Origin of the sequence: Nonomuraea sp. NPDC050022, assembly GCF_044460705.1 — a bacterium.
In the GTDB taxonomy this organism is placed as follows: Bacteria; Actinomycetota; Actinomycetes; order Streptosporangiales; family Streptosporangiaceae; genus Nonomuraea.
On record NZ_JBITKE010000003.1, the window covers coordinates 582,334 to 637,916 of the forward strand.

At 70.2% G+C, this 55,583-nt stretch carries 54 protein-coding genes and 1 tRNA gene (1 of these 55 running past the window's edge); 22 read left to right on the forward strand and 33 right to left on the reverse strand.

Translation table 11 applies throughout. The features are described from left to right. Positions 1-125 precede the first annotated feature (125 nt). Together ACIBO2_RS14125 and ACIBO2_RS14130 are read right to left on the reverse strand one after the other, a co-directional pair. The gene (locus ACIBO2_RS14125; RefSeq protein ID WP_397297248.1) at positions 126-1,334 is read right to left on the reverse strand and encodes a beta-ketoacyl synthase N-terminal-like domain-containing protein; all 1,209 of its coding nucleotides are present in this window, start codon (positions 1,332-1,334) and stop codon (positions 126-128) included. Beyond that, positions 1,331-2,593, reverse strand: a complete 1,263-nt coding sequence (locus tag ACIBO2_RS14130) for a beta-ketoacyl-[acyl-carrier-protein] synthase family protein (protein ID WP_358539839.1) — start codon at positions 2,591-2,593, stop codon at positions 1,331-1,333. Before ACIBO2_RS14130 ends, ACIBO2_RS14125 begins: the two co-directional genes overlap by 4 nt. Before the next feature lie 180 nt (positions 2,594-2,773). On the opposite strand from ACIBO2_RS14130, the gene ACIBO2_RS14135 reads away from it, so the two are divergent. From ACIBO2_RS14135 to ACIBO2_RS14145, 3 genes are all read left to right on the forward strand, one after another. Next, a complete protein-coding gene (locus tag ACIBO2_RS14135; protein WP_358539837.1) occupies positions 2,774-3,454 on the forward strand; it encodes a cyclase family protein in 681 nt (226 codons plus the stop codon). 71 nt (positions 3,455-3,525) lie between these two features. Then, positions 3,526-4,389: an ABC transporter ATP-binding protein gene (locus ACIBO2_RS14140; protein ID WP_397297656.1), complete on the forward strand. Its 864-nt coding sequence runs from the start codon at positions 3,526-3,528 to the stop codon at positions 4,387-4,389. Then, positions 4,386-5,240 (forward strand): ABC transporter permease, encoded by an 855-nt coding sequence (locus ACIBO2_RS14145; protein WP_397297251.1) that lies wholly within the window; start codon positions 4,386-4,388, stop codon positions 5,238-5,240. The genes ACIBO2_RS14140 and ACIBO2_RS14145 overlap by 4 nt, the downstream gene beginning before the upstream one ends. Positions 5,241-5,319: 79 nt before the next feature. On the opposite strand, the gene ACIBO2_RS14150 is transcribed toward ACIBO2_RS14145, so the two are convergent. From ACIBO2_RS14150 to ACIBO2_RS14220, 15 genes are all read right to left on the reverse strand, one after another. Beyond that, positions 5,320-6,897 carry an FAD-dependent monooxygenase gene (locus ACIBO2_RS14150; RefSeq protein ID WP_358539829.1) on the reverse strand — a complete coding sequence of 526 codons (1,578 nt, stop codon included), beginning with the start codon at positions 6,895-6,897 and terminating at the stop codon, positions 5,320-5,322. Between the two features lie 134 nt (positions 6,898-7,031). Then, positions 7,032-8,291 carry an acyltransferase domain-containing protein gene (locus ACIBO2_RS14155; protein ID WP_358539827.1) on the reverse strand — a complete coding sequence of 420 codons (1,260 nt, stop codon included), beginning with the start codon at positions 8,289-8,291 and terminating at the stop codon, positions 7,032-7,034. Then, a complete protein-coding gene (locus ACIBO2_RS14160) occupies positions 8,281-9,336 on the reverse strand; it encodes a ketoacyl-ACP synthase III family protein (RefSeq protein ID WP_358539824.1) in 1,056 nt (351 codons plus the stop codon). The genes ACIBO2_RS14155 and ACIBO2_RS14160 overlap by 11 nt, the downstream gene beginning before the upstream one ends. Before the next feature lie 3 nt (positions 9,337-9,339). Beyond that, positions 9,340-10,185: an SDR family oxidoreductase gene (locus tag ACIBO2_RS14165; protein ID WP_358539822.1), complete on the reverse strand. Its 846-nt coding sequence runs from the start codon at positions 10,183-10,185 to the stop codon at positions 9,340-9,342. A gap of 61 nt (positions 10,186-10,246) precedes the next feature. After that, complete coding sequence (locus ACIBO2_RS14170) at positions 10,247-11,323, reverse strand: methyltransferase (protein ID WP_358539820.1); 1,077 nt, start codon at positions 11,321-11,323, stop codon at positions 10,247-10,249. A 22-nt stretch (positions 11,324-11,345) separates the two neighbouring features. Continuing rightward, on the reverse strand, positions 11,346-12,368 hold the full coding sequence (locus ACIBO2_RS14175) for a methyltransferase (protein WP_358539817.1): 1,023 nt from the start codon (positions 12,366-12,368) through the stop codon (positions 11,346-11,348). Between the two features lie 35 nt (positions 12,369-12,403). Beyond that, a complete protein-coding gene (locus ACIBO2_RS14180; protein WP_358539814.1) occupies positions 12,404-14,296 on the reverse strand; it encodes a KedN5 family methylcobalamin-dependent radical SAM C-methyltransferase in 1,893 nt (630 codons plus the stop codon). 123 nt (positions 14,297-14,419) lie between these two features. Continuing rightward, positions 14,420-15,190 (reverse strand): cyclase family protein, encoded by a 771-nt coding sequence (locus tag ACIBO2_RS14185; RefSeq protein WP_358539811.1) that lies wholly within the window; start codon positions 15,188-15,190, stop codon positions 14,420-14,422. Positions 15,191-15,212: 22 nt separating this feature from the next. Continuing rightward, positions 15,213-16,445 carry an FAD-dependent monooxygenase gene (locus ACIBO2_RS14190; RefSeq protein WP_358539809.1) on the reverse strand — a complete coding sequence of 411 codons (1,233 nt, stop codon included), beginning with the start codon at positions 16,443-16,445 and terminating at the stop codon, positions 15,213-15,215. Between the two features lie 2 nt (positions 16,446-16,447). Further along, on the reverse strand, positions 16,448-17,596 hold the full coding sequence (locus ACIBO2_RS14195; RefSeq protein ID WP_358539806.1) for a cytochrome P450: 1,149 nt from the start codon (positions 17,594-17,596) through the stop codon (positions 16,448-16,450). Positions 17,597-17,642: 46 nt separating this feature from the next. After that, entirely contained in the window at positions 17,643-18,389 is a 747-nt protein-coding gene (locus ACIBO2_RS14200) for an SDR family oxidoreductase (protein ID WP_358539804.1), read from the reverse strand. Between the two features lie 37 nt (positions 18,390-18,426). Beyond that, entirely contained in the window at positions 18,427-19,260 is an 834-nt protein-coding gene (locus ACIBO2_RS14205; protein WP_358539801.1) for an SDR family oxidoreductase, read from the reverse strand. Continuing rightward, entirely contained in the window at positions 19,257-19,559 is a 303-nt protein-coding gene (locus ACIBO2_RS14210; protein WP_358539798.1) for an antibiotic biosynthesis monooxygenase family protein, read from the reverse strand. Before ACIBO2_RS14210 ends, ACIBO2_RS14205 begins: the two co-directional genes overlap by 4 nt. Positions 19,560-19,590: 31 nt before the next feature. Further along, entirely contained in the window at positions 19,591-21,111 is a 1,521-nt protein-coding gene (locus ACIBO2_RS14215) for a class I adenylate-forming enzyme family protein (RefSeq protein ID WP_397297258.1), read from the reverse strand. Then, the gene (locus ACIBO2_RS14220) at positions 21,104-22,054 is read right to left on the reverse strand and encodes an aromatase/cyclase (protein ID WP_397297260.1); all 951 of its coding nucleotides are present in this window, start codon (positions 22,052-22,054) and stop codon (positions 21,104-21,106) included. The genes ACIBO2_RS14215 and ACIBO2_RS14220 overlap by 8 nt, the downstream gene beginning before the upstream one ends. A 169-nt stretch (positions 22,055-22,223) precedes the next feature. Here ACIBO2_RS14220 and ACIBO2_RS14225 point away from each other — a divergent pair, with 169 nt between their 5' ends. Both ACIBO2_RS14225 and ACIBO2_RS14230 read left to right on the forward strand, forming a co-directional pair. Beyond that, entirely contained in the window at positions 22,224-22,667 is a 444-nt protein-coding gene (locus tag ACIBO2_RS14225) for a nuclear transport factor 2 family protein (RefSeq protein ID WP_358539790.1), read from the forward strand. Positions 22,668-22,678: 11 nt separating this feature from the next. Further along, positions 22,679-23,911, forward strand: a complete 1,233-nt coding sequence (locus tag ACIBO2_RS14230; RefSeq protein WP_397297263.1) for a nucleotide disphospho-sugar-binding domain-containing protein — start codon at positions 22,679-22,681, stop codon at positions 23,909-23,911. Positions 23,912-23,941: 30 nt separating this feature from the next. Here the strand turns inward: ACIBO2_RS14230 and ACIBO2_RS14235 are convergent, their stop codons facing one another. The 3 genes from ACIBO2_RS14235 to ACIBO2_RS14245 form a co-directional block, all read right to left on the reverse strand. Beyond that, complete coding sequence (locus ACIBO2_RS14235) at positions 23,942-25,105, reverse strand: hypothetical protein (RefSeq protein ID WP_397297658.1); 1,164 nt, start codon at positions 25,103-25,105, stop codon at positions 23,942-23,944. Beyond that, positions 25,105-25,989, reverse strand: coding sequence for an SDR family NAD(P)-dependent oxidoreductase (locus ACIBO2_RS14240; RefSeq protein WP_358539784.1), 885 nt, complete (start codon positions 25,987-25,989; stop codon positions 25,105-25,107). Before ACIBO2_RS14240 ends, ACIBO2_RS14235 begins: the two co-directional genes overlap by 1 nt. Positions 25,990-26,234: 245 nt before the next feature. Further along, positions 26,235-27,062, reverse strand: coding sequence for a BTAD domain-containing putative transcriptional regulator (locus ACIBO2_RS14245; RefSeq protein ID WP_397297265.1), 828 nt, complete (start codon positions 27,060-27,062; stop codon positions 26,235-26,237). Between the two features lie 519 nt (positions 27,063-27,581). On the opposite strand from ACIBO2_RS14245, the gene ACIBO2_RS14250 reads away from it, so the two are divergent. Then, positions 27,582-27,854 carry a helix-turn-helix transcriptional regulator gene (locus tag ACIBO2_RS14250; RefSeq protein WP_358539778.1) on the forward strand — a complete coding sequence of 91 codons (273 nt, stop codon included), beginning with the start codon at positions 27,582-27,584 and terminating at the stop codon, positions 27,852-27,854. An 88-nt stretch (positions 27,855-27,942) separates the two neighbouring features. On the opposite strand, the gene ACIBO2_RS14255 is transcribed toward ACIBO2_RS14250, so the two are convergent. The 5 genes from ACIBO2_RS14255 to ACIBO2_RS14275 all read right to left on the reverse strand — a co-directional run bounded on the left by ACIBO2_RS14255 (position 27,943) and on the right by ACIBO2_RS14275 (position 32,666). Then, on the reverse strand, positions 27,943-28,869 hold the full coding sequence (locus tag ACIBO2_RS14255; RefSeq protein ID WP_397297268.1) for an NAD(P)H-binding protein: 927 nt from the start codon (positions 28,867-28,869) through the stop codon (positions 27,943-27,945). Next, positions 28,820-29,878, reverse strand: coding sequence for a hypothetical protein (locus tag ACIBO2_RS14260; RefSeq protein ID WP_397297270.1), 1,059 nt, complete (start codon positions 29,876-29,878; stop codon positions 28,820-28,822). Before ACIBO2_RS14260 ends, ACIBO2_RS14255 begins: the two co-directional genes overlap by 50 nt. A 10-nt stretch (positions 29,879-29,888) precedes the next feature. Next, a complete protein-coding gene (locus ACIBO2_RS14265; protein ID WP_358539769.1) occupies positions 29,889-30,839 on the reverse strand; it encodes an acyltransferase domain-containing protein in 951 nt (316 codons plus the stop codon). 89 nt (positions 30,840-30,928) lie between these two features. Further along, complete coding sequence (locus ACIBO2_RS14270) at positions 30,929-31,585, reverse strand: cysteine hydrolase family protein (protein ID WP_397297272.1); 657 nt, start codon at positions 31,583-31,585, stop codon at positions 30,929-30,931. 10 nt (positions 31,586-31,595) lie between these two features. Then, entirely contained in the window at positions 31,596-32,666 is a 1,071-nt protein-coding gene (locus ACIBO2_RS14275; protein ID WP_358539763.1) for an isocitrate/isopropylmalate family dehydrogenase, read from the reverse strand. A gap of 151 nt (positions 32,667-32,817) precedes the next feature. Between ACIBO2_RS14275 and ACIBO2_RS14280 the strand changes: the two genes are divergently transcribed. The 3 genes from ACIBO2_RS14280 to ACIBO2_RS14290 all read left to right on the forward strand — a co-directional run bounded on the left by ACIBO2_RS14280 (position 32,818) and on the right by ACIBO2_RS14290 (position 35,536). After that, the gene (locus ACIBO2_RS14280; RefSeq protein WP_358539760.1) at positions 32,818-33,573 is read left to right on the forward strand and encodes a helix-turn-helix domain-containing protein; all 756 of its coding nucleotides are present in this window, start codon (positions 32,818-32,820) and stop codon (positions 33,571-33,573) included. Positions 33,574-33,740: 167 nt separating this feature from the next. Further along, positions 33,741-34,706, forward strand: coding sequence for an ATP-binding cassette domain-containing protein (locus ACIBO2_RS14285; protein WP_358539757.1), 966 nt, complete (start codon positions 33,741-33,743; stop codon positions 34,704-34,706). Further along, on the forward strand, positions 34,703-35,536 hold the full coding sequence (locus ACIBO2_RS14290) for an ABC transporter permease (RefSeq protein WP_358539754.1): 834 nt from the start codon (positions 34,703-34,705) through the stop codon (positions 35,534-35,536). The genes ACIBO2_RS14285 and ACIBO2_RS14290 overlap by 4 nt, the downstream gene beginning before the upstream one ends. A 124-nt stretch (positions 35,537-35,660) precedes the next feature. Here the strand turns inward: ACIBO2_RS14290 and ACIBO2_RS14295 are convergent. From ACIBO2_RS14295 to ACIBO2_RS14305, 3 genes are all read right to left on the reverse strand, one after another. After that, positions 35,661-35,737, reverse strand: a tRNA-Lys gene (locus ACIBO2_RS14295). A gap of 46 nt (positions 35,738-35,783) precedes the next feature. Beyond that, positions 35,784-36,707 carry a nucleoside hydrolase gene (locus ACIBO2_RS14300; protein ID WP_358539750.1) on the reverse strand — a complete coding sequence of 308 codons (924 nt, stop codon included), beginning with the start codon at positions 36,705-36,707 and terminating at the stop codon, positions 35,784-35,786. A gap of 250 nt (positions 36,708-36,957) precedes the next feature. Next, a complete protein-coding gene (locus ACIBO2_RS14305; protein WP_358539747.1) occupies positions 36,958-37,350 on the reverse strand; it encodes an OsmC family protein in 393 nt (130 codons plus the stop codon). 52 nt (positions 37,351-37,402) lie between these two features. On the opposite strand from ACIBO2_RS14305, the gene ACIBO2_RS14310 reads away from it, so the two are divergent. After that, complete coding sequence (locus ACIBO2_RS14310; protein WP_358539744.1) at positions 37,403-38,116, forward strand: hypothetical protein; 714 nt, start codon at positions 37,403-37,405, stop codon at positions 38,114-38,116. Between the two features lie 49 nt (positions 38,117-38,165). Further along, the gene (locus tag ACIBO2_RS14315) at positions 38,166-38,945 is read left to right on the forward strand and encodes an FAD:protein FMN transferase (protein ID WP_358539741.1); all 780 of its coding nucleotides are present in this window, start codon (positions 38,166-38,168) and stop codon (positions 38,943-38,945) included. Between the two features lie 183 nt (positions 38,946-39,128). On the opposite strand, the gene ACIBO2_RS14320 is transcribed toward ACIBO2_RS14315, so the two are convergent. Continuing rightward, entirely contained in the window at positions 39,129-39,404 is a 276-nt protein-coding gene (locus ACIBO2_RS14320; protein WP_225291914.1) for a hypothetical protein, read from the reverse strand. Between the two features lie 154 nt (positions 39,405-39,558). Here ACIBO2_RS14320 and ACIBO2_RS14325 point away from each other — a divergent pair, with 154 nt between their 5' ends. Continuing rightward, a complete protein-coding gene (locus ACIBO2_RS14325; protein WP_357950586.1) occupies positions 39,559-39,936 on the forward strand; it encodes a phage holin family protein in 378 nt (125 codons plus the stop codon). A 447-nt stretch (positions 39,937-40,383) separates the two neighbouring features. Here the strand turns inward: ACIBO2_RS14325 and ACIBO2_RS14330 are convergent, their stop codons facing one another. Then, positions 40,384-41,388, reverse strand: coding sequence for a LacI family DNA-binding transcriptional regulator (locus ACIBO2_RS14330; protein ID WP_358539738.1), 1,005 nt, complete (start codon positions 41,386-41,388; stop codon positions 40,384-40,386). Between the two features lie 212 nt (positions 41,389-41,600). Between ACIBO2_RS14330 and ACIBO2_RS14335 the strand changes: the two genes are divergently transcribed. Together ACIBO2_RS14335 and ACIBO2_RS14340 are read left to right on the forward strand one after the other, a co-directional pair. After that, positions 41,601-42,461 carry an amidohydrolase gene (locus ACIBO2_RS14335; protein WP_358539735.1) on the forward strand — a complete coding sequence of 287 codons (861 nt, stop codon included), beginning with the start codon at positions 41,601-41,603 and terminating at the stop codon, positions 42,459-42,461. After that, positions 42,458-43,015, forward strand: a complete 558-nt coding sequence (locus tag ACIBO2_RS14340) for a cysteine dioxygenase family protein (RefSeq protein WP_358539732.1) — start codon at positions 42,458-42,460, stop codon at positions 43,013-43,015. Before ACIBO2_RS14335 ends, ACIBO2_RS14340 begins: the two co-directional genes overlap by 4 nt. Here the strand turns inward: ACIBO2_RS14340 and ACIBO2_RS14345 are convergent. Both ACIBO2_RS14345 and ACIBO2_RS14350 read right to left on the reverse strand, forming a co-directional pair. Next, positions 42,966-43,652 (reverse strand): hypothetical protein, encoded by a 687-nt coding sequence (locus ACIBO2_RS14345; protein WP_358539729.1) that lies wholly within the window; start codon positions 43,650-43,652, stop codon positions 42,966-42,968. The two genes, ACIBO2_RS14340 and ACIBO2_RS14345, sit on opposite strands and share 50 nt — an antisense overlap. A 14-nt stretch (positions 43,653-43,666) precedes the next feature. Next, positions 43,667-44,848 (reverse strand): CynX/NimT family MFS transporter, encoded by a 1,182-nt coding sequence (locus ACIBO2_RS14350; RefSeq protein ID WP_397297279.1) that lies wholly within the window; start codon positions 44,846-44,848, stop codon positions 43,667-43,669. A 69-nt stretch (positions 44,849-44,917) separates the two neighbouring features. Between ACIBO2_RS14350 and ACIBO2_RS14355 the strand changes: the two genes are divergently transcribed. After that, the gene (locus ACIBO2_RS14355) at positions 44,918-45,898 is read left to right on the forward strand and encodes a LacI family DNA-binding transcriptional regulator (protein WP_397297281.1); all 981 of its coding nucleotides are present in this window, start codon (positions 44,918-44,920) and stop codon (positions 45,896-45,898) included. Here the strand turns inward: ACIBO2_RS14355 and ACIBO2_RS14360 are convergent. Further along, positions 45,864-47,192: an MFS transporter gene (locus ACIBO2_RS14360; RefSeq protein WP_397297283.1), complete on the reverse strand. Its 1,329-nt coding sequence runs from the start codon at positions 47,190-47,192 to the stop codon at positions 45,864-45,866. The two genes, ACIBO2_RS14355 and ACIBO2_RS14360, sit on opposite strands and share 35 nt — an antisense overlap. 115 nt (positions 47,193-47,307) lie before the next feature. On the opposite strand from ACIBO2_RS14360, the gene ACIBO2_RS14365 reads away from it, so the two are divergent. The 7 genes from ACIBO2_RS14365 to ACIBO2_RS14395 form a co-directional block, all read left to right on the forward strand. After that, positions 47,308-48,294 carry an ArsR/SmtB family transcription factor gene (locus ACIBO2_RS14365; protein ID WP_397297285.1) on the forward strand — a complete coding sequence of 329 codons (987 nt, stop codon included), beginning with the start codon at positions 47,308-47,310 and terminating at the stop codon, positions 48,292-48,294. A 122-nt stretch (positions 48,295-48,416) separates the two neighbouring features. Next, positions 48,417-49,382, forward strand: a complete 966-nt coding sequence (locus ACIBO2_RS14370) for a sugar-binding transcriptional regulator (protein ID WP_225291924.1) — start codon at positions 48,417-48,419, stop codon at positions 49,380-49,382. 256 nt (positions 49,383-49,638) lie between these two features. Beyond that, complete coding sequence (locus tag ACIBO2_RS14375) at positions 49,639-50,736, forward strand: sugar ABC transporter substrate-binding protein (RefSeq protein ID WP_358539715.1); 1,098 nt, start codon at positions 49,639-49,641, stop codon at positions 50,734-50,736. Between the two features lie 18 nt (positions 50,737-50,754). Continuing rightward, positions 50,755-51,546: an ATP-binding cassette domain-containing protein gene (locus ACIBO2_RS14380; protein ID WP_358539711.1), complete on the forward strand. Its 792-nt coding sequence runs from the start codon at positions 50,755-50,757 to the stop codon at positions 51,544-51,546. Further along, positions 51,543-52,778: a sugar ABC transporter permease gene (locus ACIBO2_RS14385; protein ID WP_358539708.1), complete on the forward strand. Its 1,236-nt coding sequence runs from the start codon at positions 51,543-51,545 to the stop codon at positions 52,776-52,778. The genes ACIBO2_RS14380 and ACIBO2_RS14385 overlap by 4 nt, the downstream gene beginning before the upstream one ends. Further along, a complete protein-coding gene (locus ACIBO2_RS14390) occupies positions 52,778-54,253 on the forward strand; it encodes an FGGY-family carbohydrate kinase (RefSeq protein WP_358539704.1) in 1,476 nt (491 codons plus the stop codon). The genes ACIBO2_RS14385 and ACIBO2_RS14390 overlap by 1 nt, the downstream gene beginning before the upstream one ends. After that, a protein-coding gene (locus ACIBO2_RS14395; RefSeq protein WP_358539701.1) for an FGGY family carbohydrate kinase crosses the window boundary here: on the forward strand, positions 54,250-55,583 show its 5' portion. Its footprint extends 148 nt past the window's final position; the window shows 1,334 of its 1,482 coding nt (coding positions 1-1,334); it begins with the start codon at positions 54,250-54,252; its stop codon lies beyond the right edge, outside the window. Before ACIBO2_RS14390 ends, ACIBO2_RS14395 begins: the two co-directional genes overlap by 4 nt.

A 55,583-nucleotide genomic window follows, 5' to 3' on the forward strand; every position in this document is an offset into this window, starting at 1 on the left:
GTCTGGTCAGTCGTCGTCTGAGTGGGGTCTGGTCTGGTCAGTCGTCGTCTGAGTGGGGTCTGGTCTGGTCAGTCGTCGTCTGAGTGGGGTCTGGTCTGGTCAGTCGTCGTCTGAGTGGGGTCTGGTCACTCGTCCGATGCGGTCAGCACCAGGGCGGAGTGGAAACCCCCCGTGCCGCGGGCGAGGACCAGCGCGCTGCGCCCTGACCATTGCCGGGGCTCCGTGGTCACCAGGTCGATCTCGTAGACCGGGTCCGGCGCGGTGACGCGTCCGGCAGGGGGCAGCACGCCATCGCGGAAGGCCAGCAGCGCCGCCACGACATCGACCGGGCCACCGCCGGAGAACAGCCGGCCGGTGCCGGCCTTCGGCGCCACGACGGGTACGGCGTGCGGCCCGAAGAGTTCGGCGATGGCCGTCGCCTCGGCCAGGTCCAGCGCGCGGGTGCCGCCGGCGTCGGCGAACACCGCGTCGATGTCTTGAGGCGTGCGCCGCGCGTCGGCCAGGGCCAGTTGGGCGGCGCGGCGCAGGCCCGAGCCCGTGGCGCCCGGGCGGGCGTCGAACGCCGCGCCGTACCCGCTGACGCGCCCGTACCGCACCGGCTGCCGGCGCTGGGGCGCCGCGTCGGGTTCGACCACAAGGATCGCCCCGCCCTCGCCGGGCACGTAACCACACGCGTCGGCGCTGAAGGGAAGGTAGGCCCGGTCCGGCCGCGGCTCCCGGCTGATGTCCCGGTTGCCGAGATGGGAGGCATGGCCGTACGGAGAGCGCGAGCTCTCCATACCACCGGTGATCACCACGGCCGCGCCGGAGCGCACCTGGCGCAGCGCGTTCCCGATCGCGTCGAGCCCGCCCGCCTGCTCGCCGACGAAGACGCCGGCCGGGCCACGCGTCGCGTTCCGGATGGAGATCTGGCCCGCGTTGACCGCGTAGAACCAGGCGAAGGACATGTAGGTGCTGACGTGCTTGGGGCCCTGCCGCCACAGCGACTGGAGCTGCCGCTGGCCGTACTCGAAGCCGCCGAACGCGGCCGCGGTGCTGATCGACGCGCCGGCCAGCTCGTCGGGTGTGAGGCCCGCTTCGGCCACCGCCCAGTCGGTCGCGGCCAGGGCGAACTGGGTCATTCGGTCGGTCTGCGCGATCAGGCGACCCGGCAGGTGAGCCGCGGCGTCGAACCCGTCCACCTCGCCGCCGAGCGGCGCCGGCCATCCGGTGGCGTCGAACCGGCCGATCCGGCGGATGCCCAGGTGCCCGGCACGGGTGGCGGCCCAGTACGCGTCGGTGCCGAGCCCGGTGGGCGCGATCACGCCCACGCCGGTGATCAAGGCTCCGGTCACGGCCGCCCCCGCAGCACCATCGCGCTCTGGAACCCGCCGAAGCCGCTGCCCACCGTCATCACGGTGCGCAGCGGGGCCTCTCGCGCGGTCAAGGGGACGTAGTCGAGATCCAGCTCGGGGTCGGGCTCGGTGAGGTTGGCGGTCGGCGGGATCGTGCCGTGCTCGATGGCCAGCGCGCTGGCGGCGATCTCGATGGTGCCGATCGCGCCGAGCGAGTGGCCGATCATCGACTTGACCGAGCTGATCGGCACCGAGTACGCGTGCTGACCCAGCGCGCGCTTGATCGCCGCGGTCTCGTGCCGGTCGTTCTGCTGGGTCGCGGTGCCGTGCGCGTTGAGGTAGTCGACCGCGTTCGGCGCGACGCCCGCCGTGGTCAGCGCGGCGTCCATCGCACCGGCGAGCTCGGCGCCGTCGGTACGCAGTCCGGTCATGTGGTACGCGTTGCACATCGCTCCATAACCGGCGATCTCGGCGTAGATGTGCGCCCCGCGTCGCCGGGCCGCCCCGTACTCCTCCAGAACGAGTACGGCGGCGCCCTCGGCCAGCACGAAGCCGCTGCGATGGCGATCGAAGGGACGCATCGCGTTGACCGGATCGTCGTTGCGGGGCGAGGTGGCCTTGATCGCGTCGAAGCAGGCGACGGTGATCGGCGAGATCGGCGCGTCGGTCCCGCCGGCCAGCATGATGTCGGCGCTGCCCTCGCGGATCAACCGCCAGGCGTGCCCCACGGAGTCGATGCCGGAGGTGCACCCGGCGGAGACGACGGTCGCCGGGCCCAGGGTGCCGAAGCGGGTGGCCACCTCCGCCGCGAACGAACTCGGGACGAAATAGTCGTACTGGTGCGGCACGACATAGCCGGGATCGACCTCCCATCGCCGGGCCTGGTCGCTGAGCACCACGTACTCGCTCTCCAGGCGCATGGTGCAGCCGACGGCCGTGCCGATGCTCACTCCGGCGCGCTCGGCCGAACCGTCGATGTCGACGCCGCTGTCGGCCACCGCCTCGTCACCGGCCACCAGGAGCAGCTGCGCCGCGCGATCGAGTCGCCTGATCTCCCGCGCGGTCAACCCCTCCCGCGCCGGATCGAAGTCGCACTCGGCGGCGATCCTGGAGCGAAAGGCCCCGGCGTCGAAGAAACTGATCGGGCGAAATGCCGGGCGCCCGTCGACGAGCCGTTGCCAGAAGGCCTTACGGCCGGGGGTACCAGGAGCCACAACGCCCATCCCGGTGATCACCACCCGGCGGTCTCGCGTACCCATCAATGCTTCTCCCCTGAAACGGTTCTCCCCTGCCACGGTTGCGGTGCCTCGATGGACTCTGTCGCCGCGTCGTCGAGCGGATATCGGGCCGGAGAAGAACTTTCAGCCCCTACGGCGCCTTTATCGCCCTTCGACACCACGCTGCGACGGTGATCTCCGACCGACAGAGCGGAGAGCCAGATGCCGAACAACCGGACCATTGTCGACCTGAGCTTCTCGATCAGCCACGACATGCTCACCCACCCCTGGATGCCCAAGCCGCGCATCAGCGAGTTCATCAGCCGGGAGCAGTCCGCGGGGTTCCTCGCGCCCGGCGTCACGTTCGCCCTGACCACGGTGGAACTCTGCGGCAACACGGCCACGTACATCGACGCGCCGAGCCAGTTCCACGTCGACGCCGCCGACGTGGCGGGCCTGAGCCTGGAGCGCATGGTGGACGTCCCGATCACGGTGGTCCGGGTGTCCCCTGAGAAACTGCCGGATGGGCGGTCGATCGGACCTGAGGTGTTCGAGGGGCTCGAGCTGGCCGGCCGGGCCGTCCTGGTGAACACCGGTCATGACCGGCACTGGGGCACCGGCGGGTTCTTCAAGGACTCGCCGTTCCTGACGCAGGAGGCGGTGAAGGCGTTGCTCGACGCCAACCCCGGCATCGTCGGGATCGACAGCCAGAACATCGACAGCGGCACCGACAACAGCAAACCCGCGCAGAACCTCCTGCTCGGCGCGGACATCTATCTGCTGGAAAGCCTGACCCGGCTGGACCGGCTGCCGGACACCGGCGCCCGGCTGACCGTGCTGCCCGCGCCGATCGCGGGAGTCGGGAGCTACCCGGTCCGCGCCATCGCGGTCATCGACCGGTGATCGTGCAGCCCTCTCCGGCGCCGGTCACACCGTCCGGCGCCGACAGCGTCATCGACGTCAGGGACCTGCGGATGCGGTACGGCGACACCGAGGTGCTGGCCGGAATCACCTTCGCGGTACGGCGAGGAGAGGTGGTCGCCCTGCTCGGACCGAACGGCGTCGGCAAGAGCACGACCATCGAGATCCTCGAGGGGTTCCGGTTGCGCTCCGCCGGTCAGGTGTCGGTGCTGGGCGCGGATCCCGTGCACGGCGACCGGCGCTGGCGCGCCGAGATCGGGGTGGTCCTCCAGTCGTGGGCCGATCACGGCAAGTGGCGGGTACGCGAGCTGATCTCCCACCTGGGCACCTACTACGTCCCGTACGCGCGGGAGTCGATGCCCAGGCCGTGGGACTGTGACGCGCTGCTTGAGCTCGTCGGGCTCACCGACCTGGCCGGGCAGAACCTGCGCCGGCTGACGCAGGGGCAACGCCGACGCCTCGACGTCGCCATCGGGTTGGTCGGCCGGCCGCAGCTGTTGTTCCTCGACGAGCCGACGGTGGGGTTCGATCCCCGGTCCCGGCACGACTTCCACACGATGATCAAGCAGCTGGTGGAGACGGAGCAGATCACCGTCGTACTCGCCACCCACGATCTCGCCGAGGCCGAGCGGCTCTCGCACCGGATCCTGCTGCTGGCCGGCGGCCAGATCATCGCGGACGGATCGCCCGAGGAACTCTCCGGCCGCGCGAGCGAGACCTCCGAGGTGCGCTGGACCAGGAACGGCCGGCGCTTCAACGCCTCCACACCGGCGCCAGCCCGCTTCGTTCACCGGCTCTACGCCGAACACGGCGCGGACATCGATGATCTGGAGGTGCACCGGGCCACCCTTGAGCAGAGCTACCTGACGTTGGTGCGGGACTGGGAATCCGGCACATCGCCCGTGAGGTCGCGATGAGGGCCGCGTACGTCCCGCTGCGCGCGGGTATACGACACGGCCTGATCGAGCTGCGGCAGCTGTTCCTGGACAGCCACCATGTCGTGGTCACGCTCATCTCCACCGGGATCTTCTTCACCGCCATGCTGTTCACCCGGGGGTTCGCGGTGCCGGGCACGCAGTTCTCGCTGGGAGTGACGATGCTGCCCGGCGTCCTCGGGGCGAACATCGGTCTCAACGGCATCGCGACGATGGCCGGGACCCTGGCCGTCGAGCGGGAGGACGGGACGTTGCTGCGCGCCAGGACCGTGCCGGGCGGCATGGTGGGCTACCTGGTCAGTAAGGTCGTCGGGCTGTCCTGCTCCATCGTCATCACGGCGGCGCTGACTCTCGGTGCCGGACTCGCGGTGTTCCCCGAACTGGTCATCCACGGCGCGCGCACCTGGCTGACGCTGGCCGTCGTGTCGCTTCTCGGCCTGGCGGCGGCGTTGCCGGTGGGGATGGCCGTGGGTCCGCTGCTGCCCAATTCGCACAGCTTCGGGCTGGTCATGTTCCCGCTGTGCGCGCTGGCGGCGGTCTCCGGCGTCTTCTACCCGATCACCCGGCTGCCTGAGGCGCTGCAGTGGATCGGCGAGGCGTTCCCGATGTACTGGCTGGGTCTCGGCGCCCGCTCGGCGTTGCTGCCCGACGCCATGGCCGCCGTGGAGATCGGTGGAGCGTGGCGGCTTCCGGCCGGCGTCGCCGTACTCGTCGCGTGGGCGGTGGCCGGTGCGCTGATCGCGCCCATCATGCTGCGCCGGATGATGCGTCAGGAGTCCGGCTCGAAGCTGCACGCGCGCCTGGAGAAGGCCATGCAGCGGCGCGTCGGCTGATCCGGGAAGGGCGCTGATCCGGAAACGGCGGAGCGGGATCCGCTCCGCCGTTCCCATCAGGTCCGCTCCGCCGTTCCCATCAGGTCCGCTCGACCGTCCGGTCCGGCCACAGCCGGGCAGGGAGCGTGTCGATGAGCTCGCGGTTCAGCCGCCTGCCGCGAGCCGAGACGTAGCCGTCCGGTCGTACCAGGATCCAGCCGCCGTCGGCCAGCCCCAGGCTGGCGCGCAGCGCGCCGTCACGGTCCGGCAGGTCGAAACCGGCCGATCGCACGGACAGCCACGCGTCGTGACGGGTTTTCGCGGCTTCGAGCGGCTCGGGAAGGTCACCGGCGACGAGCAGCGTCCAGCGCGGGTCCTGGAGCTCCGCGATCAGCGCCTGCTCGGCGGCCGACTCCGGTGGGCCGGCGACGCGACGGGTGAGACGCTGGCCGGGCCTTGGGAGCGGCTCGGCGCCGTTGAGCGTCAGCGGGCTGTCGGAGTACTCCAGGTTCAGGCCGGACACCGCGCCGAGCATCTTGCCCTGCATCCGCCTGCGCAGCGCGGGGATGTTGGAGACCGCGGCGAAGACCACGGGCAGCAGCCGGTCCGCGACGGGGTTGCTCAGTTGCACCAGCCGGGTGGCCTTCTCGGTGGAGGTCAGCAGCTCCGCGCCGACGGGAACGCGCTCGACGCCGTAGGTGTCCAGCAGCGCCTGCCCGGCGTGGCCCCTGATGACCATGGCCAGCTTCCAGCCGAGGTTGTACGCCTCCTGGATCCCGGTGTTCATGCCCTGGCCGGACGCCGGGCTGTGCACGTGAGCCGCGTCGCCGGCGACGAAACACCGGCCACGGCGCATCGTCCGCACCATGCGCTGCTGCGCGGTGAAGACCGACACCCAGCCGGGCGGACGCACCACCACCGGCCGCCCGAGCCCGATCCGCAGCTTGTGGGTCAGCCGCTCGGCGAGCCGTACCGGGTCGCCGTCGTAGTCGACGTCCACCGTGTCCAGCAGCCGCCATCGGCCGGGCTCGATGAACGGCACGGCCATCATGGTGACGCGTTCGGCGCGGATCCAGTAGATGCTGTTCGGCGGGAGGTCGGTCTCGACCTGCGCGTCGGCCAGCAGCCAGGTCTGCCTCGACGTGCCGACGAGCGTGAGGTCGAGCTCCGAGCGCACGGTGCTGTGTCCTCCGTCGCAGCCGATCAACCAGGGCACCCCGTATTTCTGGTGGGAGTCGTCCTGGCGCAGCTGGACCGTCACTTCCTCCTCGTCCTGCTGGAGTGACTCCAGCCGCACTCCCCACTCCGGCACGACCCCAAGCTCGCGCAGGGCGTCGCGGAGGATCTCCTCGGTGACGATCTGGTCGATGGCCATGGTGAACGGGAATCGAGTCGGCATGTCCGTGTAGTCGGCGGCCAGCCGCGCCAGCCGGCGCCCGTCCCTGTACAGCGCGAACCCGGTGATCCGCCGCCCCCTGCGGAGCACGGCGTCGATCACCCCAAGTTGCTCGTAGATCTCCAGCGTCCTGGGATGGGTCGCGATCGCCCTGCTGGTGGTGGCGGGACCGGGCGCGGCGTCGATGATCCGCACCCCGATGCCGCGCCGGGTCAGGTCGAGTGCCGCGGTCAGGCCGACCGGCCCGGCGCCCGCGATCAGCACCTCTATTGGGGAATCCATCTGCTGGCACACCCTTCTGCCGTCACGTTGTCTGATCCCTACGCGGTCTGATCCCTACGCGGTCTGATCCCTACGCGGTCTGATCCCTACGCGGTCTGATCCCTACGCGGTCTGATCCCTACGCGGTCTGATCCCTAACCGGTCTGTTCCCTGAAGCCCGCAAAATCGAGGTCGTGGCCCTCGAGCCAGAGCTTCGCGGCCGCCGCCAGTACCGCGCGCCGATCCCGCTCGCCCTCGCCGGGCCCGGCCGGCAGCAGGGCCGCGACGTCGCTGGCACCCGATCGCACCTTCGGATGGCGCCGGGCGAGCGCGGTGAGGCTCTCCGACGGGCCCGCCTCGACCAGCAGGTAGTCGCCCTCGGCCAGCAGCCGGTCGAGCGCCGGGCCGAACAGCACCGGCTCCGCCGGCTGGTCCGCCCAGAAATCCACGTCGGTCGCGGTACCGGGCGACATCGGCGCGCCGGTGTAGCCGGAGTAGAGGGGGATGGCGGGCGGGCGCAGCGCCAGGCCGGCCATCACCTCCCGCGATCCGGCCAACGCCGCGGCGACGGCCGGGCTGTGGAACGCGGTCGTCGCCCTGGCCCTGCGACACCCGTAGCCGGCGGCGCGCAGGTCGCGTTCGACCTGGCGCAGCGGCCCGTCGAGGCCGGCCAGCATCACCTGGCGGGCCGCGTTGACCGCGCCGACCACCACCGCGCCGTCGAGGTCGGCGAGGAACGGGCGCAGCTCATCGGGACCGGCGGCGACCGCGAGCATTCCGCCGGGCGGTAGCCCGGTCAGCCGGTCGATGCGATCGCGCATCACCGTGACCGCGTCGGCCATGGTGAACACGCCGGCCAACGCCGCCGCGGCGACCTCGCCCACGCTGTGGCCCAGCAGCGCCGCCGGACGGACTCCCCAGCTGAGCACGAGCCTGCCCAGCGCCCAGTCGACGGCGAAGAGCAGCGGCTGCGCCCGTCGCAGGTCGTCGAGGTCGAGCGCCGGTCGCGGTGATCGCCAGTCGTCTCTGATCGCCCGCGCGTCCGGGCCGAACAGCTCGATGACCTCGTCCATGCGGGCGGTGAACTCGGGATCTCGCCGATAGAGCCCTGCCCCCATACGGGCGTGCTGGGCGCCCTGGCCGGGAAACAGCAGCGCCACGGGCCGTCTCCGGCCCTGTCGCGGCTCCGCGGCACGCACCCCGGCCAGGGCCTCGGCATGGGTCGCGGCCAGTACGGCGCCGCGCACCGGCCCGGCCGGGGTGGGCGGCCGCCACTGGTCCGCCGCTTCCTGGAACTCGGGCGGACCGTCCGTGGTCAGCCATCGTTCCAGCGCGGCGCCGGTCTGCCGCCAGTCGTGCTCGTGCGCCCCTGACCAGGCCAGCAGGCGTGTTCGGGTTCGACCGTCACCGGTCATCGGGCCCCTCCTTCCTTGCCATGTCGTCCCCCCTCGCCGGGTAGCCCGGTACAGCCAGGACCTCGACGACCGCGCACGACCAGGTGAACCCCGCGCCGACGCCGGCGAGCAGGCATCGGTCGCCCGGCCGCAGCCGCCCGGTCGCCGCCAGGTGGTCCAGCCCGGCGAGCTGGTCGCCGGCGCCGAGATGCCCCACCCGCCGGCCCCATGGCCAGGTGGTCCGCTCGATGTCGATGCCGTACGGGCCGATGTAGGTGAGCTCCAGCCGCCGGCGGCCGAAGTTGGGAAGGACGAACCAGTCGATGTCAGTCAGATTGCTCTCGGCCTCGGCGAGCGCCCGCTTGATCGTCATGTGCTGGCGGGCCGCGACCCGTGCCACGCTCTCGGAGATCCCGGCCTTGGCGAGGAAGGCCCGTTTGGCGGCATCGAGATCCACCCGGCCGCGGACCGAGAACGGCGCCGCTCCGAACGGATCGTCGCCGCGGTGCATCCGCTCAAGGCCGGGGTCGGACTCGGTGACCAGGCAGCGCAGCCGCGCGAAGCCGGTGCCGCGGGACAGGACGATCGCCGCGCCGCCGTCGGCGTACACCGTCCCGGCGTCGCTGCGCCACCGGTCGAACCCCGGAGGGCAGAACCGGTCCGCCGCGGTGATCAGCGCCGCCGCGCCGTCCCCGGCCGCGACCAGGTGGCAGGCCGCGAGGCCGAGCGCGGCCATTCCGCCGTTGGACATCTGCCGGATCTCGATGGCCGGGCAGTCCCCCACCTCGGCGTACCGCTGGATGAACGAGGCGGGCGGCCACAGATCGTGCCCTTGGTAGTAGACGTTCGCGTGCAGCAGCAGCCGGATGTCGTCGCCGCGGTGGCCCGCTCGCGCCAGGGCCGAGCGAGCCGCCCGGGTGGCCATCTCCGGCGCGGATTCGCTCCGGGACACCGTCACCGACGTGATGCCGTCAGAGCGAGGGCTGCCCGGTGTGACGCCATCAGCCGGTACGGCGGGCGGCAACCACACGCCGGTGGCCGCGATGAAGAGGTCCTCGAAGCGCATGAGTCACGGCGACTTCTGCCGCTCCGCGTCGGCGGCCCCGGCCGGCGGCCTCATGGGCCGTTTCCGGGGGATACCGGTGAGCTCGATCCCCCCATCCACCGAGATCACCTGGCCTGTCACGTACGCGCTGCCGGGCTCGGCCAGCCGGGTGATCCAGACGGCCACCTCCTCGGGCTCGCCCACCCGTCCGGCGATCGTGGCCTGCCCGAAGATCTCCAACGCCAGCCGCGCGTCGGCCGGGCTGAAGCCGGCGCGCGCTGCCGCGTCGGTCCTGGTCACACCCGGAGCCACCGCGTTGACCCGGATGCCTGCCTCGCCGAGTTCCACCGCCCATGCCCGGGTGAACATCTCGCCGCCCGCCTTGGACGCCGCGTACAGCGAGGAGCCGAACGGTGGCGGCCGGTGCCCTTCGACGCTCGTGACGAGCACGATGCTGGCGCCGGGGGCGCGTAACCGGGGAAGCAGCCGGTCCGTCAGGATCAGCGGGCCGATCAGGTTGGTGCCGAGCACCGTCATCACGTCCGCCATGTCGACCCGGCCCAGGGGCGTCTTCTTGGTGATCCCCGCGTTGTGCACCAGGACGTCGAGGACGCCGGGGCCCGCGCCGACCGCCGCGTCCACGGCGTCGGCGCCCTCGGCGGTGGAGACGTCGGCCACCACGGGGACCAGCTTCGGATGCAGCGTGGCCGTCTCCTTCAGGCGTTCCGCGTCCCGGCCGGTGATGAACACCGTCTCCGCGCCCTGCCGGGCGAAGATCAGCGCCGCGGCGCGGCCGATTCCGGAACTGCCGCCGGTGACGACGACGTGCTGGCCCGCGAACGGAGTGAGAGTTGGGGAGTGATCCGTCATGGCAGCAAGATCCCTCCGACGCACAGAGGGGCGAGCGAGGCCATGGCGAGCAGGTTCAACATCATTGAGGCAGGCATTCGAGTACCGTCCATTCTCCGGGTGTGGGTTGGTTGGCCAGGGCGAAGCCGGACGAGCGCAGGAGCCGTTCCCACTCGTGGATGGAGCGCTCGCGCCCGCCCCAGACGGTGAGCATGTCGATGTCCAGCAGCTTGGCGCGATCCCAGGTGTTCAGCTCCGACACGACCTGCTCCAGGACGAACAGCACGGCGCCGGTGTCGCCGATCGCCGTCCTGACCTGGCGGAGAATCCGGGCGGCGGCCTCGTCACTCCAGTCGTGCAGGACCATGTTCAGGATGTAGGCGTCGCACCCGGCCGGCAGCGGGCCGGCGAAGAAGTCTCCCGCTGTGACGGTCACCCTGTCCGACAGCCCCTGTTCGGCGATCGAGGCCACGGCCGCTTCGACCATCGCCGGCCGTTCGAAGAGCACGCCGGCGCATCCGGGATAGCGCGCCAGCAGCAGGCCCAGGAAGATCGCCTTACCGCCGCCGATGTCGGCGACGCGCTCGAACCGGCCGAAGTCGATCCGGTCGAGATATCGGTTGCCGAGCCGCCGGTTGATGGCGGCCATCGCGTCGTCCAGGATGCGGCTCGACCCGGAGTCACTCTCCAGGTAGGGCCAGATCGGCATGCCGAAGACGTGGTCGAACGCCGTTTCTCCGGTGCGCACGCTGTGGCCGAGCGCGCCGAGCGCCCGGTAGAAGAAATCAGATCCATCCATGACGATGGCGTCGCGCGCCGAGTCCGCGATGTCGGTACGCAACCCTTCCGCCATCGGGGACAGCCCGAACCTCTCCTCTGCGACCTCGGTGAAGACGCCCACCGACGCCGCGCACCGCAGCACCCGATACAGCGATGGCCGATCCGCGCCCACCTCGGCGGCCAGTTCCGCCACCGTTCTCGGGCCCGCGGCGAGGTGGTCGGCGATGTTCAGCTCGGCGAGCACATGGATCGCACGGGCGAACCGGTCCGCGTTGGCCAGGACGGCCAACGCCTCGCGCGGCGTCTTGGCCGCGACCTCGAGCAGCGCGGGGACATCCCATTCCGTCATGATCTCTTTCGCCATGATCTCTTTCGCCATGATCTCCCGCCCTTCCGCCGGATCAGCCGGTCCGCTCGGCGACCACGACCGTGTCGTTGCCGATGGGAAGGCGGTGGGCGCGGATGAACCGGAACCCGGCCCCCTCCAGCCACTCGCGGCATTCGGCCACCGTGTACTCCGACCCGCCGGGGGTTACCAGCGCCACGTTGAGGCTGGTGATCAGGCTCTGGAGATCGGGCTGGTCCTCGTCGATCATGTGGTCGTAGACCAGCAGCAGGCTTCCCGGCCGGGCCGCCTCGGAGATCCGCTTGACGATCTGGCGCCGTTCTTCGACCGACCAGTCGTGCAGCACGTGGCCGATGAGATACACGCCGGCTTCCGGCAGCGCGTTCAGGAAGAAGTCGCCCGGGTGGAAGGTGACCTGGGACGCGGTCCCGTACTCCGCCATGATCTCGTCGAAGTACGGTCGAACGATGGGGAAGTCGAACACGCCTCCCCGCAGATGCCGGTTCCTGCTCGCCAGGATCGCGGCCACCTGGCCGCGCGCGCCGCCGACGTCGAGGAACGACTCGTGCTCCGACCAGGTGAGGCACTCGTCGAGCTGCGGCGCCACCATGACGTTGCTGGCGTCCATGTGGGACAGGAAGACGCGCGCCCTCTCGGGGTCGTTGTACAGGCGCTCGTACGCCTTCGCGTCCGCCTCGATGTTGGCCTTCGGCTTTCCGTCGCGCAGCGCGTCGGCCAGCGAGTGCCAGGCGGGATAATGCAGCCGGCTGCCGATCTTGATGCGGCCGCCGACGTAGCCGGAATGACCGGGAACGAGGAACTTCTTCGCCGTCTCGCTGGCCTGGTACCCGCCGTTGGCCTTGTCCAGGAGCCCCAGCACCACGAGCGCTTCGAGAAAGTCCCGCATGAGCCTGGGGTGCAACTCCAGCGTCGAGCACACCTGCGCCAGATCGGCCGGCTCGTCGCTGAGCGCTTCGAACAGGCCGATCTCCACCGCGCTGTGCAGGATCTTGGCGGGCGCGTACGCCGTGCCCAGCTGAAGGATGGACGACGCGTCGTCTACCTTGTCCACAAGCATGTCATCTCGCTTCCTCGATCACGCGAACAGCAGGTTCACATTCCGTGCGAAAGGGCCGGGTCAACCCGTAGCGGTTCCGCGGCGTAGTGGGCGGCGGTCTCGTGGTTGTCCATGTGTTCGTAGAAGCCCGGCTTGGCGTCGAAGACGTACCAGACCGTCTCCGCCTCGGGAGGCTTGTCCCGGTCCCACTCGCCCTGGTGCAGCACCCGGCGCATGTCATGCGAGAAGCGGATCGGGTCCGTCTGGTACGACGCGCCGTCGGCTCGCCAGCCGGGCGGCGGCCCGAGGTTCGGGTCGACGTACACCGGGCGGGTCCAGTGTTCGTAGGTGTAGAGCTCCTCGGCGAACGGGCGCCACCGCTCGGGGAACCGCGGGACCATCGCGGTCCGCCACCACATCTCGATCTCCCGCTCCAGCGAGTGGCCGCCGTACAGCGCGCGGAGCGCCCGCACCACCGACGGCGATTCCGCGATGACCGGGATGGCCGCGCAGAACTCCCTGGCCTCCGGCGTGGCGGACGACTCGAACCAGCGCATGAGGCTCGTGATGAGAGCGGACTGGGTCTGCCCGGTCAGCGCGGCGGCCGGCCGCCAGACGTGCCGCAAGAACTGGTTCTCGCCGAGCACCCTGGCCCACAGCATGAAGCGCTGCATCCGGACATGTTCGTTCAGCGTCGCGCTGCGATTGGCCAGAACATATTCGAAGTCGTCGTGCTCGCCGCGCAACGTCACGAAACCGTGGTCCGCGCGCTGCTCGCTGTAGGAGGTGTTCGGCAGGAGCAGGAGTGGATACACCGCGATTCTGGAGACCTTTCCGGCGAGCCGGTCATAGCCCTCGAAGAATGAGTCCGGAGTCTCTCCCGGCGCGCCCCAGATGAGCTCCGCGTAGCAATCGAGCCCTTCGTCGGCCAGCCAGGTGGCCAGGCTCTCCCACTGATTCACCTTCATGTTCCTGCGATGCATTTCGGTCAGCGCATCGTCGGAGAGCGTCTGGAGGGCGAGGGTGAAGGAACTCTTGAATCCGTGCTGCCGCAGTTCGGTGACGATGCGGTGGAATCTGGCTGATTTGTTCTTCGCCCAACTCGTCTCGATCGCGCGCGGAAAGCCGCGGCGCTCCCGCGTCTTGATCAGGTCCTCGACGAATTCCTCGTCGCTTTCCAGAAGTCCGAAGTTGGCGTCGCACAGGACGACGGTCGGGACCTCGTGGAAGCCGAAGAAGTCCAGCTCCTCGACGAGTCGCTGCCGGGAGAACGAGCGCACCCGCTGGCCGACGGCGCCGCCCCAGTAGCAGAACGAGCACTTGTACGGGCAGCCGCGGTTGGTCTCCATCAGCGCGACGTCGTAGCGGAAGCGGCCGTTGGGCCAGTTCATGGGGATGGCGCCGGTCAGGAACGGCGACGGGACGACATCCAGGTTCTCGATCCGCGCGGCGTCCGGCGTGGTGTGGACGCTGCCGGGTTCTCTGAGGTAGGAGATGCCCGGGACATTCGCCGGATCCCGGCCGCCGGGGTTGTCCAGCAGATACCGGACGAGGGCGGGAAGGGTCGTCTCCCCCTCGCCGTTCACCACGTAGTCCACCTGCGGCATTTCGCGGAATACACGGTCCGCCTGATTCGCCACGTGGTTTCCGCCGAATATCACGACGCCTCGCGGATTCAGCTGTTTGAACGTCTCCGCCAGGCAGCCGAAGCTCCGGTAGTTCCAGCCCAGCACCGAGAAACCGAGCACCTCGGGGATCTCCGCGCCGAACAGGTCCCGGGCCATCGCGGTCAGCGCCACGCCACCCCGGAAATTGTTTATCTTGACGTCGACGGCGGCTGCGGTGACCGGGTCCGCGTCCAGCACGGCCTTGAGATATCCGGCCGCGAGCGGCATCGACTCCAATGGCATGTCCCATGCGCCCTGTTGCACGAGACCGATGGTCAGCATCGTCGATTCTCCCTTTCCCGGGAACGCTCCGGCGGAGGCGGTTGTTGGAAATCATCGGCCAGCCGGGTAGACGCTTGCTCGAAATGGGTTAGAGGCCGCTTCGCGCGGGGAAAAGAGAACCGCTCATGAGACGATGGCCACCGCTCGGGCCCAGCCGGCTCCGGCACCGCTGATCTTCACCGGGAAGCAGCAGACCTGGAACCCGGTCGGCGCGGGCAGCGCGTCGAGGTTCCCGAGCCGTTCGAGCTGGCAGTACTCACGGTCGCGGCCGACGAAATGCGCCGGCCACAGCACCGACCGGTCGCCGGTCTCGGCGAACGTGCTGACGATGTGGGCGAACGGCGCGTCCAGGCTGAACGCGTCGGTCCCGATCACCCGGACGCCGAGGTCGAGCAGGACATGTACGGCGGAGGCGTCCAGGCCGACGAACTTCGAGAAGTACTCAGGTGTCCCGCACAGGGCGGCGGCTCCGGTGTTCAGCAGGACGATGTCGCCGGGCCGTACGTGGTGGTCGATCCGGCGCAGCGCCCCACGGACCCAGTCGGCGTCGAGCGCGCCCACCGGCTCGCCGGTCGCGTCCAGCACGCAACCGGGCCCGATGAACCACTCCAGCGGCATCTCGTCGATGTTCCGCGGCCTGCCGTAGGAGGCGGTGGATCCGTAGTGCGAAGGCGCGTCGACATGGGTGCCGGTATGCGTGGTGAGGGTCAGGGTGTCCAGCGAGAGGAACTCCCCATCCGGCAGCGCGGACGGATCCAGTTCCAGCCCGAAATGGGTGCGCATCTCGTCGCTCATGTGCCGGGCCCCCTCGGCGGGGGAAAGGATCTCATGACGTACCGGATTGGGTTCGAAGCCGGCCGCGTCGACCGGGGTCGACAGGTCGATGACGCGCACGTCGTCACTCCTTAGAGAGTCGTCAGGACGAGGGAGGTGTCAGGAAGAGGTCGGTGGCCACGCGGATGTTCGGATTGCCGTAGACGATCTCGCGGGTGACCTTGGCGAACAGCGGAGTACGCGACAGGACCCGCGCCACGAACAGGCGGCCCAACCGGCCCTTCAGCCCACCGGAGCGCATGCCATGGGCCTGCATGGTCTGGATCCGCATCATCCGTTCGATGTCGGGCCCCCGCAGCCGCTCGAATTCCTCGATGGTGACGGCCTCGTCCCGCTCCCGCAGCGCGGCCAGCAGCAGCGGGTGCAGGACGGCGGCGTCCTGGATGGCCAGGTTGATGCCCTGCGCCCCGAGCGGGCTGTGGGTGTGCGCGCTGTCACCGGTCAGGACCAGGCCGGGCACCGCCCAGCGCGGCGCCCTGGCGGCGAACACGTCCAGCAGGGAGAGGTCGGCCGGGCTGGTGATGGCGGCGTCGATCAGCGGCGCGTACGGCGGAGCGGCCCGCCCCAGCCGGGCCTTCACCTCGTCCAGCCCCGCCGCGATGATCTTCGCGTACCCGCCGTGCGGGACGGTCCAGCCCAGCTGCAGGTGGTCCGGCCAGGACGGGTAAGCCAGGAGCGGGGTGCCCCCATCCCGGAAGATCTGGGCGTACGGCGGGGTCCGCTCGGTGGCGGGCAGCTTGACCCACAACACGTCGAAGTCGAACACGTCCCGGCGGCCACTGGGGATCCCGGCCAGGCGCCGCACGGGAGAGAACCGGCCATCGGCCCCGACCACGTACCGGGCCCGGACCACCGTGGTGCCGGTCGCGCCGCGGCCCACGACGCCACGAACCCGGCCATCCTCGTGAATGAGCTCCGTGGCCCGGCAGCCGTCGCGATAGACGAAACGGTCATAGCGCCGGACGGCGTCGAGCAGGGCGGCCAGCAGATTCCGCTGCGGCATGCTCAACAGGTAGTTGTGCGGCGCGGGCAGCGACCGGTAGTCGATGTCCACCACCGTCGTGCCCTTGTCGACGAACCGGAACCTGGCCAGCTCGTGCCCGCCGCGCTGCCTGGCCGCGTCGAGCACGCCGAGCTGGTCGAGTATCGCCAGCCCTCCCGGCTGCAGGATCTCGCCCCAGTACTCGCGGGTCAGCAGCGGGCTCTTCTCCAGCATCACCACGCTCACGCCGGAGCGCACCAGCAGCAGCGCCAGTGTGAGACCGGCAGGACCACCGCCGACCACGCACACGTCCGCCGAAACCTCGTCACTCATGCTCACACCGAGGACGCGCCGACGGCTACGGGCAGGTGCGTCAGGCCGCGCACCATATGGCCGTCGCGCCAGACCGCCTCGCCCGCCGGCCGTATATCGGGGAACCTGCGCACCAGCCCGCCCAGCACCACCTGCGCCTCCATCCGCGCCAGCGGCGCGCCGAGGCAGTGGTGGATGCCGTGCGAGAAGGTCAGGTGCGGATTGGGGCTTCGGGTGATGTCGAACTCGTCCGGCCGGTCGAACCAGGACGGGTCCCGGTTCGCGCCCTGCACACAGGTCATGACGTACTCGCCCGCGCCGATGACGAACCCCTCCACCGCGATCTCCTCGGTGGCCAGCCAGGTCAGCGCGCTGATGGGTGCCTCCAGCCGCAGGATCTCCTCCACCGCGCCGCGTACGAGTCCGGGTCGGCGCCGGAGCAGTTCGCGCTGGTCCGGGTGCGTCAGTAGCAGCTGCGTTCCGGTGCCGATGATGGTGGTCGTCGTGATGGAGCCGTTCACCAGCAGCGCCATCACCATCCGGACGAGCTCGTCCTCGTCGAGCCGGTCCTGCCCGTCCCTGGCGTCGATCAGGGCGCTGGTGACGTCGTCGCCGGGGTTGCGGCGCTTGTGCGCCACGAGGCGGAGCACGTACGCGCGCGCCGTACCGAACGCCTTGTCGCGGACCTCTTCGGACTCCGTCAGGAAGCCCCGCGCGCAGTGGCTGACCTCCTCCATCTCCTCGTACGGCACGCCGAGTAGCCTGCAGATCACCGTGATGGGCAGCGGATCGGCCAGGGTGCCGAGCAGTTCGACGGTGCCGCGCTCGGCCATGTCGTCTAGGATCTGCCCGGTGACCTGCTCACTCCAGCCGCGCAGGGCCTCGATCCGCTGGGTGGTGAAGCTGGCCTGGGCCAGCTTGCGCAGCCTGGTGTGCACCGGTGGCGGGCTGTTCAGCGAGTTGCCGTCCAGCGGATTGGGCGGTTTGACCAGCCGCCGGTCCGCCGAGAGCGTCTTGACGAGGTCGTAGCGGATGGCCAGCCAGGCGTCGCCGACCTCCGGATGCTTCACCCGGTTGAGCGGCGCCTCCTCGCGCAGCCGGGCCAGGGTCGGGAACGGGTCGAGCTGGAAGCCGGGGCTGTAGGCGCCCGGCGCCGACGGTGCGGTGGGCATGGCTTCTGCCTCCTTGGCGATGGGATCGGTGACCTGCGGAGCCGTGTCACCGGCCGCCGGCGACCGTGAGCACCTCTCCGGTGATGTTGTTGTTCGCCGAGGAACACAGGAAGACCACGGCGGCGGCTATGTCCTGCGCGCGGCTGAGCCGCCCGGTCGCCGTACGGTCGGTCTCCCTCTGCCGGAGCGCGAGCGGCAGGCCGGTGCTGACCCGGCGGGTGAGCGTGAGTCCCGGGCACACCACGTTGACCAGGACACCGTCCCGGCCCACGTCCCAGGCCAGGCTCCTGGCGAAGCCGTGCAGGCCCGCCTTCGTCGCGCCGTAGAACTCCTGCCCACGGTGGCCGTCGACGGCCACGTGCGAGGAGATCAGCGCGATCCGGCCCCAGCCGCCGCCCCGCATCGCGGCGACGGCGTGCTGTGCGGTCCTGATGGTGGGGGTGAGATTCTCCGCGATCACCGGCGACCAGTCGGCGGGCGCGACGTCCTCGAACCGCTCCTCGGGTCCTCGGCGGCGGCCCCAGCGCATCGCGTTGGCGACGAGCACCTCCACGGGGCCAAGGCGCTCGGCCACCTCGGCGAGCGTGCCGGCCGGCGAGTCGGGGTCGGCGAGCTCGTAGGGGACCGCCACCGCGCCGAGGCGCTCGGCCAGGTCGGCCGCGGCGGCCTTGTCGCTGTGGTAGGCGACCGCGACCCTGGCGCCCTCCGCGGCGAACGCCGTGGCGATCGCCGCGCCGATCTCTCCCGTCGCCCCTGTCACCAGGACGACGCGGCCGGTCAGCCCGAGATCCATGATCGGCCCTTCCCCCGCACCGGCGGCCGGGCGCCCGTCACAGGATCAGCGCCCCTCCGCACGCGGGCACGAAGGCCCCGGTGACGTAGGAGGAGTCGTCCGACGCGAGCGCGGCCACCAGGCGGGCGATGTCCTCGGGCTCGCCCATCCGCTTCATCGGGACCATCTCGACGGCGGCCGCGAGCCGCTCCGGCCGGATTTGCGCCGACGACTCCGTCCTGGTCACCCCCGCGATGACGGTGTTGACCCTGACGCCGGTGGGGGCGAGGTAGCGGGCGAGGAACTTGGCGATCGCCTCCATCGCCGCCTTCGCCGTGCCGTGCGTGATCGACCGGATCCACGGATCTCGCGCCTGGAGCGCGGAGATCGTCACCACCGCGCCCGCGCCGCGCTCCACCATGCCGGGAACGCAGGCCTGCACGCTGAGCAGCACCGCGCGGATCTGGCCGGACACGATGGCCGTCAGATCCTCGACGTCGACGTCGAGCGGGAAATCGCGGATGGACTCGTCGAACCCATGCGCGTTGATCACCAGGATGCCGATCGGGCCGAGTGTGGCCTCGACCCGCTTGACCATCTCCTCGACCTCGGCCTTGCTGGTCACGTCCGCGCCCACGGCCACCGCCCGGCCGCCGGCGGACTCGATGTCGGCGACGACCCGCCGCGCGTCGCTCTCGCGGCGCCGGTAGTTGACCGCGACCGACGCTCCTCGCGCGGCCAGCTCCCGCGCGATCGCGGCGCCGATGCCCCGGCTTGATCCGGTGACCAGCGCCACCCTCTGGGCGACGCCGGCGGATCCGCGCGGGTGCTCCTGGGGATCGACCAGTTGGGGATCGACCAGTTGGGGATCGGTCGTTTGGGGATCGGTCATCGGCCCGCCGTCCCCAAGTTCTCGTGGACGACGTCGTACACATCGGGGTCGACGGTGGCGAGGGCGCCGAGTCCGGCGACCCGCTCGCGGAAGCCGTCGCCGGTGACGGCGTTCCGGTGGGCCTCGGCGCTCTCCCACCGCGCCACCTCGACGTACACCTCCGGGTGGTGGACGGACCGCAGCAGCTCGGAGGACAGGTAGCCGGGCTGGGCCCGCATGTACTCGGTCAGGTGCTCCAGGATGCGGGTGAATTCGGTGAGGTCTCCGGTGCAGGTCAGCTTGTTCACCAGGGTGACCATGAACGTACTCCGTCTTCTCGGGAAATCGGATTCACTGGATCGTCGTCGGATCGCCGAGCAGGTCGCGAAGCGCGGCGCGGCTGGTCTTGCCACCGGGCCCACGCGGAATCGATGCGGTCAGGACCACCCGCGCCAGCCGCTGGTAAACGGGAACCCTGTCGTTGAGGAACGTGGCGATCCCTTCTTCGGTGACACCTTCCGCACGCGGCACCACCAGCGCGTTGGCGACGGCGCCGTGCAGCGGGTCGGGGGTGTCGACGACCACGCAGTCGGCCACCGCGGGGTGGGTGGCGAGAACCTGCTCGATCTCGGCCGGCGCCACCAGGTTGTCGTCGTACTTGAAGGTGTCCTTGAGCCGGTCGATGAGGAACAGGTAGCCGTCCTGGTCGAGGCGTCCGATATCTCCCGTGGACAGCCAGCCGTCGGCGTCGATCGGCGAGGGCTCCCGGGTGTCCAGGTAGCCCAGCATGATCTGGGGGCCGCGGACCTGTACCTCGCCCCGTTCTCCGGCCGGCAGCACCGCGCGGGTCGTGACGTCGACGATCCGGCACCCGGTTTCAGCGACGGGAGGACCGACCGAGCCGTACCGCGGCCAGGGCGGCTGGTCGCAGTGGGTCAGCGGCGAGGTCTCCGCCAGGCCGTACCCCTGCATCACCGCGACGCCGAAGTGGTCGGTCAGCGCGCGGGCGGACGCCGGGGCCAGCGCGGATCCGCCCGACAGGATCGCCCTGACGGTGTCCAGCCGGAGCTCGCGCAGCCGGGTGTCCCGGGCGAGCTGGGCCAGCCGCATCGGGAGGCTGTAATAGTGCGTCGCCTCGACCTCGGCCGCGAGGCGGGTGGCCACGACCGGGTCCGGATCGGTGCAGAGCACCTGCGTGGCGCCCGACCACACGGCGGAGCTCAGGTGCATCGGGTGGAAGCTCGGCAGGTGGTTCACCGTCACGCTGTTGGGGCTGAGCCGGTGCGCGCGGACGATCTGGGCGGCGTTGGCCACCAGGTTGCGGTGCGACAGCAGGACGCCCTTGGGCAGTCCGGTGGTACCGCTGGTGAACAGCACGCAGGCCGCCCCTCGCGGTCCGGTCGCGGCGGCCGGGCCGGCGGAGATCGACGACGGGGTGAGCGCGGCCGGCAGCGGAACCAGGTCCACCCGGTCGGTATCCGTCAGCTCGGGGGCCAGACGCGTACGCATGTCATCGGTCACGAACGCCAGCCGGACACCCGCCGTGCGCAGCATGTGCGCCAGCGCCTGCCCGCTCTGGAGCTGGTTCAGGATCGCCAGTGTGTTGCCGCTGCGCAGGATCGCGTAGTACGCCACCGCGAAGCACGGGTCGAAGGCGTTCGCGAGGCCGATGACCGAGCCACCGGGCGCCGTGAGTTCGCGCAGCGTGTCGGCGAGCCGGGACACCGCGGCGTCCAGTTGGGCGAAGGTGAGCAGGACGTCATCGCACCTGATGGCCGGGCGGGTCGGCAGCCGCTCCGCCGTCTGATGGAGCCGCTCGTCCAGACGGATCTCCGGCAGCGAGAGCGGGCGGGCGGCGAGTGGGTCAGACACCGGCCGGCTCCTCGGCGTGGTCCTTGGCCAGGTTCAGGTTCCGCACGCTGTGGATGCTCAGCGCCCGGCGCAGGTAGCGCCGCGCGTCGCTCACCGTCGCCGTGTCACCGAGCAGGCCGAGCGCCGACCTCTTGATCGTCACCGTGTGCCGGGCCGACGCGAGCACACCCTCGGGCGTCTCCAGGAATGACCAGTGGCCGGTGTGCGCGTCCAGCAGGGCCGGCAGGACGGTCTGCTTGTAGACGATCAGGTGGTGCGGGCGGCAGACGCGCACCGATCGGGTGCTGTGCGTCGACCCGTCAGGTGCCTTGGTGTCCATGTCGAAGAACTGGATTCCGGGAGACGGCTCCTCCAGGACGAGCCGGGAGACGTGCGGAATGCGGTCCGGCCACGCGCCGGCCTCGTACAGGAAGGTGTAGGCGTCGTGGATCGAGCCGGCGATGAACACGCGGTCCTCGAACGAGAGCACGAGCGAGCGCAGCTCCTCCCAGCGCGTTGCCGTGTCCCTGGCGGTCTCCAGCAGTTCCTGCGTGTTGCGCTCGATCCCCAGGGCGAGGTCGCGTACCTGATCCCGCTCGCCGGGGAGGCAGGTCATGGTGTGGCGCAGCGTCACCTGGCAGGTGCCACCGGGTCGGTCGTCGAAGGTCCACTCGCCTTCCAGGGACCGCAGCGGCGCCGGTGGCGTCTCGTGCGTGAACCGGATCCGGCGCACGGCGGGGTCGAACTGCCAGCGCGCCCGCCAAGTCCGCACCGCCGCCCGGTCCGTCAGGGCCCAGTGCTGGACGAGGGTGCCGGAGATGTCCCGCCGGCACACCTCGGCGTGCACGGCCCACGGGTGGAACTGTGGCCACGACGACAGGTCGGCAACGATCGCGTAGACCGTTTCCGCGGTCGCTGGAACGGTGACGTCACGGACCACGACCTCACGCTGCATCTCCGACATGAACCGCATCCTTTCCGCCGGTCTTTGGAGACAACGCTGGCCTGGCCTGGTCGAGCGGACGCCGAGCTGAGACAGAGGATCGTTCGGTTCGTTCTCGTGTCGCGCTCGATGTGCGGCGGCGAGCCTCGGCGACGAGAAATCGACATTCGCTGCCGGAGACGGAGACGACGTGAACGTTGACACCGAGCCGACCCGACTCGACACGCGGTACGTGGAGATCCAGCAGTTCTACGCCGCGCACATGCACCTGCTGGACAGCGGCGACACGGCTGGATGGGCGGCCACCTTCACCGAGGACGGGACCTTCGAGCCGCCGCCGCCGCGGCCCGCGGTGCGTGGGCGGGACAACCTGGCCGACGCCTCCGCGCGCGCGGCGGCCGAACGCGCGCGGAAGGGCGAGACGCACCGTCACTGGCACGGCATGGTGTCCGTACGGCCGGCGGAAGACGCGGATTGCGTACGGGTGACCTGCTACGCGCTGATCTTCGTGACCCCGGCGGGTGGCGAGTCGCGGCTGCACCAGTCATGTGTCTGCGAGGACCTGCTGGTGCGCACCGACCGGGGCTGGCTGGTCCGGCATCGCCGGGTCACCCGTGACGGCCAGCCCGCTTGAAGGGAGCGGTCATGCGGATTCTCTTCGTGGTCTGGGCGTGGCCCTCGCACTTCTTCCCGATGGTGCCGACGGCGTGGGCCAGCTGGGCGGCCGGGCACGAGGTGCTCGTCGCCACCCAACCGGCGCTGCAGAAAACCCTCCGTGACAGCGGGCTGCCCGCCGCGTGCGTCGGCGCCGATCTTGACACGGCCGGCATGTTCAGAAACCGGATGGCCAAGGCCAAGGACGCCGAAGGCCGCCTGACCAAACTGAGCGCGCCGGGCAAGGACGCCGAAGGCCGCCTGACCAAGCTGACCGCGCCGGGCGCACCTCGCGCCGGCGGGCCGGCGGATCCGCGGCTGCTGGTGCTCGAGGTCTACGGCGCGCTGGCGCGGGCCATGGCCGACGACACCGTCAGGCTCGCCAAGGGGTGGTCCGCCGACGTGGTCGTCTGGGATCCGATCACCTTCGCCGGCGCCATCGCGGCCCGCGCGGCCGGCGCGCTTTCCGTACGCCATACGTGGGGCTTGGACAGCGCCCGGTCCATGCGGCTGTACGACGACTGGCCGTCCGATCTGCGTGCGCTCCTGGCCGAGCACGACGTACCGGTAGAACGCGTCCGCGAGGACCTGTGCCTCGACATCTGCCCGCCCCTGTTGCAACTGCCGCCGGAGGCCCGCACCACCTCGGCGCGGTACGTGCCGTACAACGGGCCGGACGCCGGCGCCAGCCGGATCATGGCCGCCTCCCGGCGGCCGAGAGTGTGCGTGACCTGGGGAACCACGGTGGAGCAGCTGGCCGGCAAGGCCCAGTTTCCGGCCGGCGAGGCGCTGCGCGCCCTGGCGGCCCATGACGTCGACGTCATGGTCGCGGCATCCGACGAACAGGTGTCCCGGCTGGGCGCGTTGCCGGAGAACGTCACCGCGACGGGCTGGATGCCGTTGCGCACGGTGCTGGAGTCGTGCACGGCGATCGTGCACGAGGGCGGCGCGGGCACCCTGATGACCGCGTCACTGCTCGGCGTACCGCAGCTGGTCATTCCCACGCTGCACGAACAGATACTCGCGGGGGAACGGCTCGCCGCCACCGGCGCGGGCCGACACCTAGCGGCCGGCGCCGCGACGGCCGCGGCCATCGAGCAGGCTCTCGCGCCGCTGCTCGGCGCCAACGGCCATCGCCAGGCCGCGCTGGCTCTGCGGCAGCACATCCTCGATCAGCCGACGCTCGGGGACACGGTGTCCCGATGGGATGGCCTGGCCGGCTGAGGTGCCCGCGGCAGCTCAGAAAACAGTGGTTTACGAATGTCCGGGGCCGGCGAGTAACTGCCGAAGCCAATGGGGAAAGCCTTCCTCGCCGTTCGTGCCTTTCTCCAAGAAGACGATGTTGTGATAGACGTGGATCCCGGTGACGCAGGCCTGGGTGAGCGTCGGGGGCTGGTCGGCGGCCGACGCGCGCTCCTGGAAGTGCAGGTCATCCACGAGCTGCTTGACCAGCCCGACCGCCGTGTACGGCTCCGCGGCCTCTCCCGCGCTGCCCCCGAATTCCGGCAGGTACGACGTCTGCAGGTCCTCGATCACATAGATCCCGTCGTGCCGCAAGTACGGCAGCAGCGCATGAAAGGCCGTCCGGATGTCCTCGGCGACATGGCTGCCGTCGTCGATGACAATGTCGAACGGACCGTATAGGTCACCGATCGCGGCCAACTCCTCGGCCACTCGCTGATCGGCCACGGCGGCGGTCAGCCGGCGTTGATTCAGCAGCGACTTGTCAAATATGTCGACACCGACGATGAGCCCACGGTGGAAATATCTCTTCCACATCTTCAGAGAAGCGCCACCCAACTCGCGATCCTCGCCGCCGATGCCGATCTCCAACAAGCGGACGGGATGGTCCCTGAACCGCTCGAAATGGTGTTCGTAGTGAGGGGCGTACCAATGGAGGCTGGCCCATTTGTCCGATCCGTAGCGGACAGCGAGGGCGCCCAGATCAACCGAGTCGTTACCGCATCCCGAGAGAAGCGTGTCGGTCGCGAGAGCCGTGTCGCGAAGATACCCGAGATGTTCGAGCCCCGAAGGGAGGAACGCGTTACGGAAGTCCCCCGTGCGCCGGTGCCCGACCGGCCCGAAAATGCGGCGGACGAGATCCAGGACGTCGATCTCCAGCACCATCTGGACGGCGCGACCATCGCCGTTCACCTGGCTGATCGGCTCGTCGCGCATTACCCGGAGTAGGGTCCTGCGCCGTCGCACACCGTGTACGACTTCCAGGGCGATGGTGACCGCCGTGGTGTTCTCCGGCGGGGGGCACCGAAAGACGATCTCGTCGATGAGGATCTCACCGACGGTGTCCAGACCGAGCTCGTCGACCAGTTCGGCGACGGCCGCGTCCGGCGCGGTACCGGCAGTGATCAGTCGCTCGACGTGCTCGGCGTCGAGCTTGTCATTCGAGGACATGGGCATCACATCGATTCCGGGGCGTGAGCCGGCTGACGGCCGCCGTGCGAGGTCAGGCTCTTTATGATCATGTTGTCGACCGCACGGGCAGGCAGCAGGTCGATGATCAGGCTGCGCATCCTGGCGTCCCATCCCAGCCGACGCTGCACCGGGGGCCGGCGCATGGACACCAGCCGGACCACCGCTTCCGCCACCGCCTCCGGCGACTGCCCCTGGTGCCGCCCGCGCTCGGCCACCGCCGCGACACCGGCGGCGAAGGCCTGATAGGACGGATGGCCGGACCAGGAACCCCGGCCCGCGCGCAGGTCCGCGACGATGCGGTCCCACAGCCTGGTGTTGACCGAGCCGGGCTGGAAGGCCACCACGGTCACTCCCTGCGCACGCACCTCCCGGCGCAGCGCCACCGCGATGGCCTCGAAGGCCGCCTTGGCGGACCCGTACGGCCCCGCCAGCGGCAGGGTGAACTTGGCGGCGTCGGAGCCGATGTTGACGATCCGGCCACCGGCCCTGCGCAGCAGGGGGAGCATCGCCTGGATGACCGCGACCTGTCCGAGGACGTTGACCTCGAACAGGTTTCGCAGCTCGTCGAGGGTCACATGCTCGATCGGAGCCATCGCGACGGCACCGGCGTTGTTCACCAGCACGTCCAGCCCCGACTCGCCCACCTCGGCCTCGATGCGCGCGGCGGCCGCCTTGACGTCCGGCAGTTCGCGGACGTCGAGCCGGATCGCCGTGATCGTCTCGGCGGCGGCGCGCAGCCGCTCCCCATCTTCCGCCGAGCGAACTCCCGCGTACACCCGCATGCCGCGCCGGGCCAGCGCCAGCGCCGTGCTCTTCCCGATCCCCTGAGAACTCCCGGTGACCAGCGCGCTACGACCTTTCAACTCCACTGGTGCGGCTCCTTCGCTCGATGCCGGCGTCGCGAGCCGTCCGGTGCGGAAACGACGTCACGGCGGGATTCACGGGTAGGACGGGTCACGGATAGGACGGGTCACGGATAGGACGGGTCACGGATAGGACGGGTCACGGATAGGACGGGTCACGGATAGGACGGGTCACGGATAGGACACGGCACGCGGATCGACGGCGTATCAACGCGGTACAGACCCGCTGGTCGGCCGGTTACGAGAGCCGGTTACGAGAAGAGCACCGGCTGCTGGTCGGCGACCAGCACCTGATGATGCAGCCGCTGGAGGTCCCGCGACGGGTCGAGGCCGAGCTGCGTGGCCAGCTGGCTGCGCAGATCGGCGTACACGCCGAGCGCCTCTCCCCGGCGACCGCACCGGCTGAGGGTGATCATGAGCTGGGCGCTCAGCCACTCGTTCACGGGATCCTCGACGACCAGCGAGCGGATCTCCGAGATCAGTTCCCGATGGCGGCCCAACCGCATGTCCGCCATGATCCGGAGCTCCTTGGCGCTCCTGCGCTCCTCTTCGAGGAAGGTGGCGTACGCGCTCAGGGTCTGGCCCAACGGCACGTTCCCGAGTGCGGGGCCCCGCCACATATCCAGCGCTTCACGCAGCGTGATGGCGGCGTCCTCGGGCTGATCGTCACTGAGTAGTTGACGCCCCTTCGCCACGAGACCGCAGAAGATATTGGCATCGACCATATCCTCGGCGAGTCGCAGCAGATAGCCGTGGGTCTTTGTCGCCAGGAGGTCGACGCCGGCCGGTCCGAGGCGTTCGATGAATATCTTGCGCAGGTGGTAGATATACGTGCGAGCGGTCGCCACCGAGGTCCTCGGCGGCCCATCACCCCAAATCTCGCCGATGATGGTGTCGATGCTCACCACGCGATTCGCATGGAGCGCGATGAGAGCGAGCACCGTCCTTTCTTTGGGCGGATCGGGAGTGAAGTCTGATTTGCCGTTGAGTTCGACCTGAAAAGCCCCCAGCATGGAAATTCTCATGAACCGACGCTCCGCACTTCTCCGAGGGTTCGGAACCCATTCTCGACTACGCATCAATAAGAATAGAATTGCCTTTTCATGGTCTTGGGAATTCAGGGTCTTCGCGTTCGACCGGAGGCAGGTTGTCAGCCGCCCCGGGCGCCGCCGGTCGACCGGTGACCGAGGCCGGCGGCGACCGGGCGGCGCACGTGCGCGACGCCGAGCCGGGAGCTCCACCCCGCCCTCGACCGCGAGCCGCCCGGTGGACTCCTCGGATCCGCCGGCACCGGGGCGGTATTCGGCTGCCACCCGCCACCCCCTCGTCGCCCTGCCCGCACTCCGCGAAGAGTGTGATCTTCTACGGCACCCGCGCACGTGCCCGTCGATCATCCGTACGCATGCGGTAAGTGCCGCATTTAACAGTGCCTCTAGCGTGCTTCTTGATTCCCTCAATCTGCCTCAAGCAAGGTCTAAAAACATCACGGGTGGCACGGATCTTTTCCTGGGTATGAGTGAGTAGACATGATCACGGCCATGCCTAACTGCGTAACCAGGCAGAGCGGGGGGCCAGATGCGTACAGTGAGTAATCTGCCATGACAGTCGAGTATTCGAAGCCGCGTTTTACCCGGCGTGAAGTAGATGTCCTCGTTTTGGTGGCGACGGAGTGTGCGAACTCCGAGATCGCGACGGAGCTCGGGATCAGCGTCCGGACGGTGGAGAGCCACGTCAGGAACATGCTCCGCAAGTCGGGCCGCAGGAGCCGGGCGGGCCTGGTCGCCCACGGTTACGCCTCCGGGATACTTCTGCACGGAGTGTGGCCCCCGCGGTGCGCGGCGCGCGTGACTCCCCGTAACCGCGCCGCCTGAGCCACCGGGTGCCCCGCGCGGGGCGGGGCGGCACCCGTCTCGTGCGAACGGCGGTCGCCCGCCTCAGTGCCAACGGCGGTCGCCCGTCTCAGTGCGAACGGCGCTCGCCCGTCCACGTGCCCGGCGCGAAGCGGTCGGCGTGGTCGGCGGCCCACTCCCGGAAGGTCCGGGCCGGCCAGCGCGTGAGCCGCTCGACGGTCGGTTGGACGCGGGTCCGCAACTCGACGTCGGCGCTGCCCCACATCCCGACCAGAGCGTCCACCATCTCCTCCGGCAGGTGCCGGAGCATGGCCCGTCTGGCGTCGGCCGGGGTGATCTCCTCCAGGCGCAGGGCCCGGTCGAGGACGTCGCCGAGGACGCGCACCTGATCGAGGGTGGTCAGCACCTCGGGTCCCGTCACCGGATATACCTGGCGCCGGTGCCCCTCGCCGACGAGCGCGGCCACCGCGACGGCCGCGAGGTCGCGCGGATCGATGGGGACCGACGGCGACGCGCCGAACGGCGCCCGGACCACCCCCGCGACGACGATCTGCGGCGCCCACCGCAGCGCGTTGGACATGAAACCGCTGGCACGCAGGATCGTCCATCCCATGTCCGAGCGACGCAGCGCGTTCTCGGCCGCCCGTTGCCAGCGGGCGAGCGCGCCACCATCGCGCTCCTCGACGGCGAGCGAGGAGAGCTGGACGATGTGCCGCACACCGGCGGCTTCCGCCGCCTCCACGAGGTTCCGGTCGTGTTCGGCCCGCAGGTACGTCATCCCGGTCAGGAACACCGACCGAATCCCGCGCAGCGGTGCCGCCAGGGTGGCCGGATCGCCCAGGTCGCCACCCGCCACCTCCACGTCGGGCGGGAAGGAGACCGCTGCCGGGTCACGGGTCAGTGCGCGGACCTTCTCCCCGGTGTGGCGGAGTTGCTCCACCACCTCTCGACCCACGGTGCCCGTCGCCCCACATACCAGAATCATGTCAGTAGATGCCTTCGGGAGTGGCGCGGGTGATCTGGAGTGGACGGACATTGGCGACACCGTCGCAGGGCCATTCCGGGCCCGTGTCGTACCGCATCGCCTGGTCGCGCTCCAGGATGTTCGGCAGGAAGAGGTCCTCGTGCAGGACGGTCAGGCGTACCCGTCCCATCGCGCCATAGCTGACCACCTGCCGCCAGTCCTGCTTGTCGGTGACGGCCATGGTGACGTGCGGATACGTCGGTACGTAAGGCAGGATCCCGCCGTCCGGCGCGGCGGGCAGTCCCGCGGCGACGCCAAAGGTGTTGCCGTAGGTACGCCCGACGATTCCGCCGGCCAGGACCTCCCTGAAGGCGCGGTTCATGGCCGGGGTGATCTGCGTGCCGGCCACCCGGATTCCCTTGAGCGTCCGCGCCAGGTCGGGGGCCTCCTGTACGAAGGCCCGGAACAACGTGGGGGTCGTGCTCATGTAGTCGATGGACTGAAGCTCGACGATGTTGGCGATCTGGTCAACGACGTGGCGGGTGTACGCCTCGGCCTCAGCCGGCCGGCCCGCACGCACCAGGCGTTTGACCCACCTCGGATCGACGTCGATCACGAATACGCGCGCGTCGTCATACTCCGCGAGCTCCGCGACGCCGTGACCGATGATGTGGGGCCCGGTCGGCGTCGCCTGCAGCCACGCCCGCCCCGGTTCGAATCCCTCGGCCCGCAACGACCAGCGGCGCCAGATCCCGCGCTGGCGCAGCATCCGCGTGGTGTAGAAAACGCGGCAAGGATCGCCGGTGGTGCCGCCCGAGTCGAAGACGCGCCCGATCAACGGCCTCGGCACCGATCTGGGCACGAGGTCGGCGGGATCGAGCGTACGCAGATCGACCAGCGGGAACGGGCCGAACGCGGCCATCTCGTCGTAGCGGGTCACGTCCCTCGGGTCGAAGGGCAGGCTGGCCGCGCGCTTGAGCCAGTAGGGGCTTCCGCCTTCGGGGTCGAAGTGCCGCGCGATCACCTTTCGGGTCCACTCGTCGAGGTCCTGGTCCAGGAACTGTTCGATCAGGGCGTCCACGACGGCCTCCTCACCGCTCGGTCGGCAGCATCCCGAATTCCTGAATGGCGTCCAGCGCCTCGGACAGATGCTTCGGCTTGTCGATATGGACAGCGGCGTGTTCCAGCGCCCCGAGGTACAGATCCACCGCGGCGGGGCCGACCAGGAAGGACAGCTCGACCTCGTGCCGGTCGAGGCATTCGAGCATCCGGGGGAGGCTGAGGGGGTCGGTCTGGTTCCTGCGGAACACCTCGCGCACCTGGTCCGCGGTCGCGTACAGACCGGGCTCCATGCCTCCGCAGAACGGGACCTCAGGGTTCGCGAAGGTCATGGTGGCGATCTGCGGTTCCAGGGCCTCGCGGACGTAGTTCCGCAGCGGTGAGTGGAAGGCTATGGAGCTCTCCGGCGGAATCTCGAGCGCCTCCTTGTCCGGCATCCGCTCGGCGAGCCGGTGCAGGGCTTCCTGATGGCCGGAAAGCTGCACCAGCCGCGAGGACCGGCCGGCGACGCGCCCGATCTCCACCGCGACGTACACCCCCTCCGGGAACCCGCCGACGAACTCCTCGGGATCGAGGCCGGCGGGTACGAACAGCTTGGCCATGCCCTGCGGCGGGTCGAACCTCAGCGGTATCTCGCGCAGGCGCGCGAGGAGCTCGAACAGTTCCCGCCTCTCCACGGCGCCGACGACCGCGGCGGCGGTCATGGCGCCCAGGCTCATTCCCGCGACGATGTCCGGCCGGACCCCGTGCTCGGCCAGGACATCGCAGACGCCGAGCACCACCGCCGCCCGCCTGATCGCACCCACTTCCCGGTATTCGGCGAACGGATCCGCCCCCCAGGAGAGCAGCCGTTCCACCGGTACGCCGGTCCACTCGGCCACCTGCTCGTAGACGCTGCTCACGGCGGGATACGCCTCGTACAGATCGGTGCCGAGTCCCGGTTGATCGTGCAGCCCACCGTCGATGATGTACGCCAACGCCATGCTCTCGCCCCTAACCGTGGATTTCACTGGCTCCTGAATGTCACACCGCCGGTTCGGAGCCGCTTGGAGTGCCCGTGGAGTGCCGCCGGTCACCCGGCCGGCTCGGTCGCCCACAGCCCGGTCCGCGCCATCTCCTCCCATGAGGTGATCCGGGCGCCGTACAACACCTCCATGAAGCGCAGCACGGCGGCCGGGTCGAGGTGGAGGCTGGTCGTGCAGTCGGACAGGACCGTGACGTGGTAGCCCTTCTGGAATGCCGTCCGCGCGGTCGAGTCGACGCAGACATCGCTGTAGAGCCCGGCCAGCACCACCGTGCTCACGCCTCGCGAGGCCAGATACTCCTCGAATCCCGCGGTGAGGAACGCGTCGAAGTGGGCGCGCTTGGTGAACACCCGTTCGCCCGGCGCCGGCTCCACGCGGTGGAACTCAGCGCCCCAGGTGTGTTCCCGGCACCGGGGTCGCTTGCCCAGTCGCCGGTTGCGTTCCCGCCAGCTCGGTCCCTGGTACTTCTCGTCGCCGAGGAAGCGGACGAAGATGACCTCCACGCCCGCTTGTCTGGCCACCCCGACGGACCGGCGGGTGTTCTCCACCACCGCGGGCACCGTGGCCCGGTCGAGCGGGCGACCGGAACCGGAGCTGTCGCTGAGGCAGAAGTCGTTCTGCATGTCGATCACGAGCAGCGCGGCGCGCCGTCCGGCCGCGTCGTTCGCGGCGGCCGGTATCACCGTGCTCTTCCGGGTGGTCATGGCCGATGCCCTACCGGGTCCCTGACCACCCGCGGCGTGACTCCAGGGCCTCGCACAGAGCGTTCACCACCGACGTGGTGCTCTGCCGGCCGCCCATGTCGGCGGTGACCAGACCGCGCTCGGTGAGCCGCTCCAGCCCGTGCTCGACGAGTCGCTCGGCGCCGTCGCAGGCGGCATGCCGCTGCATGATGGCGGCCGCGGCCCGGATGGCCGCGGTCGGGTTGACCAGATCCTTCCCCTCCAGGCTGTCGGCGGAGCCGTGCACCGTCTGGAACTCGGCCAGCCCGGCCAGGTCAGGGTGGAGGTACACGTTCTCGCTGAAGCGACTCTCCTGGCGGCCCAGGCCGAGCCAGTCCAGCAGCACCACGTGCATGATGTCGGCCCATTCGTTGCCTCCGATGACGAGCACCCGGCCGGACAGGCCGCCGGCGATGAGGTCGCGGTTGGCGGTGTCCGGCTGGCACAGTTCGATCTCGATGTCGTAACGCCGGGAGAGTTCGCTCACCCAGCCGCTCAGCGCGCCATCGAGCAGGTGGAACTTGTACGCCATGATCACGCGGTCGATCGGCCGGTCCCCCCAGTGCAGCCGCGCCCGCTCCAGCGCGAACGAGACGACCTTCTCAGTGGTGTGCCTGCTGAACTGGAACGTGCGCGTCACGACACCGTCGTGGTGTGTGTTGAAGCCGGTGTAGAAACCCTGGGCCTGGTCGCGAACCAGAAGGAGTGACACGAGATCCGTGTCGAGGGCGTCGACCTTGACCGAGTGCAGGCGCTCTCGCACGATGTACAGCGACTGGGCGTTGATCGCGGTCCGGAATATCGCCGTGACTCCCCGGCTGGCCTGACCGCGGCAGAACTCCTCGTAGTGGCGCGCGTCCTCGGCCGTCGCCTCCTTGATGCGACCGGCGTCGAGCTCTGGAAGCAGCGAGAAGTACGAGCCGTAGATCCGGGATGATCGACTGATCACGGGCCGCACCGCGTAGATGTCCCCGAGCTTCCCGATGACCTGCTCGAACGCGCTCGCCAGTTCGGCACCCGTGCCCCGGCCCACCGCCAGGCCGATCTGAACCTTGCTGCCCATGCTTTGTCCTCATCGTCGGTCGGATGGATCCGCGAGTACTGAGGGCAACCCCACCAGGCCGCCATCGGAACGCGATCGAGTAGCCATCGACTCCGAGAAAATAAGACTGATCCCAATATTGATATGAGACCAAGTATGGTACGGTACTTCTATGAGTACAGACCTGCCTCACGAAGAGACCGTGAAGACCCGACACGAACGGCGGCGGATCCAGACCAGGGAACGGATCGCCGACACGGCCCTGACCCTGTTCAGCGAGCGCGGCTACGACGCGGTGACCATCGCCGAGATCGCCGAGGCCGCCGACGTCGCAAAACAGACCGTCGTCAACCACTTCCCGGCCAAGGAGGACCTCCTCCTTGCCTGGCACCGCCCGGTGGAGGCCGACGTGATCGACCTGATCGACCAGCTTCCCCTGAGCACCCCGCTACCGGAGTTCCTCAAGGAGGAACTGCCGCGCATGTTCGCGAAACTGCCGGAGACACCGAAGGCCCCCCAAGGCGGCGGCGGACGGGCCGCGGGCCCCCAAGGCGGCGGACGGGCCGCGGGCGACCCGCAAGTCGGCGGCGGGCGAGCCGGGGGCGACCCGCGCCTCGCCCTCTTGGGGGCGATCATCATGAAGAGCCCCTCGATACAGGACGCGTTGCGGCGGCGCGGCAGCCGTTACCAGGAGGACCTGGCGGCGATCCTGTCCGACCGGGTGCCCGCGCGGCTGGGACCTGTCGCGGCACGCGCACTCGCCGCCTTCATCCTGACCACGGTCACCGCCATGGTCGAAGAGGCGATGCGACTACGGGCCGGAGGCCAACCGGCGGAGCAGATCACCGCCGCCCTCACCGAGACGGCCGGCCGCGCACTGGACATCCTGGACACCGGCCTCGGCGGAGCGGAGACGCCATCCGCGTAGCTAATTGGATCGATACCATTGTTGGCACCGATCCAATTCTGGTACGCTACTGGTGTTAAAGCTGCGACAGAAGGCATCAACCCGACGTGATCGACCAGCTTCCTCCGAGTGCTCCGCCGCCGGGGAAGCCCCCAAGGTGCGCCACTCGCAACTCTCTGGGAGCAGGTATGACAACGCAGCCCGTTGTCGAAGCGCGCGGCATCGTGAAACGCTTCGGCTCGACGACCGCCCTGCAAGACGTTGATCTGTCCGTTCCGACCGGCACCGTCTACGGCCTGCTCGGCCCCAACGGCGCGGGCAAGACGACGATGATCCGGATCTTGTCGACCCTTCTGCGGCCGGACGCCGGCACCGCCCGGGTGGCCGGACACGATGTCGTCCGCCAGGCGACCGCGGTGCGCTATCAGATCGGGTTGACCGGCCAGTTCGCCGCCGTGGACGAGAAGCTGACGGGACGAGAGAACCTACGCCTGTTCGGCCGCCTCTACCATCTGCCGGGACAACTGATCCGGCAGCGTGCCGAGGAACTGCTGGCGCGGTTCGACCTGTTAGAGGCCGCCGGACGGGTGGTGCGGACCTACTCCGGCGGCATGCGGCGCCGCCTGGACGTGGCGGCCAGCCTCATGATCGAGCCGGCCGTGCTGTTTCTCGACGAGCCGACCACCGGGCTGGACCCACGCAGCCGCAACCAGGTCTGGGACCTGGTCCGCGGCCTGGTCCGCGAGGGGACCACGGTGCTCCTGACGACGCAATATCTCGACGAGGCCGACCAGCTCGCCGACCGGATCGCGGTCATCGACCGCGGCCGGCTGATCGCCGACGGCACCCCCACCGACCTCAAAGCCAGCATCGGCGGCGCACGCGTCGAGGTCGTGGTCGAAGACCCGGCCACCCTGCCGGTCGCCGCCGCGGCACTCGCCCAGGCGTTCACCACCGAACCCCACATCACCCCGGGTGCCCGCAGGGTCAGCGCGCTGACCGAAGGCGCCAGAGACGACCTGCTGACCGCTGTCCGCGCGCTGGACGCGGCGGACGTCACCGTCGAGGACATCACCCTGCGCAGACCGACACTCGACGACGTCTTCCTCCGTCTGACCGGCCACACCACCACCGAAGAGCAGGAGACACCGTGACGTCCACATCCGCAGCGCCCGCGGTCGCGGGCCCGCTCTCCCGGCTGGGCTGGGCCATCCGCGACGGATGGGCGGTGGCCGGCCGGGAATTCAGCCAACTCCGCCACCACCCCGGCGAACTGGTCGGCGCGATGATCGTCCCGGTCATCATGGTGCTTCTGTTCGGCTACGTCTTCGGAAGCGCCATCAACGTGCCGGGCGGCGGCAGCTACCGCGAATATCTCATGCCGGGGCTGTTCGCCATGACCGCCATCACCGGAGTCATCGCCAGCGCCCTGCTCATCTCCAAGGACATCGCCGAAGGCGTCATGGACCGATTCCGCTCCATGCCCATGGCACGGTCGGCCATCCCCTTCGGCCGCACCCTCGCCGACCTGGCCACCGGCATCATCACCACCGCCATGATGGCCGGCGTGGGACTCCTGGTCGGCTGGCGAGCCCACAACGGCCTGGCCGCCACGCTGGCCGGATTCGGCCTCATCCTTCTCGTCCGCTTCGCGGTCAGCTGGATCGGCGTCACCGTCGGCCTCTCCATCAGCCCCGAGACCGCGAACGCGCTCATCCCCATCCTTTTCCCGATCTCGGCGCTGTCCAACAGCTTCGTCCCCACCGACGGCATGCCCACCTGGCTCCGCTTCATCGCCGACTGGAATCCCATCAGCGCCCTCGTCGCCGCCAGCCGCCAACTCTTCGGAAACCCCACCATCACCCCCACAGAGGGATCATGGCCGCTGCAGCACCCCCTCACCGCCACCCTGGCCTGGTCCATCGCCATCCTCGTCGTCTTCATCCCACTGGCGACATGGAGATTCCAACGAACCACCCGGTAGAGCCGGTCTTTTCCAGTGACGGCGGGGCCATGGCGTGGGTCGCCTGAAGGCGTTGATCCCGGCCCAGAAAACAGTAAAACCGCCTAGTGAACTAGGCGGTTTTACCTGGCCAGAAGACCTTCGCTGGTGCGCCGCCAGGGACTCGAACCCCGGACCCGCTGATTAAGAGTCAGCTGCTCTAACCAACTGAGCTAGCGGCGCCCGCAACAGAAGTAACTGTAGCAGCCACCGCGCACCACCCAGCACATCATCCGAGCCGCTCGCCCAGTCCCTCGTAGGCCTCCAGCACCGTCTCCCAGAACCGCTTCACATCCAGCGATGTGGCCACCAGCGCGTTGGGCCGCGCGTCTCGGAGTTTGAAGTCGGTGACCGTCATTCCCGAGGTGTGCCGGCCGATCGTCTCCACGTCCACCCGCGCCGGTACGCAGGTGAAGAGCGCGGGGTCGAGCACGTACGCCACGGCGCACGCGTCATGGATGCCCGGCCCGGAGTCGGCCGTGACCTCACCGTAGGACTGGGCGGCCGGGACCAGCAGGTCGGACAGCCGGCCGAGCGGGCGCATCCGGTCCAGCACCTCGGTGGTCACCGCGGCCGTGAGGGTCACGTCGAGGCCGAGCATCTTCACCGTCCAACCGGCGTCGAAGACGATGGCGGCCGCCTCCGGATCGGCCTTCATGTTGAACTCCGCCGCGGGAGTCGTGTTGCCGCGGGTGTAGGAGCCGCCCATGATCACGAAGTCGCGGGCCCACTCCACGACGCGTGGCTCCCGGCGTACGGCCAGCGCGATGTTGGTCAGCGGGCCGATGGCGACCAGCGTGATCTCGCCCGGAGCGGCCCGCAGGCTCTCCACGATGAAGTCCACGGCGTGGCCGTCGGAAACGGGGCGGGTCGCCGGTGGGAGGACGGCGTCGCCGAGGCCGGACAGACCATGGATGTCGGCGGCGCGGACCGTGGGGCACACCAGCGCGCCCGCGCTGCCGGGAACGACCGGAACGTCGCCGAGATCGAGAAATTCCCTGAGTGCCAGCGCGTTGGCCGTGGTCAACGCGAGGTCGACGTTGCCGCCTACCGTGGTGATACCCACGAGTTCGAGGGCCGGGGTGCCCGCCACCAGCGCCAGGGCCAGCGCGTCGTCGATGCCGGGATCGCAGTCAATGAGGACCTTTGTCACATAACCGAACAATACGCATGAATCGGGGCCGGACAGTCCCCCAACTGTCCGGCCCCGACCGAGGGCGGTCCAGGCCGGCGCTTTCCCCCAAAAACGCCGGCGGTCCCGCACTGCGAACGACGGTCCCCCTCCGCGTCCGCTCTTCGGTAAAAGTCTGCAAGTCAGTCGCAGGACTCTTGACCTGCCTCGACACTACCGAGACGAATGCAACGAACGTGTCATAGGGGGGTCGAATGTCCGCCTAATCCGGTTACGGGATTACCAAACGGACCTCCGTACCTTCCTGGAGGGAGCGACTGACCGTGCAGTACTTCGCGTGCACCCGATCCGCTACCGCCCGGAAGACCTCGTCCGCCTGCTCGGAGGGGACTTCGACGTCATAGGTCACCGTGACGGGACCCAGCAGGTTCGGCTCGACCTTCTCCGATTCGACGGTCATCGACAGGCGGATCAGCCTTTGCCCGCGCTTGGCGGTCAGGGGCTCCACGGTCACGATGTTGCACCCGCCCACCGCCGCGAGCAGCAGCTCGACGGGCGTGAACGCGCCCTCCTCGTCGCCGGCCCCGATCTGTACCTCCGCGCCGCGGGCGTTCGTCGCCCGGAACCCGCCGTCTTCGGTCCGCTCAACTCGTACGTTAGCCATGTTTCAGACACTACTCAGACGCCTCTCATGTTCGGCGAGCATCGTCTATCCCATGGCTAGCGAGGCAAAGGCGAATCAGCCTCTCATCGTGTTCTGGTGCGGTGTGGCGGTCGCGGAGTTCGGGGCGATCCAACCGGGGTTCGGTTACCCCTGGCGGCCCTCCGCGTGGGCCGTCGCCGGACTGCTGGTGACGCTCGGGCTGCTGTCGGCCAGGGCGCCGGAACTCCTCCGTTCGGAGCAGGTCAGGCGGCGCCTGCGCCTGGCCGGGTACGTGGCGGGCACGCTGCTGGTGGCGCACCAGCTCAGCTCCACCGCCTATGTGACCAGCGCCAGCCGCACCGGCTCGCTCCTGCTGTACGGCATCGCGGCCGTGATGGCCGTCTGGCACCACGGCGTACGGGCCACCACCCGGGGCTCCCTGCTCATTGTCGCCGATCTCGAACCCGCCGGGCTGCGCGACCTGCTCGCCACCCGCACGGGCGACACCGTGACCGTCTACCGGACCGACCGGGTGACCGACGAGCTGCGCGAGCTGGAGGCCGAGCACGGCCTGGTGCTCGTCGAGGGCGAGGAGCACGACCCCCGGGCCAAGGAGCGGCTCAGCGCCTCGGGATTGCGCCGCCAGGTGCCCGACATCGCCGAACGCACCGTGATCGTCGCCGGACCCCGGCCCTTCCAGCGGTACGTCCGGGGCGCCCTGACCCGGCTATCCGTACCAAAGGCGCAGGTCAGGACAACTCGTTTCAAACCCAAGCCTAGGGTTTAACCAGGCATTACGCGCGCCGTGGGACGGTTGCTGCGAACAAGGAGGCAAGGTGACGACTTTCCCCGGAAGCGCCCGTGTCGAAATGGTCATGGGCATACCGGTCAGCGTGGACATCCGCACCGCCCTGCCACGGCGCGAGCTGGCCCCCGTACTCGACGACGCCTTCGCCTGGCTGCGCTGGGTGGACGAGACGTTCAACCCCGCCAGGGAAGACAGCCAGATCAGCGCACTGAACCGCGGTGGGACCATCCGGCAGGTCCCGGAGCTCATCGAGGTGCTGCATCGCTGCGACGAGCTCAGCGAGGCGACCGGCGGGTGGTTCGAGTCCCGCATCAACGGCGTCATAGACGCCTCCGGCTACATCAAGGGCTGGGCGCTCGAACGGCTCTCCCGCGCGCTGACCAACGCCGGCGCCGTCGATCACCACATCAACGCCGGTGGGGACATCAGGGTGCGCGGCTCGGCCGCCCCCGGCAAGCGCTGGCAGATCGGCGTCCGTGATCCGCGTACCGATCGGGTGCGCACGGTCGTGTTCACCCACGACCTGGGCATCGCCACCACGGGCGGCGCGAAGGTCGTCGATCCGCGCACCGGAATCAAGCAGGACACCCTCGGGTCGGTCACCGTGCTCGGCCCCGACCTGGGCGCCGCCGACGCTTACGCGACGGCGATGTACGCCATGGGGCCGGTGCTGGGCAGGCGCTTCGCCATGGAGCTCGCGGCGGCCGGGCCGTACCAGACCATGATCATCGGCCGTGACGACCAGGAGGTCATCACCACGTCCGGCTTCGCCGCCTACAGCAGCCCGGAAGCCCTGCTGGCGGGCTGAGGCGGCCTTCGGGCTGCGCGGCTTTGCGAGTCGCGCGGCTTTGCGGGTCGCGCAGCCTTGCGGGTCGCGCAGCCTTGCGGGTCGCGCAGCCTTGCGGGTCGCGCAGCCTTGCGGGTCGCGCAGCCTTGCGAGTCGCGCGGGCGTTCGATCGGCGCGGAACGGAACAGCTGTGGGGTGGAAGCGCTAGGCCTCGGGATGCTTGCTCAGATATTCGATGTAGACCGGCCGCAGAGCCTCGCCCAGCTCGCCTTCGCCGGCCGCCAGGGCATCGCTGAGCAGCGCGGACACCCGGCTGAGGTCGTTGGCGGTCTCGGTGTCGTGACCGCTGGCGGCCTCGGCCGCCGGGATCACTCGCAACAGGTTCCACAGAAAGCCCAGATCGCCGTGGCGCACGGCGTAGCTGACCGCGCGATCGTGCAGCTCGCTGGCCGACAGCGATTCGAATCCATCCGAGTCCATCTCGCTCCCTTCCCCCGACTGCCTCTTCCCAGCGTTGCCCCTCGGTAACGCCTATCGACAAGGCGTATCACAGTGGGTGGCCGGGCGGCACATATCCGCTCATCACGGAGTGCCTCTATCGGAGCACCGATCGGTAATGGGAGGATCAACCAGCGTGAGATTCATCATCAGAACCCTGGCGGCCGCGGTCGCCCTCTGGGTCGCCATCCAGTTCGTCCCTGGCATTCAGATCGCCGGGTCGAACACCCCCAAATACTGGGGCACCCTGCTCATCGTCGCCCTGATCTTCGGCCTCATCAACGCCATCGTGAAGCCGATCATCAAAACGCTGGGCTGTGCACTGATCGTGCTGACGCTGGGGTTGTTCCTCCTCGTGATCAACGCGGCCATGCTGCTGCTGACGAGCTGGATCTCCGGCCAGCTCGACATCCCCTTCCATGTCGCCAACTTCTATCCGGCCGCCTTCTGGGGCGCGATCATCATCAGCGTCGTCAGCTGGCTGCTCGGTCTGTTCATCCCCGACAACGATTGATCCCGGTGGAGCTCGGCGGTGCCGGTCTGACCTGCGCGCGGGTCCATGCGGCGGCGTACGGCGCGGCCCGGGTCACGATCTCCTCACTGGATCGGGCCCGGGCCGCGCCGGCCGAGCCGCGCCACCGGAGCCGCTGGAGATCGTGCTCGCCTGCGAGCGCGTCGCCGTCACAAGAGGCCCGATGTCCCCGACCGTCCCCTCTCGGATGACCTCCACGCCGCACGGCTGCTGCTCTCACAACCTTTTCGATCTTGTACGGCAAGCGGTGGGCACCCGCCCCCCACCGCACGGAGCTGAGGGCCTCCAGGAAGACGGCCGCTGACCGGCACAGACATCCCGCCGTTACGGCCCGCGGAAGACAGGCGGCCAGCCACCACGACCCCCCGACGACAGACACCCGCCCGCTCGCCGCCAAAGCCCCGCCCACCGACGACCAGCAACCCGCCGCTACGGACCGCCCGCGACCGACAGGCGCCCCACCGAGCCCCGTTCGCGAAGTGTCGGCTGCTGCACCACCCTCCGACGCCGCGTCCCCCCGTCGGCCGCCGCCGACATGAGGCGCACCGCGGCCCGCACGATACCGTCGATGTCCCAGTCGACCGTCGTGAGCCCCGGTGTGAGCAGGCCCGACATCGGGTGGTTGTCGTAACCCATGACCGAGACGTCGCCGGGGATCGACAGCCCCAGCTCCGCCGCCGCCGCGTAAACGCCATAGGCGATCGAGTCGGCGAAGCAGAACACCGCGCTAGGCCGATGCGCGTCGAGGATGCGGTGGGCCGCGTCGGTGGCCGCCGCCAGGCCGTGGGGCGCGGTGGCCACCACGATGTCGAGGCCGAGGCGGTCGGCCTCGGCGGTGACGAGCACGTCGGCCGGACGGTCGGGGGTGCTGGTCAAAGTCGGCGTCAGGAGGGCGATCCGCCGATGGCCCATCGCGTGGAGGTGCTCCAGCGCGAGGGTGACGCCGCGGCGGTTGTCGAAGACCACTTCGCCGGCCGTGCCCGCCAGTGAGTCGCCGATCGCCACCACCGGCAGCGACTCGCACAGCTCCGACCAGAACGGCGCCGCCGGATCGACGGGCTGCACGATCATGCCGTCGACCCGCTGGTCGCGCAGCTGCTGGGCCAGCGCCCGCTCGCGGGCCGGGTCGCCGACCGCGTCGAGGATCAGCGCGTAGCGGTCCTTCTCCCGCAGGCCCCTGCTGATGCCGACGGCCAGCGACTGCTGCCAGAGGTCTTCGAGGGAGCCGCAGAGCAGCCCGATCATGTTGGTGCGCCCGCTGGCCAGGGCCCTGGCGATGGGGTCGGCCTCGTAGCCGAGCTCGGCGGCGGCGGCGCGGACCCGCTCCATGGTCTCCTCGGAGACCTGCATGCCACGCAGCGCGTAGGAGACAGCGGCCGGCGACAGACCGGTCGCCTGGGCCACTTCCCGGATCGTCGCTCTCTTCCGTGGCATCTAGTCAGCCTATTGCGTGGCACCGACAGAAGCTCGCATGCCAAAGGGGCCGCCGGCGGGATTCGTCCCTATCGGGGGGCAAGCGGCCAACCGTTGACATTTGTCCAGTGAAGCGGTTCACTGAACCGTATCACTGAAACGGTTCACAGCATGAAGTTCCAGCGTGATAGGTTTACCTGCAATACTAGTAGGAAATAGAGGGAGGTGTGGTCGTGATCATCGACATCCATCAGCATTTGTGGACCGGAACATTCGTCGAAGCGCTCCGCGATCGGACCGCGCCCCCCTACCTCGACGGCTGGACGCTGATCCTCGACGGCGAGCCGCCCTACGAGGTCGACCCCGCCGACCACACCGACCGGGACGTCACCGGGCTGGAGCTGGCCCTAGTCTCGCTGTCCAGCCCGCTCGGCATCGAGTTCCTGCCTCCGGAGGAGGCGTGGCCGCTGCTCGACGCCTACCACGAGGGCGCGCTCGGGCTGCCCGAGCCGTTCGGCGCGTGGGCCTCGACCTGCCACAGCGAGCCCGACCCCGAGCGCCTGGCCAAGGACCTCGACCGCGGGTTCGCCGGGCTGCAGATCCCGGCGACGGCCCTGCCCGACGACCGCCTGCTGGACGTGCTCACGGAGCGGGACCTGCCGCTGTTCGTCCATCCGGGCCCGGCCGCGGCCACGCCCGGCACACCGTCCTGGTGGCCCGCGCTCGTGCCGTACGTCCAGCAGATGCACGCGTCGTGGCACTACTTCCACGCGGTCGTCAGACCGCGCCATCCCAGGCTGCGCGTGTGCTTCGCGCTGCTGGCCGGGCTGGCCCCGCTCCACTCGGAGCGACTGATCGCGAGGGGCGGCACGGGCCGCGGCCTGGTGGACCCCGGCTGCTTCGTGGAGACCTCCTCGTACGGCCCGCGCGCGATCGACGCGATCGTCCGCGAGCTCGGCGTCGACGTCGTGGTCAACGGCTCCGACGCCCCCTACGCCACCGCACCCGACCCGGGGCTCGGCGAGGCAGCCGCCCACGCCATCCGGGTCACCAATCCCCGTCGTCTACTCGGCCGAAAGGAGACCCGTACGTGAGCGAGCTAATCCTCGAGCACCCCGGCATGAATCAGACCCAGGACGGGGGCGCCTGTGCTCGGCTCCCGGAGCGCACACTGGACCGGCGCGAGCTGCGCAAGCTGGTGAACGAGCTGGCAGCCGACCCGGCCGAGTGGCGCGATCAGGTGGAGTTCCCCGCCGACGGCGGCCGGCACTACGCCTCGCTCTACCGTGACGCCTACGTCGACGTCTGGCTCCTGTGCTGGCGGCCCGAGGACGACACGGGCTGGCACGACCACGACATCTCCTCGGGCGCGGTCCACGTGGTCCAGGGGGCGCTGCTGGAGTGCAACCCGCGCATCGGCGGCGAGCACCTGGAGACCGTGGTGTCGGAGGGCCAGTCGTTCTCGTTCGGCCCGGACCACATCCACCGGCTCAACGGTGCCGTGGACAACAGCGTCTCGATCCACGCCTATTCGCCGCCGCTGTGGCGGCTCGGCCAGTACTCCATCGACGACACCGGCGTCATGCGCCGCGTCTCGGTCAGCTACGCCGACGAGCTTCGTCCGATGGACGACGCGGTGGTGGCCTGAGCACGCAGCAGCTCGCGCAGGGCTCCACGTCGGGCAGCGCGATCCACAGGCAGCAGGTCCTGCGGAAGTAGCCGTCGTCGGCGGGCTCGATCAGCCCGTCGACCGGCTTGCCGACCTCGGCCAGCAGCGCCATGTAGTCACCCGCCACGAACTGCGTCAACGGGTGGGCGAACGCCTCCGCGGTCGAACCCCAGAGTGTCCGCTCACCCACTCTGGCCATCCGGCTGAGCACGCGTACCAGCGGCTCCTGCGACTCGGCCAGCGCCCGTCTGATCGGCGCGACGCCGGAACCCCAGCTCACACGGCTGGCCGCGATCGTCACCCCCGCCCCGGACACCTTGAAGTACGTTTCGGCCGGCCGCATGGTCGGCACCCGCCCGTCGAGCGCCCAGCCGAGCGCCATCGGCAGCGTGTGCCAGTAGCCGTAGGTCTTCCAGAACAGCGCGGCACCGACGTGGCGCGGGGCGCTCCAGCGCGCCGCCGTCTGGTCGACCAGCTCCTCCAGCAGGGTGTACGGCGGGCGCAGCAGCTCCGAGGCGGCCGTCCAGGTCTCGTCCGGCGTGATGACCAGCTCGGGTTCGACCCCGATCACCCCGCCGCGCTCGTCGGCCAACCGCTGGAGCGCCTCCGTGAGCACGTGAAATCCTTCCACTACCGGTAAGCCTTACCCAAGGTAGCAGGGCGCCCTGCGAACCAACCGGCCAGGAGTTGCGCCCCCAGCACCCCGAGCCCCGTCAGCAAGGGCACCGTCCACCCGCCGGACACCTGCCTGAGAAGCCCGAACAGCACCGGCCCCAGCGCGGCCACCGCGTACCCCACCGACTGCGCCACCGACGACAGCGCGGTCACCGACGCCGGGTCGGGCGCACGCAGCGCGATCAGCAGCAGCGCCAGCGCGAACGAGGCTCCCTGCCCCACCCCGAGCACGACCATCCACAGCCACGGCAGCCAGGGCGCGGCGACCGGGGCCAGCAACATGCCGAGGTATCCGGCCACGGTCAGCAGCCCCGCCCCGATCACGAACGGCACCTGCGACGGCCGCCGCCCGGCCAGGATCGGCACGCCGAGCGTGGCGCCCACCTGGACCAGGTTCGTCACGCTGAGCAGGTAGCCGGCCTGGTCGGCGGGCAGCCCGGCGTCATGGAAGATCGTCGGCAGCCAGGCCAGCAGCACGTAGAAGGTGAAGGACTGCAGGCCCATCAGGGCGGTCACGTACCAGGTGACCCGGCTGCGCAGCACCACCCCGAACGGCCGCGGCCCGCCCTGCGGCCCCGCCTGCCCGCGCAGCGCCTGCGGCAGCCAGAGCAACGCGGCCAGCAGCGCGGGTACGGCCATCAGCGCCGACATGCCGCGCCAGCCGTAGCCCGTGGCGTGCTCGACGGGGATCACCAGCGCCGAGGCGGTCGCGGCGCCGCCCACGATCGCGGAGCTGTAGACGCCGGTCATCAGGTTGACCCGGTCGGGGAAATATTCCTTGGTGATGCCGGGCATGGCCACGTTCATCACGGCGATGGCGGTGGCCGCGATCGCCGAGCCCACGTACAGCGCGGGGATGCCGTCGAGGCCGCGCAGCACCACGCCGGCGGCCAGCACGAGGAGCCCGGCGAGCAGCGTGCGGTCCAGGCCGATCCGGCGCGCGAGCAGCGGCGCGATCGGCCCGAACACGCCCAAGCAGACCACCATCACCGTGGTGATCCCACCGCCCGCCGCGGGCGTGAGACCGACGTCGTTCATGATCTCATCGAGGAGCGGGGAGATGCCGGCGATCACGGGCCGCAGGTTCAGCGCGGCCAGCACGAACCCGGCGACGAGGAGTGCGGATCTCAGGGGCATAGAACCTCTACTCTCGCATAACGCTCTGACAACGTTGTCTGGCCGTCCTACTTGGGAAAGGATCCAAGGGTGAGACCGACGATGAAGGATGTCGCCACGGCAGCCGGGGTGGCGCTCAAGACGGTCTCGCGCGTCGTCAACGGCGAGCCGGGCGTCAACCCGGCGACGGCCGAACGGGTGCGCGAGGCCATCGACCGGCTGGGCTACAGCCGCAACGAGAGCGCGCGCGTGCTGCGCAGGGGCCGCACCGCGACCGTCGGGCTGGTCATCGAGGACGTCGCCGACCCGTTCTACGCGGGGCTGAGCCGGGCGGTCGAGGACGTGGTCATCGTCGAGGGCTGCCTGCTGCTGAGCGGCTCGTCCGGCGAGAAACCGGCCAGGGAGCGCGAGCTGGTGCGTACGTTCTGCGCCCGCCGGGTCGACGGCCTGATCGTGGTGCCCGCCGGTGACGACCACTCCTACCTGCGTCCCGAGCTCGACGCCGGGACGCCCGCGGTGTTCGCCGACCGGCCGCCCGGGCCTGGCCTGGACGTCGACACCGTGCTCAGCGACAACGCGGGCGGCGCCAGGGAGGCCGTCGGCCACCTCCTGGCACACGGCCACCGGCGGATCGCCATGCTCGGCGACCATCCGTCGATCTATACGGCGGCCGAGCGGCTGGCGGGCTACCGCGCGGCCCTCGGCCCGCTCTACGACCCCCGGCTGGTGGCGATGCACGCCCCGACGCCCGAGACGGTCCGGGACGATCTGGAGCGCATGCTGGCGCTCGACTCGCCGCCGACCGCCCTGTTCACCGGCAATGGGCGGCTCACCGTGACCGCGCTGCGTGCGCTGGGCGGGCGGCGGATGGGGCTGGTCGGGTTCGACGACTTCGAGCTGGCCGACCTGCTGACGCCCGGCGTGACGGTGGTGGCCCAGGACCCGGCCGGGATGGGCCGGGTGGCCGCCGAGCTGCTGTTCCGCCGCCTGGCGGGGGACGGCGGGCCGTCGGAGCACGTCGAGCTGCCGGTACGCCTCATCCCCCGCGGCTCGGGCGAACTACCTCCGTGACCTCCGAGGCGGAGACGGAGCGAGCTTCCGGGCGTAGTGTGCCGGACAGGGCCAGGGCGGCGAGGACGCCCGCGATGCCCGCCGCGAAGATCGCCGGTCCCGGGCCGATCGCCTCACCCAGGACACCGATCACCGCCGCGCCGATCGCCTGCCCGGTCATCAGCCCGGCCGACAGCAGCCCGAACGCCTGGCCGCGCGCCTCCTCCGGCACCGCGTCCACGAAGCGCCGCTGCAACCCGAGCTGGTAGGACACCCCGGCGGCGGACACGGCGGCCAGCACCGCCGCCCACGCCACGCCGGGCGCCATGAGGAAGGCCAACCATGGCAGCCCGATCAGCACCGCCAACGGCAGCGACAGCCGCTCCCTGATCGCCGGAGCCGCGAACCGCCCCACAGCGAACTCCCCGACCGCCATCCCACCGGCCGCCGCCGCCAGCACCGCCCCCGCCTGCCCCTGGCCACCCAGATAGGGCACGACCATCGCCTCGGCCCCGGCCATGCACATGCACGGCAGCCAGCTCGCCAGCAGCAGCCCCCGCACCCGCCGATCGACCAGCAGCAACCGATTCACCCGCAGAGTCACCCGCACGGCCCCACCGCCCGCGCCGCGAGCCGCCGAGGCATCGCCGACCGCCGCGCCGCCAGCAGCCGCCGTACCGCCGACCGCCGCACCGCCAGCCGCCACACCACTGGCAGCCGCGCCCCGGCCGGGCCGGTAGGGCAGGCCGTACCGGAGCACCAGGGCGGCCACCGCCGAGAGCCCTGCCGTGATCGCCAGCGCCCCGCGTGGCCCCGTGACCGCCAGGAAGGCACCCCCCACGGCCAGCCCCGCGATCTGGGCGCCGGCCGAGGTGACCCCCATCAGCGACCGCGCCAGCACGAACGCATCCCCAGGCAGTACGTCCGGCAGCAACGCACTGCGTGCCGCCCCGAACACCGGCGCGAACAACCCCGTCACCAGCACCAGCCCGAGCATCACCGGCACCGGCAGCCCGGCGAAAGCCAGCAGCAGGCACACCACCACCCTGACCAGTTCCCCCGCGACCATCACCGCCCGAGGTGGCAGCCGATCGGCCAGCGAGAGCAGGAACATCCCGCCCAGGATGTACGGCAGCCACCCGGCCATGTACGTGGCGGCCGAGAGCCCCGGCGATCCCGTCTCCGCGTACACCAGCACCGACAATGCCAGCATCTTGATCGAGTCCCCGGAGATCAGCAGCGCGAAGCTGCCGAACAGCACCCGGAACTCCCGTACCGCGAACACCTGCCCGAAGGTGGCCCCACGCTCGGTCAACCCGCACCCCCTGTTGAGTGAGAAGGGCGGCTCCGGAGGGAGGTCTCGGAGCCGCCGGTCACGATGCTGCGGGAGCACGCCCGGCGAGGGCGACTGTTTCGGATATAAACGAAAGGTGTTCAGGATCGAGGTCACCCCGCAGGACGTGGTGGCCAGCCGGTTCGCCATCTCGCCGCTGATCGAGACCATGCACGCGCAGTGGGTGCTCGAAGGCCGTACCAGGGCGGGCGCGCACCGGCGGTGGGTGGGCAGGTGGCACGAGCGGTACAAGGAGCTCGCCGGCCGCCACCCCGCCCTGCGCGCCATGGCGGCGATCACCGGCAACAAGGGCACCGGCAACGTCGACTTCATCGCGCCGCCGCCCGCCGGGATGAGCGTGCCGTTCGAGACCGAACTGGCCGCCATGCGCACGACTCCGGTCGAGCAGGCGCACGGCGAGATCGCCTCCGTCCTGGCCCAGCGGCCGCCCGTGCCGGAGTGGACCAGGGAGTTGCTGCTCGGACCCGACGTCGTCCAGGTGCTGGCCGACGCCTACGAGACGCTGTGGACGGAGATCCTGTCCAAGGACTGGCCGCGCTTCCAGGCGATCCTGGAACGCGACGTGGTGCAGCGGGCGGGCCGGCTCGCCGCGTACGGCTGGGCCGCCGCGCTCGACGACCTGAGCGAGCAGGTCCGGTGGCACGGCGACGGGTACATCGAGGTCCGGATGGGCCAGAGCGACGAGCGGCACCGGCTCGGCGGCAAGGGGCTGCTGTTCCTGCCGTCGGCGTTCGTGCTCGCCGTGGGCGCCTACCTGGAGGACGCCTGGCCGTACGCGCTCACGTACCCGGCCCGCGGCACGGCCGTCGAGGCGCCCGCGACAGGAACGGGGGCGGGCCTGGCGGTGCTGATCGGCCGCACCCGGGCCCGCATCCTCGCCGAGCTCGCCGTGCCCGCCACCACCACCCACCTCGCGGCCCTGCTCGGGCACAGCCTCGGCACCACCGGCGGCCACCTGGCCGCCCTGCGCCGCACCGGCCTCATCGCGGGCACCCGTACAGGCCGCGCCGTCCTGTACGCCCGCACCCCACTCGGCGACGCCCTCATAGCGGGAAACAGCTGAAGCACGGGTACGCGCGCGAGGACCGATGATAGTTCGGCAGACTCGATACCCCCGTGATCTGAGGGCACGAAGGTATAGTCACATCCGTCCAGCACAACTGTTCAGGCCGAGGGAGCGCGCGCATGAAGGCCGCCGATGTCGCGCCAGAGGCGCAGGCCCGGTTCCCGCACGATCTCATGTACGCGGCGGCGACCCAGTACTACCTCGAAGACGCCACCCAGGCCGACATCGCCAAGCGGCTGGGCGTCAGCAGGGCGACCGTGAGCCGGCTGCTCACCGAGGCCCGCCGCCAGGGCATCGTCGAGATCAAGGTGCACCGTCCCGCCACCCTTGAGGACGGCCCCCTGGCCGCCAGCGTGGCCGAGGCGCTGCGGCTGCGGCGCGTCCACCTGGTCCCCAAGGTCAGCGGCCCGGCGCTGGGCCCCTGGCTGGCGCCGGGGCTGGCCCGTGCCCTGGCCGGGGTCGGGCTGGAGTCGGGCGACGTGGTGCTGGTCTCGTCCGGCAGCACGGTGTACGAGTGCGCGCGTGAAGGGCTCGGGCAGTTCCCCGGCGTCACCATCGCACCAGCCGTGGGCGGACAGGAGGAGCCGCAGCCGTGGTTCCAGACCAACGAGACCACCCGCATCCTGGCCGAACGCGTCGGCGGCGTGCCCAGCTACCTGTACGCGCCCGCGCTGCCGGGGCCCGAGCTGTTCTACTCGCTCCAGCACGAGCCGTCGGTGCGCAAGGTCATGGACCTGTGGGCGCACGCCAAGTGCGCCATCGTCGGCGTCGGCTCCGCGCCGCTGATGCGGCAGGTCGTGCCCGCCTTCATGCCGCGCGACGCGGAGAGCCTGCGTGAGGCCGTGGGCGACGTCTGCATGCGTGTGTACGACCGCGCCGGCGAGCCGGTCTCCTACCCGGGCAGCGAGCGCCTGGTGGCCCCCGGCCTGCACGAACTACGCCGCATCCCGTCGTCGATCGCCGTCGCGGTGGGCGCCGAGAAGGTGCTGTCGATCATCGCGGGCGCCAAGGGCGGCTACTTCAACCAGCTGGTCACCGACGTCCTGACCGCCGAGGGCCTCCTGGCCGCGGCACGCCGTTCCTGACAAGCAGCCGACGTTCCCGACAGCGAAGCCCTGATAAACACCCGACAAACCGGGAACGAACCCCAAACGACTACTTCTTGCCCAAAACCAGGCTCATGCCCTGAACACTTTTGCTGGACAATTATTCAGACCTCGCGCTAGCGTGAGCCACACCACAGGACGTGGCCGGTTGTGAGCGGCTTGTCTCCCGTGGCGTTTTCAGGGGAGCGACGCGATCAGCGAGTCCGTGAGGACGTAGTAAGTGAGGAAATATCCCGTGAAGAGAGTTCAGATGCGGACCTCCGCGTTCGCCGCGGTTGTAGTCATCGCAGGGTCGGCGCTGGCCGCCTGCGGCTCCGGTTCCACCGGTGGTGACAGCGGCTCCAGCGGCACCAAGGCGGGCGGCGGCGCGGAGAACGCCAAGGTGGCCTTCCTCATGCCCGACCTCGCCTCCACCAGGTACGAACTGCAGGACAAGCCGCTGTTCGAGGCCAAGATGAAGCAGCTCTGCCCGAGCTGCACGGTCATCTACCAGAACGCCGACTCCGACGCGGCCAAGCAGCAGCAACAGGCGAACTCGGCCCTGGCGCAGGGCGTCAAGGCCATCGTGCTCGACCCGGTCGACTCGGCCGCCGCGGCCACGATGGTCAAGACGGCGCAGTCGCAGGGAGTGGCGGTCATCGCCTACGACCGGCCGATCCCGGCCACGCCCGCCGACTACTACATCTCGTTCGACAACGAGAAGATCGGCAACATGATCGCCCAGTCCCTGGTCGACCACCTCAAGAAGGAGAACATCCAGGGCGGCCTCCTGGAGGTCAACGGCTCGCCCACGGACGCGGCGGCCGGCCTGATCAAGAAGGGCATCCACAGCGCGATCGACCCGAGCGGCCTGAAGCTGCTGGCCGAGTACGACACTCCCGACTGGCAGCCGGAGAAGGCCCAGACCTGGGTCAGCGGCCAGATCACGCAGTTCAAGGACCAGATCGCCGGCGTGGTCGCGGCCAACGACGGCACCGGCGGCGGCTCGATCGCCGCGTTCAAGGCGGCCGGCGTGAAGGTGCCGCCGGTCACGGGCAACGACGCCGAGCCGGCCGCCGCCCAGCGGATCATCGCCGGCGACCAGTACAACACGATCTCCAAGCCGATCAAGATCGTGGCGGAGGCGTCGGCCGACGTCGCCTACCAGTTCATGCAGGGCAAGAAGCCCGCGGGCAAGACCACGCTCTACAACACGCCGTCCCAGCTGTTCGTCCCCACGGTCGTGACCAAGGAGAACATCAAGGCGGTCCTGTTCGACAGCGGCATCATGAAGGCCGGCGAAGTGTGCACCGGCGAATACGCCAAGGGCTGCGCCGACCTGGACATCAAGTAGGGCTAGGGAGGAGCGGCCTTGTCGCCCACACAGCAAGCGGACAGCGTTCTGTCCCTGCGAGGGATCAGCAAGACGTTCGGAGCGGTCGCCGCGCTCACCGATATCGACCTCGATGTCGCGGCGGGCCAGGTCATGGCCATCGTCGGTGACAACGGCGCGGGCAAGTCGACGCTGGTCAAGATCCTGTCGGGGGTGCATCCGCCCGATTCGGGGACGATCACCTTCGAGTCGCGGGACATCCACATCCCGACGCCGGCGGCGGCGCACAAACTCGGCATCGCCACCGTGTTCCAGGACCTCGCCCTGTGCGAGAACCTCAACGTGATCCAGAACCTGTTCCTGGGCCAGGAGGTCCGCCCGCTCCGGCTGAACGACGTGGCGATGGAGACCCGCTCCTGGGAGCTGCTCCGCCAGCTGTCAGCGAAGATCCCGAGTGTCCGCGTGCCGGTGGCCGCGCTCTCCGGCGGCCAGCGGCAGACGGTGGCCATCGCCAGGTCGCTGCTCGGCGACCCCAAGGTGATCATCCTCGACGAGCCGACCGCCGCCCTGGGCGTCGCCCAGACGGCGGAGGTGCTCAACCTGGTCGAGCGGCTGCGCGAGAACGGCCTCGGCGTCATCATGATCAGCCACAACATGGCCGACGTGCAGGCCGTGGCCGACACCGTGGCCGTGCTCCGGCTCGGCCGCAACAACGGGGTGTTCGACGTGGGCGCGGTCTCCACCGAAGAGATCATCGCCGCCATCACCGGCGCCACCGACAATGCGGTCTCCCAGCGCCAGGCGCGCCGCAAGGAAGGTCTGCCCTCATGAACAGCACGCTCACCACGGACCGCCAGGACGAGCGGCTGAGCGGGAACGAAGGGCTGCGCGGCGCGATCGCCGACGTGCTCGAACGGGCCCGTGGCGGCGACCTGGGCGTGATCCCCGTCGTGGTGGGGCTCATCGTCATCTGGACGGTGCTGCAGATCCTCAACCCGATCTTCCTGTCCAGCGCGAACCTGGTGAACCTCACGCTGGAGTCGGCCGCGACCGGCATCATCGCGCTGGGCATCGTCTGCGTGCTGCTGGTCGGCCAGATCGACCTGTCGGTCGGCTCGGTCAGCGGCCTGTCTGGGGCCGTGCTCGCCGTGCTCTTCGTGGCCAAGGGGCTGCCGGTCTGGCTGGCCATCCTGGCCGCGGTCATCATGGGCGCGGTGATCGGCTGGGTGTACGCGCAGCTGTTCAACCGCTTCGGGGTGCCGAGCTTCGTCATCACGATGGCCGGGCTGCTGGCCTTCCTCGGGCTGCAGCTCTACGTGCTGGGCACCAAGGGCTCGATCAACCTGCCGTTCGACTCGGGCCTGGTGAACTTCGCGCAGCTCGACTTCGTACCGGCCTGGCTGTCGTACTGCTTCGCGGTGATCGCGGCCGTCTGGCTGTTCGCCAGCGGTTACCTGCACGCCCAGGAGCGGCGGCGCGCCGGGCTGTCGGCCAGGAGCCTGTCCATGCTGGCCGTCAGGAGCCTGGCGCTGCTGGTCGTGCTGGCCTTCGTGGTCTACTACCTCGGGCAGACCCGCGGCATCGGCTGGATGTTCATCTTCTTCGTGGCGCTGGTGCTGATCATGCACTACCTGCTGTCGCGTACCAAGTGGGGCCGGGCCGTCTACGCGGTCGGCGGCAACGTGGAGGCCGCGCGCCGCGCGGGCATCAACGTCAAGGCCGTCTACACCTCGGTGTTCGTGCTCTGCTCGTCGTTCGCGGCGGTCGGCGGCATCCTCGCGGCGGCCCGGCTGGCCGCGGCGAACCAGAGCAGCGGCTCGGGCGACGTCAACCTCAACGCCATCGCGGCGGCCGTGATCGGCGGGACGAGCCTGTTCGGCGGGCGCGGCACGGCCTTCGGCGCGCTGCTCGGCATCATCGTCATCCAGTCGATCTCCAGCGGGCTGACCCTGCTCAACCTCGACTCCTCCATCCGCTTCGTGGTCACGGGCATCGTCCTGCTGCTCGCGGTGGTCGTCGACTCGATCGCCCGCAAGTCGCGGACCTCCCACGGACGCGCCTGATGGCGGTCATCTGCGTCGACGCGGGGACCACTGTCATCAAGGCCGTCGGGTACGACGAGACGGGCGCCGAGACGGCCGTCGCCCGGCACGGAACCACCGTCTCCAGGCCCGCGCCCGGCCAGGCCGAGCAGGACATGGACTCAGTCTGGGACGCGGTCGCCGGCACGGTCCGCGAGGTCGCGTCCCGGCTCGGCACCGCGCCGGACTTCGTCGCCGTGACCGCGCAGGGTGACGGCTGCTGGCTGGTCGACGCGGCGGGCCGCCCCACCGGTCCGGCGATCCTGTGGAACGACGGCCGCGCCGCCGCCACCGTCGACCACTGGAACCGCTCAGGGCTGGCCGCCGACGCCTTCCGCGTCAACGGCTCCTCCGCCGCCTCCGGTCTCCCCCACGCGATCCTGACCTGGCTGAACGAGCACGACCCCGACCGGCTGACTCGCTCGGCCGCCAACCTGACGTGCGGCGGCTGGATCTTCTCCCGGCTGACCGGCGAGCTGGCCGCCGACGAGTCCGACGGCTCGGCCCCCTTCATGGACCTGCGCACCCGCGCCTACTCCCCCGCGCTCCTGGCCATGTTCGGCCTGGAATGGGCCGAACGCCTGCTGCCCGAGTTGCGCGACGACACGCGCCGGGTGGGCGCCCTGACGCGGGAGGCCGCCGAGCTCCTCGGGCTGCCCGCCGGGACACCGGTCGTGATGGCGCCCTACGACATCGCCGCCACCGCGATCGGCGCCGGCAGCGTCGGCCCCGGACAGGCGTGCAGCATCCTGGGCACCACGCTCTGCACGGAGACCGTCGTCGAGCGGCCCGACCTGGACGGCGAGCCCGTCGGCATCACGATCGCGATGCCCGACGGCTACCTGCGCGCCTTCCCCACCTTCGCCGGCACCGAGGTCCTGCAGTGGGCCTGCCGGCTGCTCGGCCTGGACGGCCCGGCCGAGCTGGGCGAGCTGGCCGCCACCGGCCCGCCGGGCGCGGGCGGGCTGTCGTTCCAGCCCTACTTCTCCCCCGCCGGTGAGCGCGCGCCGTTCTCCGATCCGCTGGCCAGGGGCGCCTTCCTCGGCCTGTCCTTCGAGCATGGGCGCGAGCACGTCGCCCGAGCCGTGCTCGAAGGGCTCACGCTCGTCATCCAGGACTGCCTGGCCGCCTCCGGTGAGGGGCCGCACGAGCTGCGGGTGTGCGGCGGCGGCTCAGCCAGCGCACTGTGGCTGCGGATGATCTCCGACGTCACCGGCCTGCCGGTCTTCCGATCGGGTGACACCGAGGTCGGCGCCAGGGGCGCCTTCCTGGTCGGCCTGGTCGCCACGGGCGCGGCCACGAGCATCGAGGCGGCGGCCGACCGGTTCGTCCGGTTGCGGGATGCCGTACGACCCGAGTCCGGCGCGTACGGCACGGCGTACCAGGACTTCCTGGCCCTGCGCGAGACCAGCGCCCGATCATGGCCGCTGCTCGCCGAGATGCGGGGGCGCTCGTGAGCGTCTGGATCGGTGTGGACCTGGGCACGCAGAGCGTCCGGGCGATGGCCGTCACGGACGGCGGCGAGGTGCTCGGCGCGGCGAGCAGGCCGCTGACCAGCCACCGCGACGGGCCCCGGCACGAGCAGGACCCTGAGGAGTGGTGGCGCCAGCTCGCCGCCGCCACCCGCGAGGCGCTGCGCGAGGTGCCGCCGGAGCGGATCCGCGGCGTCGCCGTGGCCGCGACCTCGGGCACGATCCTGCTGACCGGCCCCGACGGCACCCCGCTGACCCCCGGTCTGATGTACGACGACCGGCGGGCGGCGGCCGAGGTGGCGCGGATCGACTCGGTCGGCGCGGCCGTCTGGCAACGGCTCGGCTACCAGCGCATGCAGGCCAACTGGGCGCTGCCCAAGCTGCTGTGGCTGCTGCCTGACGCCCCACCGGGCGCGCGGCTGGCGCACCAGAACGACTTCGTCAACCGGCGCCTGGTCGGGCGCGACGTGGCCACCGATCTGAGCAACGCGCTGAAGACCGGCGTGGACCTGATCGAGGAGCGGTGGCCGTACGAGGTGTTCGACGAGCTGGGGGTGCCCGCCGAGACACTGCCCGACGTCGTACGGCCCGGCACCACGCTCGGCACGGTCTGCGCCGAGGCCGCCGCGAGCACCGGCATCCCACTCGGCACCCCGGTGATCGCCGGGACCACCGACGGGTGCGCGGCGCAGCTCGGCGCCGGGGCGATGACGCCGGGCAGCTGGAACTCCGTCATGGGCACCACCCTGGTGCTCAAGGGCGTCACCAGAGAGCTGATCCACGACCCGCTGGGCGTCGTCTACTCGCACCGCGCGCCGGACGGCTCGTGGCTGCCGGGTGGCGCGTCGAGCACGGGCGCGGGGGTGCTGACCCGCGAGTTCGCCGGGCAGGACCTCGACGCGATGAGCACCCAGGCCGCCGCCCGTTACGGCCCCACCGCCCGCTTCGGTCCCGCCGCCACCCCCACCAGCACCGGGGAGCCGGTCGTCACCTATCCGCTCGTGTCGCGCGGGGAGCGGTTCCCGTTCGTGGCGCCCGAGGCCGAGGGATTCACGCTCGGCCGCCCCGCCGACGACGTCGAGCGCTACGTGGCGATCCTGCGCGGCGCGGCGTTCGTCGAGCGGCTCTGCTTCGACTATCTCGACCTGCTGGGCGCCCCGGCGGACGGGGAGATCGTGCTGACCGGCGGAGCCACCAGGAGCGCGTACTGGACCCAGCTGCGCGCCGACGTCCTCGGACGTCCCGTCACGCTGCGGGAGAACGCCGAGCCCGCGCTCGGCATGGCCGTACTGGCCGCCGGAGACAAGGGCGACGC

What these genes read in the sequence shown, in the direction of transcription:
- ACIBO2_RS14205 (WP_358539801.1), bottom strand. Translation starts at nt 19,260, where the DNA reads ATGACCGATCCCCAAACGACCGATCCCCAACTGGTCGATCCCCAACTG.
- ACIBO2_RS14390 (WP_358539704.1), top strand. Translation starts at nt 52,778, where the DNA reads ATGGCGGTCATCTGCGTCGACGCGGGGACCACTGTCATCAAGGCCGTC.
- ACIBO2_RS14155 (WP_358539827.1), bottom strand. Translation starts at nt 8,291, where the DNA reads ATGACCGGTGACGGTCGAACCCGAACACGCCTGCTGGCCTGGTCAGGG.
- ACIBO2_RS14370 (WP_225291924.1), top strand. Translation starts at nt 48,417, where the DNA reads ATGAAGGCCGCCGATGTCGCGCCAGAGGCGCAGGCCCGGTTCCCGCAC.
- ACIBO2_RS14255 (WP_397297268.1), bottom strand. Translation starts at nt 28,869, where the DNA reads ATGTCCGTCCACTCCAGATCACCCGCGCCACTCCCGAAGGCATCTACT.
- ACIBO2_RS14265 (WP_358539769.1), bottom strand. Translation starts at nt 30,839, where the DNA reads ATGGCGTTGGCGTACATCATCGACGGTGGGCTGCACGATCAACCGGGA.
- ACIBO2_RS14235 (WP_397297658.1), bottom strand. Translation starts at nt 25,105, where the DNA reads ATGCCCATGTCCTCGAATGACAAGCTCGACGCCGAGCACGTCGAGCGA.
- ACIBO2_RS14285 (WP_358539757.1), top strand. Translation starts at nt 33,741, where the DNA reads ATGACAACGCAGCCCGTTGTCGAAGCGCGCGGCATCGTGAAACGCTTC.
- ACIBO2_RS14165 (WP_358539822.1), bottom strand. Translation starts at nt 10,185, where the DNA reads ATGACGGATCACTCCCCAACTCTCACTCCGTTCGCGGGCCAGCACGTC.
- ACIBO2_RS14385 (WP_358539708.1), top strand. Translation starts at nt 51,543, where the DNA reads ATGAACAGCACGCTCACCACGGACCGCCAGGACGAGCGGCTGAGCGGG.
- ACIBO2_RS14180 (WP_358539814.1), bottom strand. Translation starts at nt 14,296, where the DNA reads ATGCTGACCATCGGTCTCGTGCAACAGGGCGCATGGGACATGCCATTG.
- ACIBO2_RS14210 (WP_358539798.1), bottom strand. Translation starts at nt 19,559, where the DNA reads ATGGTCACCCTGGTGAACAAGCTGACCTGCACCGGAGACCTCACCGAA.
- ACIBO2_RS14275 (WP_358539763.1), bottom strand. Translation starts at nt 32,666, where the DNA reads ATGGGCAGCAAGGTTCAGATCGGCCTGGCGGTGGGCCGGGGCACGGGT.
- ACIBO2_RS14330 (WP_358539738.1), bottom strand. Translation starts at nt 41,388, where the DNA reads ATGCCACGGAAGAGAGCGACGATCCGGGAAGTGGCCCAGGCGACCGGT.
- ACIBO2_RS14130 (WP_358539839.1), bottom strand. Translation starts at nt 2,593, where the DNA reads ATGGGTACGCGAGACCGCCGGGTGGTGATCACCGGGATGGGCGTTGTG.
- ACIBO2_RS14145 (WP_397297251.1), top strand. Translation starts at nt 4,386, where the DNA reads ATGAGGGCCGCGTACGTCCCGCTGCGCGCGGGTATACGACACGGCCTG.
- ACIBO2_RS14175 (WP_358539817.1), bottom strand. Translation starts at nt 12,368, where the DNA reads ATGCTTGTGGACAAGGTAGACGACGCGTCGTCCATCCTTCAGCTGGGC.
- ACIBO2_RS14135 (WP_358539837.1), top strand. Translation starts at nt 2,774, where the DNA reads ATGCCGAACAACCGGACCATTGTCGACCTGAGCTTCTCGATCAGCCAC.
- ACIBO2_RS14230 (WP_397297263.1), top strand. Translation starts at nt 22,679, where the DNA reads ATGCGGATTCTCTTCGTGGTCTGGGCGTGGCCCTCGCACTTCTTCCCG.
- ACIBO2_RS14150 (WP_358539829.1), bottom strand. Translation starts at nt 6,897, where the DNA reads ATGGATTCCCCAATAGAGGTGCTGATCGCGGGCGCCGGGCCGGTCGGC.
- ACIBO2_RS14320 (WP_225291914.1), bottom strand. Translation starts at nt 39,404, where the DNA reads ATGGACTCGGATGGATTCGAATCGCTGTCGGCCAGCGAGCTGCACGAT.
- ACIBO2_RS14280 (WP_358539760.1), top strand. Translation starts at nt 32,818, where the DNA reads ATGAGTACAGACCTGCCTCACGAAGAGACCGTGAAGACCCGACACGAA.
- ACIBO2_RS14245 (WP_397297265.1), bottom strand. Translation starts at nt 27,062, where the DNA reads ATGCGTAGTCGAGAATGGGTTCCGAACCCTCGGAGAAGTGCGGAGCGT.
- ACIBO2_RS14195 (WP_358539806.1), bottom strand. Translation starts at nt 17,596, where the DNA reads ATGCCCACCGCACCGTCGGCGCCGGGCGCCTACAGCCCCGGCTTCCAG.
- ACIBO2_RS14305 (WP_358539747.1), bottom strand. Translation starts at nt 37,350, where the DNA reads ATGGCTAACGTACGAGTTGAGCGGACCGAAGACGGCGGGTTCCGGGCG.
- ACIBO2_RS14270 (WP_397297272.1), bottom strand. Translation starts at nt 31,585, where the DNA reads ATGACCACCCGGAAGAGCACGGTGATACCGGCCGCCGCGAACGACGCG.
- ACIBO2_RS14250 (WP_358539778.1), top strand. Translation starts at nt 27,582, where the DNA reads ATGACAGTCGAGTATTCGAAGCCGCGTTTTACCCGGCGTGAAGTAGAT.
- ACIBO2_RS14170 (WP_358539820.1), bottom strand. Translation starts at nt 11,323, where the DNA reads ATGGCGAAAGAGATCATGGCGAAAGAGATCATGACGGAATGGGATGTC.
- ACIBO2_RS14310 (WP_358539744.1), top strand. Translation starts at nt 37,403, where the DNA reads ATGGCTAGCGAGGCAAAGGCGAATCAGCCTCTCATCGTGTTCTGGTGC.
- ACIBO2_RS14160 (WP_358539824.1), bottom strand. Translation starts at nt 9,336, where the DNA reads ATGCGCTTCGAGGACCTCTTCATCGCGGCCACCGGCGTGTGGTTGCCG.
- ACIBO2_RS14140 (WP_397297656.1), top strand. Translation starts at nt 3,526, where the DNA reads ATGCGGTACGGCGACACCGAGGTGCTGGCCGGAATCACCTTCGCGGTA.
- ACIBO2_RS14190 (WP_358539809.1), bottom strand. Translation starts at nt 16,445, where the DNA reads ATGAGTGACGAGGTTTCGGCGGACGTGTGCGTGGTCGGCGGTGGTCCT.
- ACIBO2_RS14220 (WP_397297260.1), bottom strand. Translation starts at nt 22,054, where the DNA reads ATGTCGGAGATGCAGCGTGAGGTCGTGGTCCGTGACGTCACCGTTCCA.
- ACIBO2_RS14350 (WP_397297279.1), bottom strand. Translation starts at nt 44,848, where the DNA reads ATGCCCCTGAGATCCGCACTCCTCGTCGCCGGGTTCGTGCTGGCCGCG.
- ACIBO2_RS14200 (WP_358539804.1), bottom strand. Translation starts at nt 18,389, where the DNA reads ATGGATCTCGGGCTGACCGGCCGCGTCGTCCTGGTGACAGGGGCGACG.